Source organism: Aquisphaera insulae (genome assembly GCF_011064615.1).
Lineage (GTDB): Bacteria > Planctomycetota > Planctomycetia > Isosphaerales > Isosphaeraceae > Aquisphaera > Aquisphaera insulae.
Window position 1 is genome coordinate 1 of the sequence record NZ_JAALJH010000010.1, and the last position, 56,986, is coordinate 56,986.

48 protein-coding genes and 1 pseudogene (1 of these 49 cut by a window edge) are annotated in these 56,986 nt (G+C 68.8%); 34 read left to right on the forward strand and 15 right to left on the reverse strand.

Annotated elements, in window-relative coordinates; translation table 11 throughout:
- Window positions 1-97: 97 nt before the first annotated feature.
- A complete protein-coding gene (locus tag G6O54_RS08205; RefSeq protein ID WP_165223028.1) occupies window positions 98-1,498 on the reverse strand; it encodes a glycosyl hydrolase family 28 protein in 1,401 nt (466 codons plus the stop codon).
- A gap of 253 nt (window positions 1,499-1,751) precedes the next feature.
- Between G6O54_RS08205 and G6O54_RS08210 the strand changes: the two genes are divergently transcribed.
- Complete coding sequence (locus tag G6O54_RS08210) at window positions 1,752-7,961, forward strand: GH36-type glycosyl hydrolase domain-containing protein (protein ID WP_165223031.1); 6,210 nt, start codon at window positions 1,752-1,754, stop codon at window positions 7,959-7,961.
- Between the two features lie 34 nt (window positions 7,962-7,995).
- On the forward strand, window positions 7,996-10,074 hold the full coding sequence (locus G6O54_RS08215) for a hypothetical protein (protein ID WP_165223034.1): 2,079 nt from the start codon (window positions 7,996-7,998) through the stop codon (window positions 10,072-10,074).
- Here G6O54_RS08215 and G6O54_RS08220 read toward each other — a convergent pair.
- From G6O54_RS08220 to G6O54_RS08235, 4 genes are all read right to left on the reverse strand, one after another.
- Entirely contained in the window at window positions 10,055-13,066 is a 3,012-nt protein-coding gene (locus tag G6O54_RS08220; RefSeq protein WP_165223037.1) for a M56 family metallopeptidase, read from the reverse strand. The two genes, G6O54_RS08215 and G6O54_RS08220, sit on opposite strands and share 20 nt — an antisense overlap.
- Window positions 13,063-13,479 carry a BlaI/MecI/CopY family transcriptional regulator gene (locus tag G6O54_RS08225; RefSeq protein WP_165223040.1) on the reverse strand — a complete coding sequence of 139 codons (417 nt, stop codon included), beginning with the start codon at window positions 13,477-13,479 and terminating at the stop codon, window positions 13,063-13,065. The genes G6O54_RS08220 and G6O54_RS08225 overlap by 4 nt, the downstream gene beginning before the upstream one ends.
- A gap of 181 nt (window positions 13,480-13,660) precedes the next feature.
- Window positions 13,661-14,383, reverse strand: coding sequence for a PEP-CTERM sorting domain-containing protein (locus G6O54_RS08230; protein WP_165223043.1), 723 nt, complete (start codon window positions 14,381-14,383; stop codon window positions 13,661-13,663).
- An 82-nt stretch (window positions 14,384-14,465) separates the two neighbouring features.
- Entirely contained in the window at window positions 14,466-15,170 is a 705-nt protein-coding gene (locus G6O54_RS08235; protein ID WP_165223046.1) for a ferritin-like domain-containing protein, read from the reverse strand.
- A 256-nt stretch (window positions 15,171-15,426) separates the two neighbouring features.
- On the opposite strand from G6O54_RS08235, the gene G6O54_RS08240 reads away from it, so the two are divergent.
- Complete coding sequence (locus G6O54_RS08240; protein ID WP_165223049.1) at window positions 15,427-16,005, forward strand: sigma-70 family RNA polymerase sigma factor; 579 nt, start codon at window positions 15,427-15,429, stop codon at window positions 16,003-16,005.
- On the forward strand, window positions 16,002-16,961 hold the full coding sequence (locus G6O54_RS08245) for an anti-sigma factor (RefSeq protein ID WP_165223052.1): 960 nt from the start codon (window positions 16,002-16,004) through the stop codon (window positions 16,959-16,961). The genes G6O54_RS08240 and G6O54_RS08245 overlap by 4 nt, the downstream gene beginning before the upstream one ends.
- On the opposite strand, the gene G6O54_RS08250 is transcribed toward G6O54_RS08245, so the two are convergent.
- Window positions 16,865-17,800: a hypothetical protein gene (locus G6O54_RS08250; protein WP_165223055.1), complete on the reverse strand. Its 936-nt coding sequence runs from the start codon at window positions 17,798-17,800 to the stop codon at window positions 16,865-16,867. The genes G6O54_RS08245 and G6O54_RS08250 overlap by 97 nt on opposite strands.
- Window positions 17,801-18,083: 283 nt before the next feature.
- Between G6O54_RS08250 and G6O54_RS08255 the strand changes: the two genes are divergently transcribed.
- The 3 genes from G6O54_RS08255 (at window position 18,084) to G6O54_RS08265 (ending at window position 22,295) form a co-directional block, all read left to right on the forward strand.
- Window positions 18,084-19,085, forward strand: a complete 1,002-nt coding sequence (locus G6O54_RS08255; protein WP_165223058.1) for an aldo/keto reductase — start codon at window positions 18,084-18,086, stop codon at window positions 19,083-19,085.
- Between the two features lie 154 nt (window positions 19,086-19,239).
- Window positions 19,240-19,689 carry a BlaI/MecI/CopY family transcriptional regulator gene (locus tag G6O54_RS08260; RefSeq protein ID WP_165223061.1) on the forward strand — a complete coding sequence of 150 codons (450 nt, stop codon included), beginning with the start codon at window positions 19,240-19,242 and terminating at the stop codon, window positions 19,687-19,689.
- Window positions 19,686-22,295, forward strand: coding sequence for a M56 family metallopeptidase (locus G6O54_RS08265; protein WP_205678700.1), 2,610 nt, complete (start codon window positions 19,686-19,688; stop codon window positions 22,293-22,295). Before G6O54_RS08260 ends, G6O54_RS08265 begins: the two co-directional genes overlap by 4 nt.
- Window positions 22,296-22,328: 33 nt before the next feature.
- Here the strand turns inward: G6O54_RS08265 and G6O54_RS08270 are convergent, their stop codons facing one another.
- Both G6O54_RS08270 and G6O54_RS08275 read right to left on the reverse strand, forming a co-directional pair.
- Window positions 22,329-23,396 (reverse strand): dihydrodipicolinate synthase family protein, encoded by a 1,068-nt coding sequence (locus tag G6O54_RS08270; protein WP_165223064.1) that lies wholly within the window; start codon window positions 23,394-23,396, stop codon window positions 22,329-22,331.
- Window positions 23,397-23,674: 278 nt separating this feature from the next.
- The gene (locus G6O54_RS08275; protein ID WP_165223067.1) at window positions 23,675-24,730 is read right to left on the reverse strand and encodes an NAD-dependent epimerase/dehydratase family protein; all 1,056 of its coding nucleotides are present in this window, start codon (window positions 24,728-24,730) and stop codon (window positions 23,675-23,677) included.
- Window positions 24,731-25,194: 464 nt separating this feature from the next.
- Here G6O54_RS08275 and G6O54_RS08280 point away from each other — a divergent pair, with 464 nt between their 5' ends.
- The 8 genes from G6O54_RS08280 to G6O54_RS08315 all read left to right on the forward strand — a co-directional run bounded on the left by G6O54_RS08280 (window position 25,195) and on the right by G6O54_RS08315 (window position 33,205).
- Window positions 25,195-25,812: a hypothetical protein gene (locus tag G6O54_RS08280; RefSeq protein ID WP_165223070.1), complete on the forward strand. Its 618-nt coding sequence runs from the start codon at window positions 25,195-25,197 to the stop codon at window positions 25,810-25,812.
- A gap of 402 nt (window positions 25,813-26,214) precedes the next feature.
- Window positions 26,215-26,910 (forward strand): hypothetical protein, encoded by a 696-nt coding sequence (locus tag G6O54_RS08285; protein WP_165223073.1) that lies wholly within the window; start codon window positions 26,215-26,217, stop codon window positions 26,908-26,910.
- Between the two features lie 213 nt (window positions 26,911-27,123).
- Window positions 27,124-28,755, forward strand: coding sequence for a serine/threonine-protein kinase (locus G6O54_RS08290; RefSeq protein ID WP_165223076.1), 1,632 nt, complete (start codon window positions 27,124-27,126; stop codon window positions 28,753-28,755).
- A 24-nt stretch (window positions 28,756-28,779) separates the two neighbouring features.
- The gene (locus G6O54_RS08295; RefSeq protein ID WP_165223079.1) at window positions 28,780-29,514 is read left to right on the forward strand and encodes an RNA polymerase sigma factor; all 735 of its coding nucleotides are present in this window, start codon (window positions 28,780-28,782) and stop codon (window positions 29,512-29,514) included.
- Between the two features lie 598 nt (window positions 29,515-30,112).
- Complete coding sequence (locus G6O54_RS08300; RefSeq protein ID WP_165223082.1) at window positions 30,113-30,916, forward strand: DUF1559 family PulG-like putative transporter; 804 nt, start codon at window positions 30,113-30,115, stop codon at window positions 30,914-30,916.
- A gap of 338 nt (window positions 30,917-31,254) precedes the next feature.
- The gene (locus G6O54_RS08305; RefSeq protein ID WP_165223085.1) at window positions 31,255-32,034 is read left to right on the forward strand and encodes a hypothetical protein; all 780 of its coding nucleotides are present in this window, start codon (window positions 31,255-31,257) and stop codon (window positions 32,032-32,034) included.
- Between the two features lie 166 nt (window positions 32,035-32,200).
- Window positions 32,201-32,626, forward strand: coding sequence for a hypothetical protein (locus tag G6O54_RS08310; protein ID WP_165223088.1), 426 nt, complete (start codon window positions 32,201-32,203; stop codon window positions 32,624-32,626).
- Window positions 32,627-32,908: 282 nt separating this feature from the next.
- Complete coding sequence (locus G6O54_RS08315; protein ID WP_250846776.1) at window positions 32,909-33,205, forward strand: recombinase family protein; 297 nt, start codon at window positions 32,909-32,911, stop codon at window positions 33,203-33,205.
- 48 nt (window positions 33,206-33,253) lie between these two features.
- Here G6O54_RS08315 and G6O54_RS08325 read toward each other — a convergent pair whose 3' ends face one another.
- The 4 genes and pseudogenes from G6O54_RS08325 to G6O54_RS08335 form a co-directional block, all read right to left on the reverse strand.
- Window positions 33,254-33,475, reverse strand: a complete 222-nt coding sequence (locus tag G6O54_RS08325; protein WP_165223091.1) for a hypothetical protein — start codon at window positions 33,473-33,475, stop codon at window positions 33,254-33,256.
- 20 nt (window positions 33,476-33,495) lie between these two features.
- A pseudogene (locus G6O54_RS38735) lies at window positions 33,496-33,546 on the reverse strand (hypothetical protein); the annotation flags it as partial.
- A gap of 98 nt (window positions 33,547-33,644) precedes the next feature.
- A complete protein-coding gene (locus G6O54_RS08330) occupies window positions 33,645-33,923 on the reverse strand; it encodes a hypothetical protein (protein WP_165223094.1) in 279 nt (92 codons plus the stop codon).
- Window positions 33,924-34,038: 115 nt separating this feature from the next.
- A complete protein-coding gene (locus G6O54_RS08335; protein WP_165223097.1) occupies window positions 34,039-34,941 on the reverse strand; it encodes an AraC family transcriptional regulator in 903 nt (300 codons plus the stop codon).
- 200 nt (window positions 34,942-35,141) lie between these two features.
- On the opposite strand from G6O54_RS08335, the gene G6O54_RS08340 reads away from it, so the two are divergent.
- The 19 genes from G6O54_RS08340 (at window position 35,142) to G6O54_RS08430 (ending at window position 52,028) form a co-directional block, all read left to right on the forward strand.
- Complete coding sequence (locus G6O54_RS08340; RefSeq protein ID WP_165223100.1) at window positions 35,142-35,453, forward strand: hypothetical protein; 312 nt, start codon at window positions 35,142-35,144, stop codon at window positions 35,451-35,453.
- A gap of 60 nt (window positions 35,454-35,513) precedes the next feature.
- Window positions 35,514-35,861, forward strand: a complete 348-nt coding sequence (locus G6O54_RS08345; RefSeq protein ID WP_250846777.1) for a hypothetical protein — start codon at window positions 35,514-35,516, stop codon at window positions 35,859-35,861.
- A complete protein-coding gene (locus G6O54_RS08350; RefSeq protein WP_165223103.1) occupies window positions 35,845-36,249 on the forward strand; it encodes an HNH endonuclease in 405 nt (134 codons plus the stop codon). The genes G6O54_RS08345 and G6O54_RS08350 overlap by 17 nt, the downstream gene beginning before the upstream one ends.
- A 319-nt stretch (window positions 36,250-36,568) precedes the next feature.
- Entirely contained in the window at window positions 36,569-37,234 is a 666-nt protein-coding gene (locus G6O54_RS08355) for a cytochrome c3 family protein (protein WP_165223106.1), read from the forward strand.
- Window positions 37,231-40,296 (forward strand): TAT-variant-translocated molybdopterin oxidoreductase, encoded by a 3,066-nt coding sequence (locus tag G6O54_RS08360; RefSeq protein ID WP_205678701.1) that lies wholly within the window; start codon window positions 37,231-37,233, stop codon window positions 40,294-40,296. The genes G6O54_RS08355 and G6O54_RS08360 overlap by 4 nt, the downstream gene beginning before the upstream one ends.
- Window positions 40,283-41,713 (forward strand): NrfD/PsrC family molybdoenzyme membrane anchor subunit, encoded by a 1,431-nt coding sequence (gene nrfD, locus G6O54_RS08365; RefSeq protein WP_165223129.1) that lies wholly within the window; start codon window positions 40,283-40,285, stop codon window positions 41,711-41,713. Before G6O54_RS08360 ends, nrfD begins: the two co-directional genes overlap by 14 nt.
- A complete protein-coding gene (locus tag G6O54_RS08370; protein ID WP_250846778.1) occupies window positions 41,710-42,258 on the forward strand; it encodes a DUF3341 domain-containing protein in 549 nt (182 codons plus the stop codon). Before nrfD ends, G6O54_RS08370 begins: the two co-directional genes overlap by 4 nt.
- Before the next feature lie 11 nt (window positions 42,259-42,269).
- Window positions 42,270-42,929, forward strand: coding sequence for a c-type cytochrome (locus G6O54_RS08375; RefSeq protein WP_165223132.1), 660 nt, complete (start codon window positions 42,270-42,272; stop codon window positions 42,927-42,929).
- On the forward strand, window positions 42,910-44,121 hold the full coding sequence (locus G6O54_RS08380; protein WP_165223135.1) for a hypothetical protein: 1,212 nt from the start codon (window positions 42,910-42,912) through the stop codon (window positions 44,119-44,121). Before G6O54_RS08375 ends, G6O54_RS08380 begins: the two co-directional genes overlap by 20 nt.
- Window positions 44,122-44,123: 2 nt before the next feature.
- Window positions 44,124-44,633: a hypothetical protein gene (locus tag G6O54_RS08385; RefSeq protein WP_165223138.1), complete on the forward strand. Its 510-nt coding sequence runs from the start codon at window positions 44,124-44,126 to the stop codon at window positions 44,631-44,633.
- On the forward strand, window positions 44,630-45,463 hold the full coding sequence (locus G6O54_RS08390; protein WP_165223141.1) for an SCO family protein: 834 nt from the start codon (window positions 44,630-44,632) through the stop codon (window positions 45,461-45,463). Before G6O54_RS08385 ends, G6O54_RS08390 begins: the two co-directional genes overlap by 4 nt.
- A gap of 42 nt (window positions 45,464-45,505) precedes the next feature.
- On the forward strand, window positions 45,506-46,462 hold the full coding sequence (gene coxB, locus G6O54_RS08395; RefSeq protein WP_165223144.1) for a cytochrome c oxidase subunit II: 957 nt from the start codon (window positions 45,506-45,508) through the stop codon (window positions 46,460-46,462).
- Window positions 46,459-48,093: a cytochrome c oxidase subunit I gene (ctaD, locus tag G6O54_RS08400; RefSeq protein ID WP_165223147.1), complete on the forward strand. Its 1,635-nt coding sequence runs from the start codon at window positions 46,459-46,461 to the stop codon at window positions 48,091-48,093. Before coxB ends, ctaD begins: the two co-directional genes overlap by 4 nt.
- A complete protein-coding gene (locus G6O54_RS08405; RefSeq protein ID WP_250846779.1) occupies window positions 48,068-48,769 on the forward strand; it encodes a cytochrome c oxidase subunit 3 in 702 nt (233 codons plus the stop codon). Before ctaD ends, G6O54_RS08405 begins: the two co-directional genes overlap by 26 nt.
- Window positions 48,766-49,068 (forward strand): cytochrome C oxidase subunit IV family protein, encoded by a 303-nt coding sequence (locus G6O54_RS08410; RefSeq protein ID WP_165223150.1) that lies wholly within the window; start codon window positions 48,766-48,768, stop codon window positions 49,066-49,068. The genes G6O54_RS08405 and G6O54_RS08410 overlap by 4 nt, the downstream gene beginning before the upstream one ends.
- Window positions 49,069-49,245: 177 nt before the next feature.
- Window positions 49,246-50,724: a sigma-54-dependent transcriptional regulator gene (locus tag G6O54_RS08415; protein WP_165223153.1), complete on the forward strand. Its 1,479-nt coding sequence runs from the start codon at window positions 49,246-49,248 to the stop codon at window positions 50,722-50,724.
- 162 nt (window positions 50,725-50,886) lie between these two features.
- Window positions 50,887-51,366, forward strand: a complete 480-nt coding sequence (locus G6O54_RS08420) for a hypothetical protein (protein ID WP_165223156.1) — start codon at window positions 50,887-50,889, stop codon at window positions 51,364-51,366.
- Window positions 51,367-51,390: 24 nt separating this feature from the next.
- On the forward strand, window positions 51,391-51,591 hold the full coding sequence (locus G6O54_RS08425) for a hypothetical protein (protein WP_165223159.1): 201 nt from the start codon (window positions 51,391-51,393) through the stop codon (window positions 51,589-51,591).
- Window positions 51,573-52,028 carry a phage holin family protein gene (locus tag G6O54_RS08430; RefSeq protein WP_165223162.1) on the forward strand — a complete coding sequence of 152 codons (456 nt, stop codon included), beginning with the start codon at window positions 51,573-51,575 and terminating at the stop codon, window positions 52,026-52,028. Before G6O54_RS08425 ends, G6O54_RS08430 begins: the two co-directional genes overlap by 19 nt.
- A 20-nt stretch (window positions 52,029-52,048) precedes the next feature.
- Here the strand turns inward: G6O54_RS08430 and G6O54_RS08435 are convergent, their stop codons facing one another.
- From G6O54_RS08435 to G6O54_RS08445, 3 genes are all read right to left on the reverse strand, one after another.
- Window positions 52,049-52,366, reverse strand: coding sequence for a hypothetical protein (locus G6O54_RS08435; protein ID WP_165223165.1), 318 nt, complete (start codon window positions 52,364-52,366; stop codon window positions 52,049-52,051).
- Window positions 52,356-53,345 carry a DUF1559 domain-containing protein gene (locus tag G6O54_RS08440; RefSeq protein ID WP_256368973.1) on the reverse strand — a complete coding sequence of 330 codons (990 nt, stop codon included), beginning with the start codon at window positions 53,343-53,345 and terminating at the stop codon, window positions 52,356-52,358. Before G6O54_RS08440 ends, G6O54_RS08435 begins: the two co-directional genes overlap by 11 nt.
- Window positions 53,346-53,477: 132 nt before the next feature.
- A protein-coding gene (locus G6O54_RS08445; protein WP_165223171.1) for a proprotein convertase P-domain-containing protein crosses the window boundary here: on the reverse strand, window positions 53,478-56,986 show its 3' end. 6,406 nt of this gene lie beyond the right edge of the window; 3,509 of the gene's 9,915 nt are visible here — the last part of the coding sequence; the start codon falls outside the window, past its right edge; its stop codon occupies window positions 53,478-53,480.

Here is a 56,986-nt window from a genome sequence, read left to right on the forward strand (position 1 = left end):
CATTGTTACGGTCAACGGCGCGCGGGTTCTCGTCAGCGGCCTCCTCGACGTTCGTTCGCGTCTGCCTCGACGAATCGTGGTCATTCCCGGCCGCCGCTCACCGCGTGGGGCCGAAGCGGACACCCTGTACGTGCTCACCGATCCGCACCGGCTTCGACCCTTCGCGGAGCGTCTCGCCGAGGATCCGGACCTCGTCGAAGCGCACGTCGCGGACGTCGTGGACCGGGTCCGCCCCCATCACCTCGACGAGGTATGCGCCGGCCGCGCCCTCGACCGTCACGCCTCGGAACGCGACGTCGCGGATGAAGCCAGGAGTCTTTGTGTGCATGTACTGATTGACCACGGGCCGGAGCCGGATCAGGCTCCCCTGCCCTTCGCCGTGGATTCGCACGTCCTGGATCCGCACGTCCTCAAGCCGCATCTCCTCGCCGGGCTCGAACAGGAACGCGGTCATCGTGAAGTGGAGAACGTCCAGGTTCCGCAGCGTGATCGCGCGCATGAACGCGGCGCGGGACTCGTGGCCAAGCAGGAAGATTCGCGCCCGATCGCACCACAGGACCGAGTTCTCGACCGTGATCCTCTCGACATGGTTGTTCGTCAGGTCGGTCCGCAGGCCCTTCAACGCGACGCAATCGTCATCCGTGCGGATGAAGCAATCGGTGATGAGCACGTCTTGCGAGTTGCACGGATTGATCCCGTCGTCGTTCTGCACCCGCGCGTTGCACAGCTTGACGTTGCGGATCGTCACGTTGCGGCTGCCGCTTGGGACGATGGTCCAGTGCGACGACCCGCGGAGGATGATCCCCTCGACGACCACATCCTCCGCGTCGCGGATCCCGATCAGGTTCCCGATCGGCCCCTTGCGCCATTCCCATCCAGAGCCGTCCAGGATACCCCGGCCCCGGATTCGGACGTGCGCGCCGCTGGCGAGGACCTCCGCCTTCACCACGGCTCCGGCCGCCAGGTAGAGCGTCTGGTTCGAGCCGAGCCGGATCGTCCCCGGCGCGTGGATGCCGGGCCCGTAGTAGACGACGTTCGCGTCGCCCTTCTTCGGCACGTTCGTCTCGAGGGCGTTCGCGAAGAGCAGCAGCGGGCTCCGCTTGCCGTCGGGCTCCACGCTCAGCTTGCGTGGCCCGTCCAGGTTGAGGGTCAACGTGTGATCGTCCGGGTGCTCGATGCGGACCGATGGGCTCGCGGGGCGGATGACGACCTTCGCCAGCGAGCGGGTCGACGTGATCTTCACCCTCACCGGGCCGCCACTGTCGAACGAGGCGAAGGCATAGTCCCCGCCGTAATCCCACTCCTTGCCGGCGAACGGCGGGTCGAGCGTGCGGGCAGCATAAACCGCCACGGGCTGGTCGCCGGCCCACACCTGAAAGTCGCCCCCCGCCGGCTCGCCGGCCGGCGCAGGCGCGGTCACCACCTGGGCCGCGGCCCGGGCGATGAGACTCGTTGCGAGAATCAGGAGGCACGTTGCTTTGCGGGCATGGTGGATCATGAGCGTCGATCCTGGCTCGGAGGGGGAGGGACGCCGATTGCGGCGCATGGGCTCACTGTAACACCTCCGATGTGGGGCTCAAGCGTGTTGTACCCTTCGTCCCGCCTCCGTACGGCCATGCTCAGAGGCGGGATCACCGCGGGCCAGCCGCTTGTCTCTTCCTCGCCGGCCGCATTACCCTGGGAGGCTCACGGCCCTCTGAATCGCCGGACCCCAGGAAGCGGGCCGGCTCGTCCCGTGGCAGGAGCTTGGAATGAATGACGTCCGGAGGGGGACGAGGGTGCTCGGCCCCCGTGTCTGGCGATGCCTGTCGGCGGCTCTCCTGGGGCTCGCCCTGGCGGCGCCGGGTGGCTCGGCCGGGGCGGCCGAGGAGGACGTGGTCCGCATCGCCGACGCCCCCGAGCGGGGCGCGTTCAACGTCGGGGCCGCGAAGGCGAGCGTGAACCGGGTCCGCGACGACGCGGCCGGCGGCGAGGTCCTGGAGCTCTCCTACGAGGTCCCGCCCGGCACCGCGGCGGGGCTCTACGCCAAGGGCTTCGGCGCGGGCGTGGCCCCCGACCGGGTGGACCTGATCCACCTGGGCCTGAAGGCCGGCAACGCCGACCAGGCCCGACGGGTGACCGTGGCCGTGGAGTTGAAGGGGACGGCGGGCGTGCAGCGGATCCCGCTGACGGTCGACGATCGGGGCACCACTGCCGAGCCCCTCATCGACTGGCCGGCGATCGGCACGCTCAACGAGCTGGTGCTCCTCGTGAACCCGATGGGCGACGGCCCTCCAGCGGCGGGGACGCTCCGGCTGGACGCTCGCTTCACAGCCCTGCCCGCGCTCCGCAAGCTGAGCCTCTCTGCCCCCGCACGGTTCGGCGGCGTGCTCGTCGCGAGCCTGCTGATGGCGTTGCTGGCGGGGATCGCCCGGAAGGGGGTCGGACGAACGCTCAAGGCGGCTCCGGATCATGACGAGCCGTCCTGGCGACCCTTCCTGGCCGACCTCGGCCGCGGCCTGGGCGCGGTGCTGATCGCCTCCGCGACGCTGGCGACGTATCACCTCGGCGCGCTCGGGGCCCTCGAGGCCGGCTGGTGGCCGCTGGCGGTCGCGGTCGCCGGCGTCCTGATCGCGGGCTGGTGGAAGTTCGTCGAGGCCGGCGAGACGCTCACGGCCGGGGAGGCCTTCCGGGATGCCCTCGTGCCGGGGCTGCTGACGATGTCGTCCAGCTCGCTGGTCCTGCTCCAGGCCCCGACCTCCTGGCCGCAGGTCCTGCAACTGAGCCAGACGGCGGCGGCGGTCGGCGTCCTGATCTACCTGGGCGCGGTCGCCAGCCGGCTCGGTTCCTCGGGCAAGCACATCGGCCCCGCTGGTGCGGCGCTGATCGCCGGGACACCCTACGTGCTCGGCGGGCTGACGCTCCTCGAATCCGGCGGCCTGATGCAGTCGCTCGGCGGCCTGCTCTCGGCGGGACTGCTCGAGGCTCATCCCGACGGCCGCGAAGTCCTCGGCCGCATCGCCGTGCTCTTCCTGTTCAACGAGGCGGCGGCGCTGGGGCTCGGCGGAGTGACGGGGGGCGGCTGGCTCCGGCCGTGGCGGGCGCATGCCCTCCTGCTCAGTGCGGCCTTCATGGCGATCTATGGCGCATACGGCATGATCGACATGGGATCGGGGGCCTGGCTCACCAGGCTCCCCTGGCTGATCCGCCCGATCCTCGTGGTCATCGGCTCGGCCTTCAGCATGGGCGGCCTCTGGGCCGAGGCCTACATCGTGACCGGGATGATCCTCGACGCGATTCACGGGCGATCTCCGTCCTGGGATTCGCTCGCCAGTTGCCTGGCGACCGGCACTCAGAAGGGCGTCATCTATGCCGGCGTGTTCATGGGCGGCATCCAGGTCGTCGGGATCGCGACGGACCTGAAAGCCGTCCGCGATGCCTTCGCCGCCTCGCCGACGGTCGCGACGGCGATCGTCGGCGCCCTCTGTTTTCCGCTCCTGAAGTCCGTGATCGAGTCGTTCGACGGCAGCCCGCCGTTCTTCCAGCGGCTCGCCAGGAACTACCGCGGCCCCCTGCTCTACCTCCGCGGATTCGTGGCCGGCGCGGGGCTCGGGTACGGACTGTCGGCGGGGTTCCCCGCCAGCGACCTCGGCCCGAGGGCGGGCTTCGGCTTCCTGGTCGGGGCCCTGGCCTATGCCGGGGTGGACCTGGTCCGCGACCTCTATCTGTCCTCGAAGGAGATGGGCCGGATCCAGGCCGTCCGCTACTACGTCGCGCACGCCCTGATCGGCGGGACCGTCGGCGCGGCGATCGGCTTCTACCTGGACGCGGTGCAGGTCGGCGTGATCGTGGACAAGTTCCGCCGCTATTTCGCCGTCGGCCAGCCGCCGCAGCTCTTCGACACGTATCCATTGATCAGCAAGTGGGGTCATCTCAACCTCGGGCACTACACGGGGGGCGCGGGGCTGCTGTTGATGGAGTCGCTGGACGGCGTGATCGGGTTCGCGACGGCCTGCTGGCTGTTCGCGATCAACCGGACGTTCATGCGGGCCTACTTCTGGAAGGACTCCGGCCCGATCCGCACCCTGTTCAGCCGGCAAGGGTTCGCGGACCTCGGCGAGAACACGATTCAGGTGCTCCGCTGGGGTCTCTGGATGTCGCCGATCATCAAGTCGTTCCTGCGGCCGATGGGCGACCCGACCTGGTACAACCAGGACGGCGCGATCCGCACGGCGATGGCCACGTTCCAGAGCCTCACGCTGTCGCCCGACGGCTTCCGCGCGTGGAGCCTCCGGGTCTTCACGGCGCTGCTGGCGTATGACGCGATCCGCGTCCTGATCTGGCTCGATCACATGGGCCTGCGGGTGGCGACGCTCGTGAACCTGAGCTTCCTGGGCGTGGACAGGCTGGAGACCTCGCTCGCGCGGTTCCTGTCGCCGGCGGCCACGGCCCGCTGCATCCCCGAGGCGGTGAAGCGGTTCACGACCTGGGGGCCGCTCCTGCTCCCCTTCTACATCCCTCGCGGCAAGGACTGGGATCATGCGTGGGAGACCTCGCAGAAGATCCAGGCCGAGCATCCCGTCGGACTCCTCGGCAGTCTTGTCGCGATGCCCCTGCCGCAGCAGATCGCCCTGGCGCTCGGCGCGGCGGCGATCTGCGGGCTCGGTCTCACCGCCGGCCGATCGTTGCGGAGGCGCTTCGGCAGGCCCTCGCTGCCGTCCTGGTCCATCGGCCATGCCCGCTACGAGGTCGCCGTCAACCAGATCGGAGAGCTCGTGAGCCGCGACCTCCGGCGCGACCAGGACCTCACCCGCCGCGCCTACGACGGCCGGCGACCGGCCGGCCGGGCCCTCTTCCTCGCGGAAGCCGGCGGCTCCGGGGCCGCCACGCGCGCCTGGCCGGTCGTGGGCAACGTCCCGGGCGAGCTCGCGGCCGGCTCGGGCGTCACGGCGGCCGGGAACAGCCTCATCCTTCGCAACACCGCCGAGGGCATCGAGACCGTCGTCGAGATCTCGCTCCCCGACGAGGAGAGCGCCCTCGAGGTCTGGACGATCACGATTCGCGACCTCTCGGGAGACCCGCGATCGCTCCGCGTCGTGCCGTACCTGGAATGGGTCCTCGACCGCGCCGACACCGACCGCGGCCACACCCAGTACGCCAGGCTCTTCACCGAGACCGAGTACAGCAAGGGCCTGCACGCCCTGATCGCCTGGAACAAGCACTCGAAGGCCACCGGTCTGCTCGCCGCGGACGTCGCGCCGGCCGGTTTCCTGACCTCGCGGATCGACTTCCTCGGCCGCGCCCGGAGCCTCTGGAAGTCGCGCGTGCTGGAGACGCTCGCCTTCACGGCCCCGGTCGACACGCCCGCCCACGCCACCCTCGACCCCATCGGCAGCCTGCTCATCCCCGTCGATGTCCCGGCGAACGGCCAGGCGCGGGTGCGGCTGCTGATGGGCTTCGCGCGCGATCGGGAAGACGCCGCCCGGCGGATCGGCCGGATTCTCGTCGGCGGCACCTCGTCGCCCGAGGCCGCCCTGCCCCCGCCGATGGATCCTGAGGCGCTCCATCCGATCCGCCACGGCGAGATCCCTCCGGGCGTCGACATGCCCTACGCCGAGTTCTCCGACGACGGCCGATCGCTCGTCGTCCGCACGCCGTTCACGCCGCGGCCGTTCGACCACACCCTGGCCAATGCGCTCGGCCAGGTCACCGCGGTGACCAATCGAGGGTTGCACACAACATCGAGCGTCAATGCCCAGCAGAACCGATTGACGCCGGACTGGTCGGACATCGTCACCCGCGAGGTCCCCGGCGAGATCATCTACATCTACGATCCGGACGCGCTCGAGTGGTACTCGCCGACCTTCCACCCGCTGGACGATGAGCGGGCGTCCCACGAGGCCGTGTTCGGGGTCGACGGGACGGCGACCTTCCGCATGACGAGGGGGAGCGTCCAGACCGAGCTCACCGTCTTCATCCCCCCGGATGAGCCGGCGACGATCTACCGGCTCACGATCGCGAACGCGGGATCGACGGCCCTCACGCTCCGGGTGGTCCCCTACTTCCAGCTCGTCCTCGCCGGCCAGCCCGAGTTTGCGGGCCCGCTGCGATCCTGGCGCGACCCGTCGAGCTCGGCCGTCTACTTCGACAATCCCCGCAACACCTTCCGGACGGGCCCGGCGTTCGCGGCCTTCTCGGAGCCGACCGAGGCGATCGAGACCCATCGCGGCTACTTCTACGGGCCGGGCCGGGCCATCGGCCATCCCCACTTCGTCGAGGCGGGCGAATCCTATCCCGGGATCTACATGAAGCCCGACGACAGGCCCGTCGCCGCGATGCTCGCGACGATCCAGCTCCCGCCCGGCGGCCGGAAGACCATGGCCGTGATCCTCGGCCAGGCCGACGACCGCGCCAGGGCCGAGGCCGTCGTCCGCAGGTTCCGCGACGTGTCCGCCGTGTCCGCCGCGCTCGAGGAGACACGGCGATGGTGGCTCGGCCTGATGGATACGCTCCGCGTCCGGACCGATCGGCCCGACGTCGACCGCTACCTCGACTGGCTCAAGTACCAGGCGATGGCGGAGCGTATCTGGGCCCGCCGCGGCTTCTACCAGGCCAGCGGCGCCTTCGGCTTCCGCGACCAGCTCCAGGACTCCGTCAACCTCCTCTGGATGGATCCGGCGGTCGCCCGCAGCCAGATCCTCCTCCACGCCTCGCAGCAGTTCCTCGAAGGCGACGTCGTCCACTGGTTCCACCGGCTCCAGGACGGCCGCACCGGCTTCGTCGGCCGGACGCATGCGTCGGATAACCTGCTCTGGCTCGGCTGGGCCGTCGTCGAGTACCTCGCCGCGACCGGCGACGATTCGATCCTCGACGAGCGGACGCCCTACCTCGACGCCGGCCAGCCCTTCGCACCGCTCCCACGCGACAAGGGGGGCATGGGCTTCGACCCGCTCCGATCCCCCCGCGAGGACACGGTCTTCCGTCACGTCCTCCGCGCCATCGACCTCGTCCTCGACGAACGCATGGGCGCCCACGCCCTCCCCCTGATGGGGACCGGCGACTGGAACGACGGCCTCGACGAGATCGGCAGCGAGGGCCGCGGCGAGAGCGTCTGGCTGGGGTTCTTCCTGCATTACATCCTCGAACGCCTGCTGCCGGTCATCGAACGCAAGGATGGGCCCGGGCGCCGCGACCAATACAAGCAGCGGCTCGATGCCCTCGGGGCGGCCCTCGAAGCGACCTGGCGCGAGGACCGGTATCTCCGCGCCTTCCACGACGACGGCACCGAGATCGGCGTCGCCGGCAGCGGCGTCTGGGAGATCGACGCGTTGACGGCGGCCTGGGCCGTGATGGCCGGCATCAACCCCGCGCGGGGGCGGATCGTCTTCGAGACGGCGCTGCGGACGCTCGAACGCGAGACGACGATCCTCCTCGGCTGGCCGCCGCTCCGCGAGGACACGCATCCCTACCTGGGTCGCAGCAGCATCTACCCGGAGGGGGTCCGCGAGAACGGCATGTATTGCCACGGCGTCCAGTGGCTCGTCGGCGCGGCGAGGATCCTCGCAGGCCGTGCCAGCCGTGAGGGCCGGCCCGACGAGGCCGGGCACTACGAGGAGACGGCCTTCCGCCTCTGGCTCAAGACCTCCGCGATTCCCCATGCCGTGGACGGCACGATCGAGACCTACGGCGGCCAGCCCAACCAGCAGGCGGCCGACATGATCACCACCTTCGACCCCGGCCGGATGATCTGGAACGGCTACACGGGCGCCGCCGGCTGGATGTTCCGCCAGGCCCTCGAAGGGGTCCTCGGCCTCCGCCTCGTCGCCGGCAAGGTCGAGCTGCCCGAGCGAGGTTCGCAGGCCGAGCCGACCCTGGTGCACGTCTCGCGTGACACGACCGGGAGCCCGTTCCCGGCCCCGGCGATCCTCCGCCCGCAACCCCAGCGGATGGAAGCCGGGCCGCCGCGATCCGACGACCGATGAGCCATCGATCCAGATCTGCACAAGGATGACGCCGATGAGATTGCTCCTCACCTTCTTCCTCCTGGCCACGCCCATGCTCTACGCCCGCGCTGAGGGGCCGACGACGGATCCGTCCTTCAGGTTCCCCACCGTCCGCCCGGAGCATCGCCACGCGCAGGCCCTGCTGGCGAACTCACTCCGCTACTTCGACCCCGCACACAGGATGATCGACGCGGCCTCCGGCTATCCCTTCGAGGGCTGGAACCAGGATCCGAAGCAGGGGCTCTACCTCCGCTCGTTCACCCAGTTGACGGCCATCGGCCAGTACATGGAGCTGCTCGCGCACGTCGCGGCCGGCCGGTGCGATACGCCCTTCCTCGGCCGCAAGCAGGCGATCGAACAGCTCGCCCGCGTCGTCAAGAACGTCCGCCACGACCAGCAGGATCCGACCCTGAGCGCCCAGGGGATGCTCGGCAACTTCCTCGACCTGGCCACCGGCAAGCGGCTCGGCCCGCTGGCCGTGGACGTGGAGAAGGCGAAGCTCGTCGCCAGGCTCGGTGCCCCGAAGGGCGAGGCCGTCTGGAAGGCCCTCGCCGCGAAGGGCTGGATCGTGCCTCGCAATGAAGATAAGGAAGCCGACATCCATCGTTCCGCGACCTACGGATACGAGCATTTCGACGGCCCGCTCGCCCCGTTCGCCGACGAGCCCACGCGGCAGGCGGTGATGGGCGTGCTCGACCAGCGGGTGGTGATGGTCGTCTTCATCGACAACGCCAACCTCTCGTCCTCCGCCGCCAAGACCATCGGCGCCTTGCTCCTCCCCGAGGTCAAGGACGAGCCCGGCGTCCGCGAGATCCGCAACGAGCTGGAGCGGCTGCTGGCCGACCAGCAGGCCGGCTATGACGCGCTCTTCGACCCCCGCGCCGGCCAGTTCTACTTCGGCCGCGACGCGACCAAGAACCGCTACTTCGGCTGGATCGACCTGGAAGGCAAGTGGGTCACCGGTCACGTCGATTACCTCGTCAACGAGTTCCGCGGGCCGGCCACGTTCGTCGTCGCGCGGTTCGGCCAGCCGCTCAATGCGATCGCCAACCTCGGCTTCAAGATGAGGCCCTTCGCGACGGCCGACGGCCGGGACCTCTACGTCCTGGCCCCGTGGGAGGGCTCCGCCTTCCAGGCCCTGGGCCTCGAGCTGTCGATGACGGAGCTCGAACGACCGAGCTGGCGGAGGCTGCTGGAGAACGTGGTGGATGTCGAGATCGATTACGCCACCCGGCGCGGCCTGCCGGGATTCCTCTCCGAGTCCTACAGCGGCGAGGGGACGCAGTACACCGGCAGCGTGGGCATCCCGGAGATCACCGTCTCCCCCCTGCCCCGGATCACCGACGCCGCCTCGCTCTACACCCTGGGCGCCGCGTACGCCGTCGAGCCCGAGAAGGTGGAAGCCTTCCTCGCCGCCAACTGGCCGGCCATCGCGCGGCTGCTCACCGATCACGGCCCGTGGGAGGGCTTCAAGGGGGGCCGCCGGGAGGTCATCGCCTTCCAGACCACGGCCCACACCCTGGCCCTGGTCCTCGGCCTGCTGGGTACGGGTTCAGAAAACATGAAACGGTATCTCGAATCGAAGAGCCTGACCCCGCGTCTGGACAGGGTCTTCCGAGTCGCCGACTCCGACCTGGACCTCCTCTCCGATGCCGTCCAGTCGTTCGCCTGGAACGACAAATCGAGCCCGATGCAGTCCGGCCATGACGCCAACGGATTCCACGCCCGCACCGACCGCGTCCAGAACGCCGGCATCGCCTTCGTGGCCAGGACCCCCGGCGGGATGAATCTCTCGGGAGGCATGCTCACGCTCCGCTATCGCTCGAAGCAGGCCATCCCCAAGGCCACGATCGCCATCAAGCCCGTCGAGGGCCCCACGCCGCTGCCGGGCGTCATCCCGACCGAGCTGTTGACTCATCTGGTGGAAACGGGCGATGGCGAGCGGGAGATCTCGATCCCCCTGCCCGCCACGCCCGGACTGCTCCAGGTCAAGGAAGTTGTCCTCACCTTCGGGCCGGACACGCAGGGCAAATCACTGGATCTGACCATCAAGACCCTGCGAGTGGCGCCAATCACTTCTGCGAGGCAGTAGCTACGGTCCTCCGCGACTCCGGGATCGAGTATGCCAGCGACATGAACGCCGCCATCCGCCCGGCGGGCGAATCGATCGCCCGGACGGCGTCCAGGGCTTCCGCGTGGTTCCCGCTGCTCGCGAACCGGAGGGCCACCGTCTTCAACGCGGTTTCGCGGCGCGGAGCCGGCAGTTCCTTCGCCTGACGGATGGTGGTCGTCGCGTCCTGGGCCTGGGCGCGGAATTGCTCGAGCGTGGTCGCGCGAGAGAACAGCACCATCGCCGGCTCGAGCTCCTTGTCGAAGTCGAAGAACGTATTCGGGTTGATGGCCAACTCGGTCGTGCCCTTGCGTGGGGACGACTTCGGCACCTCCGGGACCTTCGCCTCCAGCATCGTCAGCGCCCGGCGAGCGAGGGACGCGGCGGCGGCCTTGTCTCCCTTCTTGTCGAGATGGTGAATCACCACGGACTGGGCCCGGGACTTCTCGAGGCCGGGCGTGTCGCGAATGGCCTCGATGGTCCTCTCGGCCGCGGAGACGTCGTCCGCGTTGACCTGGACCTCGGCCAGCATGGACAGGGCCCGTGATCGCCGCGGTTCGGGCTGCTTCAGCGCGACCGCGATCGCCTCCGCGGTGAGGGCCAGCGCGGCGTCTCGTCGGCTCGCGGCCTCTTGCCCGGCAACCATGATCTGGGCGATGAGCTTCTGGCCGTCATCGCTCACGCCGCGGGCCAGGGCCTCGGCCTTCGCGAACGTGGACGCCGCGGCGGCCTGGTCGCCGGCGTCGTTCATGGCGGCGGCGATGAGCGCGAAGGCGGCGGGCCGGATCGCGTCATAGTAGCCGTCGCTCGGCCCCGGGAAGTCAGCCCTATGAAGGTTCGGGATCGCATCCGCCGTCGCCAGTGCCCCGGCAAAGTCTCCCACGCGGGCCTGGAGGTGAGCCACCGAGATCAGCGTCCGGGCGCGGGCCTTGACGTCGGGGAACGCCCGCACCGCCTCGGCGATCCTCGGCAGGCCCTCGCGGACTCGGGCCGGATCCTTGGGATGCCGCCACGGATCGCCGATCCGGGGATTCATGCCTCCTGGATCGAACATGACCGCCCTGAAGCCGTCCTGGGCCAGCTCGTCGAGCATCCTCAGGGAGACGCGCTGCTGATCCTCGGGCCTGAGGTCGCGGACCATGGCGATTGCCTCGTCGACCTCTCCGGCCGTGAACATCGCCTCGGCCAGGTGGGACATGGCGAAGGCCCTGGGCCGAGGCATCCAGATTCCCCTCGCCGCCTTCCGCGACTTTTCGATGAGTTGCCGGCCTCCGGTCGGATCGCCGGCCTTCATCAGGTAGCCGCCGAGAGTGCCGAGGCAGACGATCTTCGTCGGACCCTGAGGAGGCCCCAGGGCCTCGACCGCTTGATGAATCAAGGAACGAGCGAAAGTCGTTTCGCCCAGAACGATGGCTTGTTCGATCATGTAAGGCCACATCTCGGCGACGAACCCCGCCTCCTCGTCGGAAAGTTGATGTGGAGATTCGTCCTTGCTGGCGATGAGGTTCGTATCGATCTCGTTGCTGACTTTCTCAAAAGCACTGCGAACGACCTTGTCGTCGAGGACGCGGAAGTCGGCCGTCATCCGCTTGAACGCGGCACGAGCCCCCTTCAGATCCCCCGCATCGCGGCGAACCTCGATCGACTCCACAACGGCCAGGGATCGTCCCCACGCCTGGGCGTCGAACTTCCCTCCCAGCTTTGGAAGCGGCACCGCGGGCAGGCTGTCGAGAAGCCGGAGCGTGCCGAGAGCCCCTTCCCTGTCGCCGATCTTGACCTGGGCCTCGGCGATGTTGACCAGCGCCCCCCCTCGGGGATCACCTTCCTTGCCGGTGGTGGCCGGCGTCGCCTTGACCTCGTCCGCCATCCGCCGGAGCATCTGGCGGGCGGCCTCGTCCGCGGCCTCCTTGGGCGGCGGTGCGGCGTGGGTCGCCAGGGTCAGCGTGCCGCCCAGGACGGCGGCCAGGACCAGCCCGATTCCTTCGGTCAGGGTCAATCTCATGGACCTTTCCTCCCTGTTCAGGATCCATCGAATCCGCGTCGTCAGCGGGCGATTCGCCATCGCCAGCACCATCCGATTCCCGCCGGCCCCCGCGCCGGCCAGGGCCGCGAGGAACTCCGCGTAGGCCCCGCGCCGGCCCGTGCGATCGACGACCAGCCGGTCGCAGCAGATCTCACGCTCCAGCCCAATCCAGCCCGACAGCCACCACGTCAGCGGGTGGAAGAACAGCAGGGCCTCCGCCAGCCGCTGGGCGAACATCACGAGGTTGTCATGCCGCCTCAGGTGGGCCAGCTCGTGCAGCAGGGCCATCTCGACCTGGTCCATCGTCCAGCCCGAGAGGGCCGCCGGCGGCAGCAGGATCAACGGACGGACCACCCCCACCAGCACCGGCGCCACGACCCGCTCGCAGGCCGCCACGCCGACGGTTCGCGCGATGCCCATCGACTCGCCCAATCGCCGGCAACACTCCGCGACCGGCCCATGCTCGAGCCGGACGCTCGATCGCCGCAGCCCCTCGACGCCGATCACGCCGGCCAGCACCAGTCCGAGCGTCGCCAGCGATCCGGCCAGCCAGACGCCGGGGAGCCAGCCGATGAGGCCCTCGAACCGGGATCGATCCGGTCCGCGAGATGGCTCATGTGTCTCCACGAGAACCTCGGGAGGTGGTCCCGATCCGGGGCCAACCTCGACGGCCACCGTCGCCGCGTCGACCTTCACCGCGGCGGCGACTCCTTCCGTCGCCACCCTCGGCATCGGCCGGTAGAGCCAGGCGAAGACGGCGAATGGCGCGGCCATCCAGAGCGCCAGGCCGGCCACCGCCGCGGCATGGCGAAGCTCCGGAGACGTCACGCCCAGGAGCCGCCGAACCGCCACGAGCCCCGCGCCGATGATCGCGCCGATCCAGCAGAGATGGACCATCGTCCAGCCGGCGGCCGTCCAGGCCGGGGAGGTCATGCTCAAGGTCGAGGTCATTTCCCGCGCCCCTTCCTCGCCCGGGGCCTGGGCGTCTCGGCGTGGGCTTCCAGCAAGGCGCGGATCTCGGAACGGTCGCGATCGCTGAGGGCCCCTTCCTCGATCAGGTGCGCGACGAGCCGCCGCGCGGAGCCGTCGAAGACATGCTGGACGACCTTGCCCACGAGGCCGGCCGCCGTCGACTCGCGGCTTGTCGCGGCCGTCCAGCGATAGCCCCTCGGCCCGTCCTCGCGGCGGACGAGCCCCTTCTCGAGCATCGTCTTCAGCGTGGTGGCGATCGTCGTCAGCGCGACCTGTCGCGCCCCCTGGATCGCCGCGTGGACCTGCCCCAATCCCGCCGGCCCCGATTGCCAGAGGACCCGCAGGATCTCCAGCTCCGCGTCCGTCGGCTGTGTGCTTGGCGTCCTGGCCATGGAAGCTCCTTCTTGAATCGGCGCGACGTGGCGCCGGTGGGTTGTCCGCCCGACTTTGCGGTTTCTATAGAAATCGAAGGACGACGTCAATGGGAACCGAGCCCGTTTGCCCGCGCTCGTTCGAAACGACGCGATCGCCGTGCGAGCGGCGATCGCGTCTGCTCGACGGCGGACGTGTGGGTCAGCGTGCTTTCCGCCTCCTCAGGAACGCCCCGGCCCCGGCGGTCCCGCCCAGGGCGAGGAGCACGATCGAGGACGGCTCCGGGACGGCGGCCGTCGTGAGCAGCGCCTGATACCGGCCATTCGTCGGCCCGGTGCCGAAGGCGGACATCACGACGCTCGCGTTGCCGATCGTCGCGAACCCGTCGAAGTCGCCCGTCTCGAACGAGCCGTTGGCCAGGCTCCCCGACGAGAGCCGGAAATTGTCGAGCAGGAGCGCGGAGTTGTTCATCTCGTCGACCACGTTCACCACGCCGATGCCCAGCGTGTAGGTCCCGGCCACGGCGAAGGTCTCGGAGAACGTCCGGTAGCCGGTCTCCCGCAGGAAGCCGGAGCCCCAGGGCACCAGGGGCGAGAACGTGTCGGCGAGGCTGGCCAGGCCGGGCGCGGTGAGGAATCCGAAGTCGTTCACCGCGTCGAGCGGCGAGGTCATCGGCTCGTCGGTCAGGAAGTTGTAGTCGAAGCTCAGCGTCGTCCCGGCCGACACCGTGATCGTGGTCATCAAGGCCGATCCGTTCATCACCGGACCGTTGCCCAGGCCGCTCAGGTCGCCGTCCTGGAGTCCCAGGAAGACCTCTAGCGAGGACTCGGGGACGGACGATTGCGCGCGGGCCTCCCCCGCGCCGAGGAGGAAGAAGGCGAGGGCCGCCGCGAGGCAGGACCTGCGTCCCGTGGAATGGCTCATCCGCATGACTCCTTGTGAGGTGATTCGACGACGCGCGACGGGTCGCCCGGCGCGGAATCGTCCGCGCCGGGGGCGGAGTGCCTCAGGTGAATCGGGGGACGTTGACGTTGTAGAACTCGGCCTCGAGGTACTCGAGGGCCAGGGCGAAGTTCAGGATGGCGATGTCGTTCGCGGGGGACGGCGTGGAGGAGAAGGAGAGCGGCGGGCCGCCGTTGAGGTTGGCGATGAAGGGGCCGGCCAGTTCCACGACCTGCTCGACGGTCAGGGCCGCCTCGAAGCTCTGCTCGTCGCCGTAGACGTTGGTCGTCATGATCTCGTTGAGGAGCACGTCGAGGTAGCCGGCATGCCGCGCCTCGATGGTCATGATCGATCCCGCCGCCGCCAGGTAATCCCGCGAGAAGATGACGGGCGCGGCGCCCAGGTAGGCCCCGACGCCGGTGTTCTCCAGGGCCTTCGAGGTCTGCGCGAAGGCCAGCAGGTTGGGCTGGACCAGGTTCACGAAGGTGGGCTTGGGCCGGGCGTAGGCGCCCAGGGCATTGACCAGGAACGCCACGTGCGCATTTTCATGGATCCGGATCGCCTGGAACTCCCGCGAGTTCTCGCCGCGATAGAGGCTGGGCAGGTAGTTCGGATTGCCGCCGACCTGGCCGAGTGCCTCTCGCCCCGCGTGGGCCGCCACCACCGCGGCCGCCGCCGCGGCCCCGCGACGGAGGAGGGAGCGCCGGCCCGGCCGCCAACCGGCGCCGAAGGAACTGTCCTGGATCGCCGCCCTGAGTTGATCATCCATCGAAGTTACTCCTCGGGGATCTGGGTTTCTCGCCTTGGCGCGGACGGGGGCCGCAGCCGTGCCTCGAGCGAGACACGGCATCTCGGCCCGACGCCCGCGAGTGACCGAGCGGACGGAGATAGAAGGAATAGGAGCCGGCCGCCCTGAAGGTCAGATCTCCCTATGCGCGAACCCGCGTCGCGGATCTCCCATTTAACATTTTTCACGCATCCCATCATCGATCGACGACGCCATTCTCGGGCCGTACAATCCGGGAATGTCGAAGCACTCGGGCGAGGATCCAGCGGACCTGATCGCGGCGGTTGCCCGCGGCGATCGGCCGGCGCTCGAACGGCTCTACGACCGCTATGCGCCGCTCGTGTATTCCCTCTCCTTGCGAATTCTCGGCATCCGCGCGGACGCGGAAGACGTAGTACAGGAGGTGTTCCTCCAGGTCTGGAGGCGAGCCGACACCTATCGGTCCGACCGCGGCAGCGCGGAGTGCTGGATCGTGGCCATCGCCCGCAACCGGGCGCTGGCGAGATCCCGCTCGGAGGCTACCATGAAGAGAGGCCTCGGACACCTCCGCGAGCAGTCGGGCCCCGTGGCCGTCGAGCCCGTCTCGGGGCCGGCGGTCCGGGCCGAGTCGGCCCTCGCCGTGCGGTCGGCCCTCGCCGGGCTGCCGGACGAGCAGCGGCGGACGCTGGAACTCGCGTACTTCGAGGGCCTGACGCAGTCGGAGATCGCGGCCCGCACGGGGGAGCCGCTGGGGACGGTGAAGACTCGGATTCGACTCGGGATGGAGCGGCTGAGGAGCCTGCTGGGTCGGCGTGAATCGCCCGACGAGACCCCATGATCCACGACAAATGGCTCGAGAGCGCCGACCTGTATGCCCTGGGAGCCCTCGACGGCGAGGAGCTCAGCCGGTTCGAGGATCACATCGACTCCGGCTGCGAGGAATGCGAACGGCAGGTCCGCGAGGCCCGCGAGGCCCTGCTCCTGTTGCCTCGTTCCTTGCCCGAGTCCACCGGCCCCTCGCCGGGCGTCAAGCGGCGGCTGATGGCGCAGGTCGCGGCCGAGTCTTCCGGGCCGTCGCAGCTCGAGCCGCGCCCTCGGCCTCGCCGGGGAATCCACTGGGGGCGGGTGGGGCTCTCCGCGGCCGCCGCCCTCCTGATCGGCCTCGCGGGCCTCGCCGCCTGGGACGACTGGAACCTCCGCGGGCAGTTGCGCGACCTGGCGGCGGAGGCCGCGCAATTGAGGACCTCGCTCGTCCAGCGGAAGGACGTCATCCGCTACATGGAAGATCCCGAGGTCGCGATCGTCATCCTGGCCGGACTGCCGCCGAGCCCGAAGGCGAGCGGCCGGGTCCTCTGGCGCGCGGCCGACCGCACGGGCTTCATCCTCGCCCGCGGACTCCCCCCCGCCCCGAGCGGCAAGAAGTACGCCGTCTGGGCCATCGGGCCGAGCGGCCCCGTCCTGGCGGGCCAGTTCACGGACGAGGAGATCCGCCGCGCCCCGTTCCGCCTGCCGCCTCCGGGCACGACCACGGAGCCGGCATACCGCGAGTTCGCCGTGACGCTCGAGCCGGCGTCGGCCGGCCCCCGGCCGACCGGGCCCATGCACCTTCAGGGGACCCTCGCGGCCCTGGCCCGACGTCGAGATCGCGTCGGCGTCCCGTGGACGCCCCGGCTCGCCATGGCCCCTCCGAGGCAGGGTCAGCGGTCGCGGTGCCGCGAGTGGCAATCGGTGCATCCCCTGGACATGACGGCGAACGCGTCCTCGGCCGCCCGGGCGGCCGTTGGATCCGGATGATCGGCGAGGTTTCGCAGGGCCTTCCGCAGCGACTCCGCCTCCGCCTCGGCCGACTCCAGCTTGCGAGCGAAGTCGTCCCCCCGAGACCGTGCCTCGTCGAGCCTCCTGGATTCCCGGAAGTGCTCGACGAGCTGCAGGGCCTCGTGCGGCGGATCGGCATCGAGATGGTCGCCGGACGCCCTGAATCCGGCCTTCCGGGCGTCCTTCAGGTGGTCCCAGCGGCCGTCGATGCGGACCATCATGTCGACCAGCGCCGGCACCTTCGCCCGCTCGGGGAAGTCCGACCCGGCCCGATCGAGCTCCTCGGGGGACGGGGGGTTGAATTCCCTCGCCGCCGCGAGGAGCCCGCGGTAACCGGGGTCCGTGCCCGCCTGCTCGAGCCACGAGGCCGCCTGCTCGTGGGTCCATCCCTCGTTCGCCAGGCCGCAGGCCGCGGCCGCGGCGGGGCCGCGGTGCTTGCCGTGGTGGCAGTGGACGAACACGGGGCCCGGCAACGTCCGCGCGGCCTTGACGATGCGGATCGCCTGCTCGCGCGGCACCCCGTCGTAGCCGATGGGCAGGTGCGCGTAGCGGATGCCGAACTTCCGGGCCATCTCCACATCCGGCGTCGCGCCGTCGACGCTGATGACCGTCCTGACGCCCAGGGCCTTGAGGGCCGCGAACGCCTCCTCGCCGCGAGGCTCCCCGCCGCTGTAGAGTCGCGGGCCCAGGCGGAACGCATTCTCGATCCTCGGCAGCTCGATCCGCTCGGGCGGGCCCGCCTGCGCGGGCAAGGCGAGCATCGTCACGATCAGCATCGAGCCGAGACCGTGCCCGGCGGAGGTCTTCTTGGCCAGCACTCTCCCTGCCTCCTGAAATGACGGCCGGTGAATCGCCGCGACGCGGCCAGGGGACGCCGGCGCAACCCGCCCGCCGGTTGGGCACGCCTCCCGGCGTCGCGAACGATGATAGCGGACGCCCAGGCCCGGGGGCGATGCCGAGAGGATCAGGCAAACCTTTCGGAGGATCGTTCCTTCCCGTCGGATCGGGGCCGGACTCTAATGAGACCAGCGACGGAGACGCCGAGCCCATCGCGTGCGGGCGGGCGGCCATCTCTCGTCGAGGTCTCGCGAGGAGGCACCGATGCAGACGCGAACGCTTGGGAAGGGCGGGCTGGAGGTTTCGGCGATCGGGCTCGGGTGCATGGGGCTGAGCTTCGGCTACGGGCCGCCCGTCGCGGAGGCGGAGGGCATCGACCTGATCCGCGACGCCGTGGACCGGGGCGTCACCTTCTTCGACACCGCGGAGGTCTACGGCCCGTTCACCAACGAGGAGCTCGTCGGCAAGGCCCTCCAGCCGGTCCGCGACCGCGTGGTCATCGCCACCAAGTTCGGCTTCGACACCAGCCGCGACCCTCGCGGCGGGAGCGGCCGGCCGGGACTGAACAGCCGCCCGGCGCACATCCGCGAGGTCGTCGACGCGTCCCTGAAGCGGCTCCGGACCGAGGTCATCGACCTGCTCTATCAGCATCGCGTCGACCCGGATGTCCCCATCGAGGACGTGGCGGGGGCCGTGAAGGAACTGATCGCCGCGGGCAAGGTCAGGCACTTCGGGCTCTCCGAGGCCGGCGCGAAGACGATCCGCCGGGCCCACGCCGTCCAGCCGGTCACCGCGCTCCAGAGCGAGTACTCGCTCTGGTGGAGGCGGCCGGAGGAGGAGATCCTCCCCACGCTCGAGGAGCTCGGCATCGGCTTCGTCCCGTTCAGCCCGCTGGGCAAGGGCTTCCTGACCGGGAAGATCGACGAGACGACCGAGCTCGCCGCCGATGACTTCCGGAGCCGGATCCCCCGCTTGGCCCCCGAGGCCCGCAAGACGAACCTGGCCGTCGTCGATCTCCTCAACGAGGTCGCGGCGAGCAAGGGCGCGACGCCTGCTCAAATCGCCCTCGCCTGGCTGCTGGCGCAGAAGCCGTGGATCGTCCCCATCCCGGGCACCACCAGGCGCCACCGCCTGGAGGAGAACCTCGTCGCGGCATCCGTCGAGCTCTCGGCCGCCGACCTCCGCGAGATCGACGAGGCCGCCTCCAAGATCACCCTGCAGGGCGCCCGCTATCCCGAAGGGCTCGAAGAGCTGACGGGTCGTTGAGGCGGGGAAGCTCGCCACGCCGAGGATGGTCGTCGAGTCGGCCCCGAGGCCGTCCCGATCCGGTCCGCTGGGCTGTCCCCGCTTGACACGACGTTCTAATTCTATAGAATAAGTGTCGATAGGGGACCGAACACGCGGGACGAGGGAGGGGCCGATGGCGAGGCCGCCGAGTGCGCATCCGACCGATGCGGAGCTGGAGATCCTCAAGGTGCTCTGGGACGCCGGGCCCTCGGAGCTGGGGCAGGTCGCCGCGGCGCTGAACCGGGAACGGGCGGTCGCGACGACCACCGTGGCGACCATGCTCAAGGTGATGACCCAGAAGGGATGGGTCGAGCGGGCCGACGGGCCGAAGGGATACCGCTGGTCGGCGAAGGTCGGCCGGGAGCAGACGACCGGCGGCCTGCTGCGACGGCTGATGGACCGGGCCTTCGACGGCTCGGCCGGCCGGCTGGTGGCACGCCTGATCGAGGACCGGGCGCTCAGCGACCGCGACCGCTCCGAGATCTTCGGGCTCCTCGAGAAGGACGAGAAGGGCCGGAAGGCGGGCCCATCGGACACCGAAGCTCGGACCAGATCGCCGCGGGCGAAGGGGGAGCGGTCATGACGATCGAGTCGTTGACGGGCTCGCGGCCCTGGCTGGCGGCCGGCTGGACGATGCTCCATTTCCTCTGGGTCGGCGGCGCGATCGGGCTCGTCGCCGCCGCGGGCCGGAGTGCCCTCCGCCGGGCCGCGCCGGAGGTCCGCTACGCATCGGCCCTGGTGTGCCTCGGGCTGCTGACCGCGGCGCCGGTCGCGATCTTCCTTTGCATCAACGCTCATCAGGCTGTTGAATCGACCACGCAAGCACAAGGGGCCGAGGAGCTCGCCCCCCTGCCCCGCCAGCCCGAGCGGCCGGCGGACTTCCCGCCGGGCGAGATGCCGGATCTCGGCGCGGTCGCCGATCGTCGACCGGTCGGATCGAGATTGGCACCGCAAGGCTGGCTCGAGGCCGCGGCGGCCGGCCTGCCGTGGCTCTGGATCGCGGGGACGCCGCTGACGTTCGGGCTGCTGGCCGCCGGCCTGGTCGGGGCCGATCGGCGCCGGCGACGGTGCCGGCTCCTGATCGATGGGGAGCCGGTCGAGCTGGCCCGCCGGCTGGCCGGGACGCTCGGCATCCTGCGACCGGTCGCCGTCGGGGTCTGCGACCGCCTGGCCGCGCCGATCCTGCTGGGCGTCGTCCGGCCGATCATCCTGCTGCCGGCCGCCGCCCTTTCCGGCTGGAGCCCTGACCAGCTCGAGATGGCCCTGCTCCACGAGCTGGCCCACGTCCGCCGGTCCGACCTGCTCGTCAACCTGGTCCAGCGCGTGGTCGAGTCGCTGCTCTTCTTCCACCCGGCGGTCTGGTGGGTCTCCGGTTGGGTTCGGCTCGAGCGTGAGCACTGCTGCGACCGCCTGGTGGTGGCCCACACGGGACGGGCCCGCCCCTACGCCGAGCTGCTGGCCGGGCTGGCCCTGCACGCGGGCCGCACGGACCGCGTCGCCGTGGCCATGGCCGAGAATCCGATCGTCGCGAGGATCCGCTGCATCCTCAATCCGGAGGACAATCTCATGCCCCTGTCGCGTCTCGCATATGCACTCGTCGCCGCGATGCTGATCGCGCCGGCCGCCCTGATCGCCGCCTCCCGGGCGGACGCCCCCGCGAGCAAGGACGGCGGCGAAGCCGCCCCCAAGGCCGACCGCGCCCGGATCGAGGAGCTGATCCGCCGGACCCGCCACGGGGCCGACGTCTTCCTCGGCGTCCAGGAGCGGGTCTACGCCCTGATTCAGATCGCCGCCGTCCAGGCCCGGATGGGCGACCGGGAGGCGGCCCGCCGCACCTTCGCCGAGGCGGAGAAGCTGGCCGAGACAGTCAGCTTCGACGATGCCACCTACTCTCCCCACATCCTGTTTTGGGTGATCCAGGCGGAGGAGAATCGAGGTTTCCGCGACGAGGCGATCGCCGCGTCCCGAAAGCTGCTCCGGCTCACGGAGACGCCGTCGAAGCGCGATTCCAGCAAGTACGACGTCTTCACGAACCTGATCCCCACCCTCATACACCTCGGCGATCAGGACGGGGTCAAGGAGACCCTCCAGGCGGCCCGCCGGTATTGCGAGGCGTCCAAGGACCCGATGTTCCGGGATGGCGGCCGGAAGTTCCTCCTCTCGCTGCAAGCCGCCACGGGCGACCTGAAGGGCGTCCTGCGGCGACTCGACGATCCGGAGCTGACACGGGAAGCCGGGCCGGAGGAAGCCGGGAAACTCCGGCAGGAGGCCCTCGCGGCGATGATCCGGCTGAAGAACCTCAAGGACCTCCCGGCCGCGCGGGCGATCCTGGATGAAGCCCTGAAAGTCGCCCGCGATTTCAAGGATGACGGCACGTGGGGCGATCAGACGCGGAGAAACGAATGGCTCCAGCAGGTCGCGCTCGCCCAGGCGAAGCTCGGCCTGTTCAAGGAGGCCGTGGAGACGGCCGGCCGGATCGATTCCGAGACAGTCCCGGCGATGCTCGCGGAGTCGAGGAAGGTCGATTTCCGGGATGAACAGCGGTGGAAGCGGGCCATGACCCTGGGGGAGATCGGCCTGGCGCAGGCGAAGGGCGGCGATCGGGACGGCGCGCGGCGATCCGCCGAGGGGGTCGCCCGGATCCTCGAGACGTTCCGGGGCGACAGGTACATGTTCCCCGCCTGGAACTCGGCCGAAACCCTGGCGCGGATCGGCATGGTGGCCGAGGCTCGCAAGGTCGCCGACCTGCTGGCGCTGGCCTCCCGCATCGAGGTCTATCAGGTCATCGCCACGGCCTGTCGCGAGGAGGGCGACGAGGGAGGCGCCCGGACGACGCTCGAGGCCGCCGTGGACCTCGCGAGCCATCGGATCGACGAACTGAAGGCGGGGCTCGAGAAACCCGGCCTTTCCGATCGCGAACCGGTCTTTGAGATGCTGGAGCTCCTTGCGAGGCTGCGGGCGAGGCTCGGGGACCGCAGGGAGGCATTCCAGGTCATCCACAGGATCAACGTCTCCAACCGACGTGGCGAAGCCATGGGGCGCCTGGCCGGCGACCTCGCCGCGGTCGGCGACCTGGATGGCACCCTGGAGGCGATCAACGCGATGAACGCGCCGCAGAGCGAAGCCCAGGCGCTGAAGTACGTCCTCGGGGCATACTCTCCTCGCGAGCCGGCGTCGCCGGCGCGATAGCGATTCGCACCGCATCGCGTTGCCCACGTCGGTTCAATCTCCCAGCCATTCGTCGCGATGGCTCGCCACGAACGCGTCGTCGGTCAGGCCGGGGTGATCGCGGCCAACGCGGGCGATCTCCTCGGCCTGGCCGGGGCTGAGGGTCTCGTCGGGATCGAGGAGCCAGGGGCCCTCGAGGAGGCCCTGGCGGATCAGGACCTCGTGGATCCCCGCGATGCAGCCGGCGAAGCCGTTGGCCGCGTCGAAGAGGGCGGCATTGGCTTCGGTCGTCGCGACGGCCTGGCGGAGGAGATCCTCGGAGACCCCCTCGCCGCGGCCGACGGCGGCGTGGCAGGCCTCGAGCAGCTCCACGGCCCGCCGCGTCCAGACGGCCCAGTGGCCGAGGAGGCCGCCGACGATCCGCCGCTCCACCATCCGGCCGCCGGCCGTGAAGCGGTAGGGCGTGACCAGGTCCAGGACGATGTTATCGTCGTTGCCCGTGTAGAGGGCGACGTCCTCGCGGCCCGACTCGCAGACGGCCCGCATGACGTCGATGGTCCGATAGCGATCGAAGGGGGCGATCTTGATCGCCACCACGCCCTCGATCTCCGCGAAGCTCCGCCAGAAGCGATGCGACAGGTCCGGCCCGCCGACGGCCCGCTGGAGGTAGAAGCCCACCACGGGGATGACGTCGGCCACGGCGCGGCAATGCCGCAGCCGGGCCTCATCGTCCGGCCCCACGCCGGCCAGGCTGAGCAGGCCGGCGTGATAGCCGAGGTCGCGGAGCAATTCCGCCTCCCGGACCGCCTGGGCGGTCGGGCCGCAGACCCCGCCGATCCGGACCATCGGCTCGGTTCGCGCGGCATCGGCCCGATCGAGCTCCTCGGCGACGAGCGACAGCACCGGCCGAAACAACCCATACGCGGGGGCGCGGATCGCGAACTGGGTCGTGTGCACGCCCGCCGCGATCCCTCCCGCACCGGCCGCCGCGTAATAGCGGCAGAGGGCCCGCTGCCGCCGCTCGTCCAGCCGGCGCGAGGCATCCAGCGCCAGGGGCATCGCGGGGATCACGACGCCCCGCCACAACCCCCCCGGTATCCGCGAACGGGGACCACTGAACATGGAATCAACCTCTCAGGGTGACGACCACGGATGACACGGCTAACGCGGATGAAGACGCGAACAGAGAGAGGGAAGCTATTCAACTCAGAGTTACTACCACGGATGACGCGGATGGCACGGATGAAGACACGAGCAGAGATACAGATAGATAGAAAGGGAAATTATCTAGCAAGAAATTCAACTAAGATTGTTTGTTATTGATGTATCCTTCCTTGTTGCTTCATCCTGTCTTGTCTTGAATTCATCCGTGTTATCCGCGTCATCCGTGGTAGCAACTCCTAGAATCGTCCGTCGCGGGCCTGGAAGTGGGTCGGCTTGCCCAGCGTGGCGCCGCCCCTGAGGAGCCAGTCGGCCGTCAGGTCGATCAGGCGATCGGTGTCGATCCGGGGCGGGCCGAAGAGCTCGATGGCCCGGCCGGCGTCGCTGAGGAGGGCGTCGGGAGCCTCGGCGCCGAGGAACCGGGGGGGGCGGCCGAGCCGTTCGCCGAGCCGCTCGGCGACGCGGCGGACCGAGAGCACGTCCGGGCCGGTGACGTTGAAGATCGCCGGCGGGCTTGCCGCGTGGTCGAACGCCCGCAGCGTCATCGCGTTCGCGTCCCCCTGCCAGATGGCGTTGAAATGGCCCATGGCAAGGTCCACCGGGTCGCCCGCGAAGACCTTCCGGCCGAGGTCGACGAGGACCCCGTAGCGCATCTCGACGGCGTAGTTGAGGCGGATGACGGCCATCGGGATCCCCAGGGCGCGGGACTGGTGCTCGAGGATCCGCTCGCGGCCCAGGCAGCTCATGCCGTATTCGCCGACCGGGCGGGGCGGGTCGGACTCCTTCGAGCCCTTGCCGGTTATGGGCTCCAGGCCATAGACGTTCCCCGTGGAGAAGGCGACGATCCGGCTCCCGCGATAACGGGCGGCGACCAGGCCGGGCAGGTAGGCGTTCATGGCCCAGGTGCGGGCCTCCTGCCCCGTGGCGCCGAACTTCATCGCGAACATCGAGACGACGTTGGCGGCCTCCGGCAGCCGCTCGAGGGCCCCCGGCTCGAGCAGGTCTGCCCGGATCGTCTCGATCCCTCGGCCCTGGAGCCAGGACTCGGATCCCGCCGTGGAGAACCGCGCGACCCCGATCACCCGCCGCCCGGACAGGCCGGCCGCGTCGAAAGCCCGCCGCGCCATCAGGGCCAGCGTCGGCCCCATCTTGCCGGCGACGCCCAAAAGGATCAGGTCGCCGTCCAGCCTGGAGAACGTCTCCACGACGCCCGGCGTGGGCGTGCTGAGCAGGTCGTCGAGCTGGTCCAGGTCGCGGATGGCGTGGAGCTCGTTCAGGGATTCGCCCGTCGTCATGTGTGCCGCTCCCCTGCTCTGCCGAAGGCCCGTCGGCTTCATCCGTCGCCCCGACGGCCGGGGCCGACGGATCGCCCTGAGCCACGGTAGCACAACGGTGAGGCGGCGTTGAACATGACGGGCCGATCGGATCTTCCGAGCCCCTCTCGCGATCGCCCGCGGATTGGGTCCGTTCGTCGCATCGAGGTTCCCGGATGTAATCCGCAGATCCTTCTCCTGATTCATCTTGCGGCATCGCGGCGGGCCGGTTCGCCGGCGCGTTCTTGGCGATTTCGGGAGTCCTGCTCTGCTCCTTGCGGAGCCGACAGAGCTCGTCGAGCACGTCCATCAGCTCCCGGCTCATCGCCGCGACTTCCCGCCGCGGCCCTTCGAGCTCGGCCTCCGCGAGGAACGCCGCGTCGTCGTCGCGGCCGGTCTCCTCCGCCGCACCGTCCAGCGCCTCGATCCGCCCGAGCTCGTCGTCGATGACCCGCAACAGGAACGTCCAGGCCGCATCGGCCGATCTCGGCGGCGGCCCCAGCTCGCGCCAGGAGAGTGACTCGATGAGGAACGCCTCGGAGCCTCGGGCATGCTCACGCGCGGCGGCGAAATACGCGTCGCAGCCGGCCATGCCTTTGGGATCGAGCGCATTGCAGGCCCGGAAGACGGCGTTGATCAGCGGGTCGATCGTCGTGTCCCAGGAATCGCCGCCGAGGAGCCGGACGAACTGGTGCCGCTCGGGGAGGCCGATCTCGCCCCCCAGCCGGATCCAGTCCCTGAGCGTCCGCCAGTGGCCCCGGAGCGTCAGCCGGCCCGTCTCGGTCGTCTCCAGCTCGGCGATGATCGCGGCGGCCTGCTCGCTCGGATCGTCGACCCAGCCGGTCCACGACAGGAGCTTCTGCGTGAGGACTTCGACCCGTTCGCGGTTGGGTTCGTTCGTCGCGAGCGACCGCTTCCGCGGCCCCTTCGGTTTCGACGCAACCTTTGCCAGGAAGGCCGACTCCGCCTTCTCGACCTGCTCGATCTTCCAGGAGAGCTCGGCGGCTTTTGCCAGCAATTCACGTTCGTGGTCGCTGGCGCCGAGGCCGGCGTCCCTGAGGTAGTCCGCCGTCTTCCGCTCCATGCCCCGGGGATCCACGCCCCGGGCCTTCGGCAGCGCCACGACCTTCCGACCCCTCTCCGAAACCTGCGCCCTGTTCTTCACGGCTGGCCCCCTTCGCGTTGGGTGCACGGGGTGGAGCGCGCAGCATCGCGCGATCGCCTATTGAGTACAGTCCAGAAAAAGGGCCGGCGAGTTTCACGAAAATCGGAAAACCGCGGAGAAAATCCCCCGCGACGTGCAACGGAGGCTGTCCCCAGCGGGACGCGAGGGGGAAATTCCGACCCCGGGACCCGAATCCTGTAAGGTCCCGCTCGTTTTCCGGTAGATCATCCCGAGGCGGTCGTCAGAGCATCGCCGCCCCGGGATGCATCCCGGATTCTGGTCTCAAGCAAGGAATGACACGATGCGCAAGAGCTTGCTGCTTCTCTCCGCCGGCCTCATGCTGGCCACGGCACCTTCCGCCCTGGCCGACGCGCCCAAGACGCGGGCCGTCCTCTCGCTGGCGAGCCATGACAGGGTCAAGATCGGTACGGATGACGTCGCCTTCGTGAAGGACACGCCCGGTATGCCGACGTGGCTCTCGAGCCTCTTCGAGCTTTACGCGAAGGGACGCGACGTTGGCGGCCTCTCCCACGATCGCCCCTGGGGCGCGGTGGTCCAGGGCGAGGACACGCTCAGCGGCTATGGATTCGTCCCGGTCAAGGACCTTGACTTGCTCAGGGATGAGCTTTCCTCTTACATTCAGGACGTGACGGACGAGGGCGACGGGATCTACAAGGTCGTCGGGGCCGAGGCCGGCAAGCAGCTCTTCGCCCGAGAGCGGAACGGCTGGCTCTTCGTGAGCGACAGGGCCGAGGTCCTCCGGGACGTCTGCTCCGATCCGGCGACGCTGCTCGACGGTCAGGACGCCCGCTATGACGTCGCGGTCCGGGTGTCCATCAAGGCGATTCCCGAAGCCGAGGGGCGGAAGATCCTGGAGGATCTGGACACGACCCTCGGGGTGGCGATCCGGAAGAAGACGTCCGACCGGCTGGTCGACCTGCTGGGCAAGGTGGCCCGCGATCTCGACGAGGTGACGCTGGGTTGGTCCAGGCACTGAGCGTCAGGTCCGGTGCCGCCTGGAGACTCGCCCGCCATCTTCGATCCGCGTCCCTGGCCCTTCGCGGAAGTCCCCCTTCGAGAGCCCCTCGCGTTGCCGACCTTCACCCCCTGCCCATGGTGCGGCGAGCCGGTGCCGGGCGACAGTCCGGAAGGGCTTTGCCGGCCTTGCCTGCTGCGGGCGGCCCTGGAAGCCGCACCGGAGTCGCCCGCCATGACCATCCGCTGCCCGCTCTGCCGGCAGCTCGTCGACGTCCCCGTCGATTCCGGCCTGAGGGATACGCAATGCCCGGCCTGCGGCGGTCGGTTCAGCCTGATCGACGACACGGAGCCCGGCGCGACGACCATGGGACGATTCGACCTCCTCGAGATCCTCGGGAGAGGCAGCTTCGGGACCGTCTGGAAGGCCCGCGATCGGGAGCTTGACCGAATCGTGGTCGTCAAGGTCCCGCACGCGGGCCGGGTCGACGCGGTCGAGGCCGAGGAGTTCCTCGCCGAGGCCCGGGCCCTGGCGCGATTGAGCCATCCGAACATCGCCGCCGTCCACGAGGCTGGCCGGGTCCGCGGCACGGTCTACCTCGTCCGCGACTACATCGCCGGCCGCAACCTGGCGGAGCACCTCGCCGAGTCGCCGATGGCCCCGCGCGAGGCGGCCGAGCTCTGCCTCGCGATCGCCGAGGCCCTCGATCATGCCCATCGGATGGGCGTGATCCATCGCGACATCAAGCCGTCGAACCTGATGATCGACGCCCAGGGCCGGCCGCACCTGATGGACTTCGGCCTGGCCCGGCGGGTCGCGGGCGAGCTGAGCCTGACCATGGACGGCAAGATCCTGGGCACGCCCGCCTACATGTCGCCCGAGCAAGCCCGCGGCGACTCGAACCGGGCCGACACCCGCGCGGACATCTACTCGCTCGGCGTCGTGCTCTTCGAAATGCTCACCGGCGAGAAGCCCTTCCGGGGCGTCCCGGGGGCGATCCTGCACCACGTCCTGTACGACGACGCACCATGCCCGCGATCCCTGGACGCGTCCGTGCCTCGGGATCTCGAGACGATCTGCCTGAAATGCCTGGAGAAGGCCCCCCAGCGACGCTATGCGACCGCCCACGACCTCGCCGCGGACCTGCGCCGGTATCTCGCCGGCGAGCCGATCGCGGCCCGTCGCGTCACGGCCGCCGGCAGGGCCTGGCGGTGGTGCCGCCGCAATCCGGCGGTCAGCCTCCTGGGCACGACCCTCGGGGCGTTGCTCCTGGCCCTGGCGATCGGCGGTCCCATCGTGGCCCGGCGGCAGGTGCTCCTCGCCGCCCAGGAGGCCGTGGCCAGGCAATCGGCCGACAGGGAGGCCCAGCGCACGCGTACCCTGTACCACGAGGCGACGAACCATATCACGAGCGCCTACGACCTGATCCAGGACCTCCTCGCCGCGAGCGCGCGGGATGCGGCCCAGGACCGGCGGTTCGCGACGATCGCTCGCGACCTGGCCTGGCTGCTCGCGACCTTGCCCGACGCCCAGCTTCGCGATCCTCCCCATGCCGTGGCGCTCGCCGAGGTCGCCGTTCGCCACGACGACCGGTCGGCCCAGGGCTGGTTGACGCTGGGCGCGGCCCGCTACCGCGCGGGACAATGGCAGGGTTGCCTCGAGGCCCTGGAACGCAGCCGGTCGCTGGCCGCCCGGCCGCAGAACCTGGAAGCCCTCTTCAGGGCGATGGCGTTGAAGAGGCTCGGCCAGGAACAGGCCGCCCGCGACTGCTACCGGAGCCTTGCGAGCCCCTCCACGACCGCGGAGGCGAGCGATGCGGAGCGGTCCCTGAGGGCCGAGGCAGAGGCACTGCTCGGCACGCCTTAGGGGCCTCGCGACCCCTCGATCATCATGACACATCCCCACCTCGGAACGAATGACCTGGCGGGCAGCACACGCTGGAGCGTCGTGCTGGCGGCCGGGAAGCATCCGGGCCAGGGGGGTAGGGAGGCCCTCGAGCAACTCTGCCGCGACTACTGGTATCCGCTCTACGCGTATGCCCGGCGCCGGGGATACGACGCGGAATCGGCGCGAGACTGCGTCCAGGCGTTCTTCGTTCACCTGCTGGAGAGCCGCGCCATCGCCGCGGCGGATCCCGCGCGGGGTCGGTTCCGGGCTTTCCTGCTGACGTCCCTGCGCAACTTCGTGGCTCACGACCGGGAGCGAAGTCGGGCGGCCCGAAGGGGCGGCGGCCGCGCGATGATCTCGCTGGACGTCGAGGCCGGCGAGTCGCGTTACCTCCGCGATCCGGCGACCCATCTCACCCCGGAGCGTCTCTTCGAGCGACGCTGGGCGGAGACGCTGCTGGATCGGGTCGTCGACCTGCTCCGCGAGGAATGGGCGCGCGCCGGCAAGGCCGCCCAGTTCGCCGAGCTGAAGGTCTTCCTCGCCGGCCGCGACCCCAACACATCCCACGCCGAGATCGCTGGCCGCCTGGGCCTGACCCAGGGGGCCGCCATGGTCGCCGCTCATCGCCTCCGCAAGCGGTTCCGTCAACTCCTCCTGGAAGCCATCGCCGACACCCTCGACGACCCCGCCGAGCTGGACGACGAGATCACCCGGCTATTCGAGGCCCTTCGCGCGTGACGTGTCCGATCCGGTAGGCAACGAACGGCCCATCAACTCCCGGGTTCGGCGGGATTCGCCCCCATTCCTCGCCCGTTTACGGAGTCGCCGGCCGGCCGCCGATCCCGTCACGCCGAGGGTCGATGCCGCTTGCAAGGGCCTCGTATTCGGCCGGTTCGCCGGGCGGGAAGGCCTTCCCGTAGCAACCGGACAAGAAACAACGCTAAGCCGTCTGAGGACGCCTTAAAGCCGGGGCCTCATTGCTCGGTGGACACTTCATGCCGGATACCTCAAGCCGCCCCACGGTCGTCGGGAGGGACCTAGACCTCACTCGCGGTGACGTTGGCGTCGCCAAGTTCGCCGATGTCTCATCGGACGACCCGAGGCGGCGATGGCCGGACCCCTGCACGACGGGCCCGGCGTGGTTCGATGACGGAGGTGCATGCCCCATTCCGACGATTGTCGAACTTATGTACGATGAGCCATCGCCTTTCAATGAACCCGCGCCGGGGCCGGCGGTCGCTGAGCCGATCGAGCACTGCTTGCGGCGACTGGGTTCCGACCACGCCCGGTCTCGGGCGAGGTCGAGCTTAACCTTCTCACAATCCGGAGGCTCGAAATGCCTCAGGTCGATGGCCCGGCCCCCTTGAGTCGCCGCATCCTGCTGCGCATCCTGGCTGCCATCGCGGGCATCCCGCTCCTCGGTCGCATACATCCGCCCCTTGCGGCGGGCGGGCAGCTAGCCCAGGCCGATCCGGCGCGTGGCCAAGCGGCCGACGTGCCAACGTTGCCGGGCGAGGACCATCCCGAGGCCCGCGCGAGGACCGTCCACAACCTCAAGCACATCGCCTTCGCCCTGCACACCTTCGCCGCCAAGAACGGGGGCCGGCTCCCGGCGGCCGCGATCTGCCGTGGGGGCGAGTCGTTGCTGAGCTGGCGCGTTGCGATCTTGCCATTCCTCGAAGAGTTTGCACTCTACGAGCGATTCCGCCTCGACGAACCCTGGGACAGCCCGCACAACCGGGCGCTGCTGATGGAGATGCCCCGCGTCTACGCGCCGGTGCGCCACGGGGGCACGGCCCCGCATGCCACGAACTACCAGGGGCTCGTCGGCCCTGGGGCGATGTTCCAAGGGCCGGAGGGTACGAAGATCACGGAGTTCATCGACGCGGCGAGACCGACCCTCATGGTCGTCGAGGCGGCTCACACGTTCCCCTGGACAAAGCCCGAAGACGTGCCATACGACGCGGGCAATCCGTTGCCGAAACTCGGCGGTCCGTTCGACGACGGGTTCTATGCCGCCTTAGCCGACGGGGCCGTCCGGTTCGCCGGCAGGAAAGTCGCTCCCGAGACGATCCGCGCCCTGGTCAGCAGCGGTGACGACGAGCTCAAGACCGCCGATAAGCTCAGCCCCCCGTTGTAACGGCGTCGGCTTGGTCTTCCCCGGCGGGTCATTACCGAACCGCCGTAGCGGTTTGGGGCGGCCGCTGACATGGGGACCACTCCTGGAAGCACCGGCCATTCCACCTCCGAACCGCAGTCCCACAAAGGGGCGTTTTTGAGACGGCCGGTTAGCCGCATAGAAAGGAAGTTATCTTCGGAAAACCTGCCAGGCTTCGCGGTAGAATCGGCGGGGCAGGAATCCGATTTCGAAGGACGTCGCTGGCATAGAGGCGGCCAATGTCCCTGTTGAATCGTGGACTCGACCAAGGTCGTAGGCCCGCAGAAGAGCGGATACGGGCTGTGCTCCCGTGGGCGTTCATGGCGACCATCGCGGGGTTGATCTTCGGAATCTGGGGCGATTGGCCCTATCTCGTCGAAGAACACCGACGACTCAGGGTCTGGCAATGGCTGCCGATGTGGCTCGGGGACCTGTCGGCCCTCTTCTGGTTCATCTCAGCCATCGTCTCGCCGTCTAATCCCTCGCGATACGGTGGGGAGGCCGGAACGAATTCGGAGAGGTATCAGCGTCGGCGGGCCTTCCTGGTCAGCATGACTCTGGCCATCGCAATGGACTTCGCCCACACGGCTCATTTGCACTGGCAAGAATACGCTGATTTTAAGAGTGCCGAGGTGGCCAAGGGAGAGGTGACCAGCGTCCAGATTTACGAGGGTCACGACACGACCCGCTACTACGTCCGGGTTCGCTTCCGCGACAAAGCGAACCGGATAAACGGGGAGGAGGTTCGCGTTCAACGACACAATGCCGAGGGTCTACCCGCGAACGCTCGTGCGGCCCTCGCCAACGGGCAGGTCCCCATCCCAGTTCGCGTCTCCTTCGACCCAGGTCTTCCCTCCCGATGCTGGCTCACTGATGCCGGCTACCAAGATGGAGACCGGGTCTATTTAATGTCCTATCTCGTTCTGTGTTGTCAGATTATGTCCATGTGTTTGTTTGCGGTTTTGCTTCGAGAAAGTCATCGGCGAGGCGAAGACCCGTGGTGGGAAGTGTTTCAACGCCCGCTTCCGTTGATGGTCACATCTGCTTGCATGTTCGTATTCGGCCTCATCGAATGGATCGGGGGTAATCTGCGTCCTTGAAGGTCCCCTCGCCGGGTGAGTACTGGGAGCCAACTCGGCTCTCCATCGGGCCCGTCTCGGTGACCATGGCGAAAGGGTACTCGCTAAACGGCAGGGCAACCAATGGCAGCAGCTCTGCTATCATGGTGCTCGTTAGGCGGCGAAGAAATGGGGGCGGGTGATGTGCATGATGGTCTACGTCGCATCCGACTATCCGCTGCCCACCTCGGCTTGGGACGAGACCCGCCCCTGCTTCTACGTCGAGGAGTTGTCCGACAGGGACAAGTCGGTCCGTGGGCAGTTTTCCAAGCCGTGCATCTATTTCGTCGGTTCGCACGAGGGCTGCGGGTGCGGGTTTCAATACGGCCAGTACGAGGGGCTCGAAGAAGACCTTGAGCAGTTGGCGGCTGCCAGGGAGTCGAGGCGACGGCTCAGCGAATTCCTGGCGGTAGCTTTGCAGCATCAGCCGGAGGTGGAGTTGTTCGCCTGCTGGGATGGCGACCAATCGGCCACGCCCGATTATCGCGGTCGGATGCGTCCCTCCGACTTGCTCCGGGACCGCACTCACTTCCGGGAGAAAGAGCTGCTACTGGTGAGTGGAGACCCCGCCTGACCTCGCACGATGGCGGCCCCGGTCCGTGGTACGCCACTGCCCACGAGAGCGTGCGTCAAAAAAGAGCCTTTTCGGGACTTCCGCTCGCCGCCCCCTGGCCTTCCCTCAAAGCGCCCGGAATTCCGTCCCGGAAGCCCTTCCGAAATCAACATCCCGGAACCTTGACGCGGGATTCGAGTTTCGGCACCATCCGGCCGAGAGGAGGATGGGGCCCGTGTTGATCGGCCATGCACGCGTCTCGCCCCTCGAACAAAGCAAAGCGTCGATCTCCAGACCGATGCCTTGAGTCGCGCCGGCTGCGAGAAGCTCTCCACGGACAAGGCCGGCGGTGCCCGTGCCGCGCGGCCGGGGCTCGATCAGGCCCTCGCACACCTCCGGAAGGGAGAGACCCTCATCGCCTGGAAGCTCGACCGCCCGGGTCGCAGCATCCGGCACCTGATCGAGACCGTGGGGCAGCTACGGCAAGGAGGTGACCTTCTACACCTGGACCTCGGACGAGTTGTCGCAGTAAGGCACCAAGGTCATCCTCGCCGTCGTGGGCCATCAGGAGCCGCGCCTGGTCGAGGCGGACGCGCTTGATGTACTGGACAGGCGAGCCCGCCGTCACGAGCTTGAGGCGATCCTAGTTCACGTCTCACCGGCCGCTTTCCGCCGTAGATCGAGACGGAGCTCTTCGTTCATGGCCAGCACGCGAACGGTCACTCGTCCCGTTGCCGTCTTTCCGACGTCATACGGCCCGCTTGCTTCAAAATGCTCCTCCCACGCCTGACGACGCGGGTTGAACAGGATCTCGACGTTCTCGGTTTCCGGGTCGATGCCGGCGAGGTTCGGCCCTTGTGAAGACTGCACTGGGGGCTCGCGAGGGCGAGATTCTCCTCACCGTCACCTCCGCCGTGCTGCTTCGGAATGACGTGCTCGATCTAGGAGGCGACGAACGGCTCGTCGGCTTGCCGGGTCCGGCCGTATTCGCATCGGCTCCCACCCCTATCACGGACTCGCTGCCTGGTCGCCGGTCCGATCACGCCGAGGGCCTGGTCTTCAGGACCGAACGCGCCTTCGCCTGGATCACGGAAATCAGGTTGACGCCGTCCACGAGGGACTCGTATTCGACCAATTCATCGGGCGAAAGCTGCCCTTCGTCGTGTCGCTCGGCGAGGTCATCGAGCCGTTCCTGCGTCGTCGCATCGGCCCGCAGGTCCGCAATCGCCCTTGCAGCCTCGGGCGTCAGGATGTCCCGCAACGGATCCAGGAGCCGGTCGAGGACGTGATGCGGGCGGGCGGCGGTGTGGGTTTCCATGCGGCCATCTCCCTCAACCTCGACCGTGCTCCAGCCCCATGCCGTTGGCGAGCGATTCCGGCGGCTCTCGGTGCAAACGGCTCGAGGCAGCCACGACGGCCGGCCTCGTCCTGCCTCACCCCGCGACCAGCCGCGCCCGGGTCTGGCCGGCGTCCTCCAAGGGGGTGGCGCCGAAGAGGCGCTTGAACTCGCGGCTGAACTGCGAGGCGCTCTCATAACCGACGGCCCGGGCGGCGGTGCTGGCGTTATGGCCGTCGTGGGCCATCAGCAGCCGCGCCTGGTCGAGGCGGACGCGCTTGATGTACTGGAGCGGCGAGCTCGCCGTCACGAGCTTGAAGTAATGGTGGAACGCCGCGACGCTCATCCCGGCCTGCCGCGCCAGGTCCTCGATGCTGTGAGGCCGCGCGTACTCGGCGTGGACGTGCTTGAGGACGCGGGCGATCCGCGCGAAATGCTCGTCGCGGCTGGCGAGCGACCGGAGGGCGCCCCCCTGCTCTCCCAGGAGCGCCCGGTAGACGATCTCGCGGACGGTCTGGGCGCCGAGCATCCGGCTGTCGAGCGGCGACCTCAGGCACTCCAGGAGCCGGATCACGGCGCCGCCCAGCTCCTCGGTCATCGGCGAGGAGGCGATGCCCCGGGGCGTCGCGGCGGGCGGCGGCGGCAGGTCGTCCAGGTCCAGGAGCATCTCGCCGACCATCGTCGGCTCGACGGCGATCGCCATCAGGAGCAGGGGCTCCTCCGGGCTGGCCTCGGTCTCGCACTCCGCCGGGATCGGCACCGACAGGACCAGATAATTGTACGCGTCATACCGATAGACCTCGCCGCCCAGATAGGCCCGCTTGCGGCCCTGGCCGACGATCAGGATCTTGGGCTGATAGACGACCGGCCCGCGGGGCGACGCCGTGGAGACCCGGCTCAGCGTCACCCCCTCCACGGCCGTCCGATTCAGGCCCTCGGCGACCGCCAGCTCGTCGAGCAGGCTCGCGAGCCGCCGCCGCTGGTTTTCCTGAGTGTTCATCGCGTCCTCCGGACTTCCGTTCTGGATCATCTGCATGATCAGTATACGGAATCTCGGAAGCTCCCACCGTTTCATCGGCGATCTCGGAGGATCGGGCAAGACATCTGGAGGAACGTTCCTTTCCGCAAGCCCCTCTCCGGCCTCTAATGCCCGTATTGAGCAAGACGAGAGCCCATCGAGTGAGCTATAAGGAGGAGAACATGAATCCGAACACGCTGTCGGACCCGTCCGTCTTCGCCCAGGCCGTCCGTGACGTCGCCCGGGATGCCTATCGGCTCCGGAACTCGCCCGCAACGGCATCCGTCCGCGTCATCTCGCGGCGGATCGAGGCCCTGGCCGAGGCGCTCGGGGATCGGCGCGAGGGACCGCTCGGGATCTGGCTGAAGAACCTCGGCCGGGAAGTCCGGAAGATCCCCATCCCCGACCGGCCACCGACTCGTTCGGGGTGTCGCCCTGAGGCCATGCACCCGGGCGTCGCGCATCCCGTTTTGGTGGCTTGCGTTTCGTGCTAACCCGCGGAATCCGGGAGACGTCGACAACCTCACTTATCCTCCTGGCAAGAGGGCGATGGTATGATGGGCGGAGTCGGTAAAAAACCAACTCATACACAGGTTGCCATGTCGCAAGCGCACATCGCTTCCAGTGAAGCCGCGATCGTCGGTCGGCTCATCAGGCCCGATCACGGCCATTTCTCGCCCGAGGTGGCCCGAGAACTCCTGAGCATTCGGTTCGGTGACGAGGACCAGGCCAGGCTGCGCGAGCTCTCTCTGAAGGCTCAGCAAGGGACGCTGACGCCGGAGGAACAGGCCGCGATGGAGAACTATCGTCGGGTGGGATACTGGCTCGGCATCCTCTGGTCCAAGGCGCGGCTCTCCCTGAAGAAGGCCGGCATGGACGCGACGCATGAACATCGAGCTTGAGCGTCACGTATGGCAGCGTGCCCGTTCCTGCTGTGAATACTGCCAGCTCCCGCAGGGATTCTCTCCGCTGCCCCACGCTGTCGATCACATCATATCCCAGCAGCATCGCGGCCCCACGTCGGCGGAGAATCTCGCCCTCGCTTGTTTCTTCTGCAACAGCTACAAGGGCCCGAATATCGCCGGCCTGAACCCACGGACCGGGCGGATGGTGCGCCTCTTCCATCCCCGAAAGGATCGCTGGCTCCGCCATTTCCTGTGGGATGGGCCGGTCCTGGTCGGCCGTACGCATACCGGCAACGTGACGCTCGGCCTGCTGCAGATCAATCGGGACGAGGCGGTGGATCTCCGCGAATATCTGATCCGGGAAGGGGTGTTCCCTCCTCCTTAATGCCTCTAATGAAAAAGACGCGAGGACATCGGGCGAGCTATAACGAGGAGAGGTTGAATCACGGCCCGTCACGGTCTCGCCGGCGGTGTCGTCCTGAGGGGACGCACCTGGACGTTTCGCAACTCGTTTTGAGGGCGCACCTTGCGTGCTAACCAGCAGAATCCGGAAGAAGTCGGCAACTTCCGCCAATGATCGTCTTGACGAGACGGAAGTCTTGTCGGTAAATTCCGACGTGTCCATTTGCTCGTAAATTCCGAGCCCGACCGAATCAGATGAGCTTCCGCCCCGCTGGAGAGGGCACCACGATACGGAGCGCGGGATGCCGCAGATCTTCCACCCGAGCGCGAACACGCTCGCGAGGGTGAGCCTGGCCCTCCTCGTTGGCGGCCCGCTCGGCCTGCTGACGCTCGGTTACCTGCTGATGAAATCGCCGTTCCAGACCCAGCAACGGGTCATCCGGGAGCAGCCGGTGCCGTTCTCGCACGAGCACCACGTGAAGGGGCTCGGCATCGACTGCCGGTACTGCCATTCGTCGGTGGAGACGTCCGCCAACGCGGGCATCCCGCCGACCTATACCTGCATGAGCTGCCATTCGCAGATCTGGTCGACGAGCCCGATGCTCGAGCCGGTCCGGGCCAGCCTGAAGACCGGCCAGCCGCTGAAGTGGAACCGGCTCCACGACCTCCCCGACTTCGTGTATTTCCACCACGGGATCCACGTCTCGAAGGGGGTCTCCTGCGAGTCCTGCCACGGCCGGGTAGACCAGATGCCGCTGGCCTGGAAGGAGAAGCCCCTGACCATGGAATGGTGCCTGGAGTGTCATCGCCAGCCCGGCGACAACCTCCGCCCCAAGGATGCCGTCTTCGCCATGGGCTGGGAGCCGGGCTCCTCCGCCGGCGGCCAGGCGGCGCTGGGCCAGTCGCTCGTCCGGCAGAACCACGTCCAGGTCGAGCAGCTCACCAACTGCTCGGTATGCCACCGATGATCAAGCCACCGGAGATCCAGGACGCGCCCATGCCCAGTCGGCCCTCGGAAGAGATACCCGCCGTGACGTCGCGGACGCGGCGCCCCGCGCTCTGGCGGAGCCTGGAGGAGCTGGCGGGGGACGAGTCCTTCGGCGCGCTCCTGGAAGACGAGTTCGCCGGGGTGTCGCTCCAGTGGCTCGACGAGGCGAGCCGGCGGCGGTTCCTCAAGCTGATGGGGGCCTCCTTGGCCCTCTCCGGGATCGCCGGCTGTGCCGTGCAGCCGGAGGAGAAGATCGTCCCGTACGTCCAGCCGCCGGAGGACGTGATCCCGGGGCGGCCGCTCTTCTTCGCCACGGCCCTGGCGCCCCTGGGCTCGGCGGTGGGCGTGCTCGTCGAGAGCCACATGGGCCGGCCGATCAAGATCGAGGGGAACCCGGCCCACCCGGCCAGCCTGGGCGCCACGGACATGCACGTCCAGGCGTCGATCCTCCAGCTCTACGACCCGGACCGCTCGCAGGTCATCCTCGACCGCGGCCGGGTCGACACCTGGGACCGGTTCCTCGCCGCGGCCGTGGACCTGCGGACGAAGAAGGTCGCGGAGAAGGGCAAGGGCCTCCGGATCCTGACCCGGGGCGATGCGGCCCTGTCGCCGACGCTCTCGGCCCAGCTCCGGAAGGTGCTCGAGGCGTTCCCCGAGGCGCGATGGCACGCGTACGAGCCCGTCGGCCGCGAGGCGGTCCGCGAGGGGACGAGGCGGGCCTTCGGCGAGGCGCTCGAGCCGGTCTACCACCTGGACAAGGCCGACGTGGTCGTCGCGCTCGACGCCGACTTCCTGACGAGCGGCCCGGCGAGCCTGAGATACGCCCGCGACCACGCCTCCCGGCGTGAGCCCGGGACGGGCGACTCCGGGGCGACGATGAACCGGCTCTACGCCGCGGAGGCCACGCCCAGCCTCACCGGATCCGCGGCCGACCACCGGCTGCCGCTGGCGTCGAAGGACGTCGAGGGCCTGGCCCGCGAGCTGGCGCACGCCCTGAAGCTGCCCGGGGCCGCCGCGGCGGAGCCGGGGTCGAAGCACGCGGCCTGGATCGCGGCCGTCGCCAAGGACCTGGAAGCCCACAAGGGCCGCGGCCTGGTGGTCGCGGGCGAGACCCAGCCGGCCGAGGTCCACGTCCTGGCGCACCTGATCAACGACGCGCTCGGCAACCACGGCCGGACGGTCACGTTCTACCCGGCCCCGGAGCCGGGCCCCGCCGGCCGGGTCGGCTCGCTCGCCGACCTCGTCGGCGACATCAAGCTCGGCAAGGTGGACACGCTCCTGATCCTGGGAGCCAATCCGATGTACGACGCGCCGGCGGACCTGGAGTTCGCGGCCGTCATGACGGACACGAATGTCCCGACGCGGATCCACCTAGGACTCTACGACGACGAGACCGCCGCGGTCTGCCACTGGCACCTGCCGGAGAGCCACCCGCTGGAGGCCTGGGGCGACCTGGTCGCCTTCGACGGCACCGCGACGATCCAGCAGCCGCTGATCGCGCCCCTCTACCAGGGGCACTCGGCGATCGAGGTGCTGGCCATCCTCCTGGGCCAGCCGGGCCGGCCGGGGCAGGACATCGTCAAGTCGACCTGGAGGGAGAAGAAGCTGCCGGGCGACTTCGATGCGGCCTGGAAAGACGCCCTCCGCCGCGGGATCGTCCCCGGGACGACCGCCGAGCCGAAGGCGGTGACGCTCAAGTCGAAGGACGTCCCCCCTCCCGGCCCGGCGAAGCCGGCCGACCAGGGCCTGGAGATCGTCTTCCGGCCGGACCCCGCGGTCTGGGACGGGACCTTCGCCAACAGCGGCTGGCTCCAGGAACTGCCCAAACCGCTGACCCGCTTCACCTGGGACAACGCCGCCCTGATCAGCCCGGCCGAGGCGGAGCGGCGGGGAATCGCCAACGAGGATGTCCTGGTGCTCCGGTATCGCGGCCGGGCGCTGACGCTCCCCGCCTGGATCCTGCCGGGCCAGGCCGAGGGGACGATCACGGTCTCGCTCGGCTACGGCCGGACGCGGGCCGGGCACGTGGGCAACGGTGCCGGCGCCAATGCCTATGCCCTGCGGACGTCCGACGCCCCCTGGCACGGCGCGGGCCTCGAGCTCTCCAAGACGGGCGAGAAGCGGAAGATCGCGATCGTCCAGCACCATTATCAGATGCAGGGGCGGGAGCCGATCAAGGTCGGCACGGCCGAGGAATTCAGGGCCGACCCGGGCTTCGCCCACGAGCATCACGCCCCCGAGGCCCACGGCGAGAGCCTCTACCCGGACGCTCCCCGCGGCCAGGACGCCGAGAACGCCTGGGGGATGACGATCGACCTGAACAAGTGCATCGGATGCGGGACCTGCGTGGTGGCCTGCCAGGCGGAGAACAACATCCCGATCGTGGGCAAGGAGGAGGTGCTCCGCTCGCGCGAGATGCACTGGCTGCGGATCGACCGCTATTACGAGGGGGATGAGAAGGATCCCCAGGCGTACTTCCAGCCGGTGCCGTGCATGCACTGCGAGAAGGCCCCGTGCGAGCCCGTCTGCCCGGTCGGCGCGACGACCCACAGCGACGAGGGGCTCAACGAGATGACCTACAACCGCTGCGTGGGGACGCGGTACTGCGGCAACAACTGCCCGTACAAGGTGCGGCGGTTCAACTTCTTCCAGTATGCCGACCTCGAGACGCCCAGCCTCAAGCTGCTGAACAATCCCGACGTCACGGTCCGCACCCGGGGCGTGATGGAGAAGTGCTCGTACTGCGTCCAGCGGATCAACGAGGCGCGGATCGTCGCCAAGATGGAAGGCCGTCCGGTCGGCGGCGACGAGGTGAAGACGGCCTGCCAGGCCGCCTGCTCGTGCCAGGCGATCGTCTTCGGCAACCTGCTGGACCCGAATAGCGCCGTGGCGAAGTCCAAGGCGTCGCCGCGGAATTACGCCCTGCTGGAGGAGCTGAACACGCTCCCCCGGACGACCTACCTGGCCAAGCTGCGGAACCCGAACCCGGAACTCGAAGCCGAACCCAAGGATCGCCACGAATCCAACCATGGCAACAGTTGATCCGAATACCCTGGAGCCGATGCCGAAGGCCCCGCCCGCGCTGGCGCCCGGTCACACCTACGGGACCGTGACCGACAAGATCAGCGCGCTGGTGCTCGTGCGCCCGTACAACTGGCGCTGGGTGCTGGGGATGGGCATCGGCTTCGCGTTCCTGATGCTCTTCCTGCTGGGCATCACCGTGCTGTTCACCTACGGGACGGGCGTCTGGGGATTGAACGTCCCGGTGATGTGGGGGTTCGCGATCGTCAACTTCGTCTGGTGGGTCGGCATCGGCCACGCCGGGACGTTGATCTCGGCGATCCTGCTGCTGCTCAAGCAGGACTGGCGGACGTCGATCAACCGGTTCGCGGAGGCGATGACGCTGTTCGCGGTGGCCTGCGCGGGGACCTTCCCGCTGCTCCACCTGGGGCGGCCATGGCTCTTCTTCTGGCTGATGCCGTATCCCAACACGATGGCGCTCTGGCCGCAGTGGCGGAGCCCCCTGATCTGGGACGTGTTCGCGGTCTCGACGTACGCGACGGTCTCGCTGCTGTTCTGGTACGTGGGGCTGCTGCCGGACCTGGCGACGCTCCGGGACCGGGCGAAGAACAAGTATGCCAAGCTCGCCTACGGGATCTTCGCCCTGGGCTGGCGAGGGTCGGCGCGGCACTGGCACCGCTACCGGACGGCCTACATGCTGCTGGCGGCGCTGGCGACCCCGCTGGTCGTGTCGGTGCACACGATCGTCGCGTTCGACTTCGCGGTGAGCGTGATCCCGGGGTGGCACACGACGATCTTCCCCCCCTACTTCGTGGCCGGTGCGATCTTCTCCGGGTTCGCGATGGTGATCACGCTCTGCGTCCCGCTGCGGGCGGCCTTCGGCCTGAAGGACTTCATCACCGACCGGCACCTGGACAACATGGCCAAGGTGATGCTGGCGACGGGGCTGATCGTGGCCTACGGCTACTTCATGGAAGACTTCATGGCCTGGTACAGCGGGAACCCGTACGAGAATTACACGATCCTCCAGAACCGGCCGTTCGCCGGGCCCTACACGCACACCTACTGGATGCTGATCACCTGCAACGTGATCGTGCCCCAGCTCCTCTGGATCAAGCGGGTGCGATCCTGGGCCCCGCTGCTCTGGGTGATCTCGATCATCGTGAACATCGGGATGTGGCTGGAGCGGTACATCATCGTGGTGACGAGCCTGAGCCGGGACTTCCTGGTCTCGTCGTGGAGCGAGTATCACGGGACGGTCTGGGATTACTCGCTCTATTACGGGTCGCTCGGCCTGTTCGCCTCGCTGCTGTTCCTGTTCATCCGGTTCCTGCCGGTGATCGCGATCGCGGAGATGCGGGAGCTGATCCACGAGACGCAGCATCACCAGGCTGACGAGGCGGCGGTGGCGCACTCGCCGCAAGGGGGTGGGCATTGAGCGAGCATCCCGCGGATCCGGCGATCTACGGCATCATGGCCGAGTTCGTGAGCCCGGACGAGCTGATCAAGGCCGGGCATGCGGCCTACGAGCGCGGCTACCGGATGATGGAGGCGTACACGCCGTTCCCGGTGGAGGGGGTGGCGGAGTCGATCGGCTACCATCGCAACCGGGTGGCCCCGATGGTCTTCCTCGGGGGCCTGGTGGGCGGCTGCCTCGGGTTCGGCATGCAGTGGTTCTCCGCGGTCTACCACTACCCGCTGAACATCGGCGGCCGGCCGCTGCTGAGCTGGCCGGCGTTCATCCCGATCACGTTCGAGACCACGGTGCTGGGCGCCGCGCTCACGGCGGTCTTCGGCATGCTGGCGATGAACGGCCTGCCGCGGCCCTATCACCCGGTGTTCAACGTCCCCGGGTTCGTGCTCGCGTCCAACAACCGGTTCTTCCTGTCGATCCAGGCGCGAGACCCGCTGTTCGACCTCGAGCAGACGCATCGGCTGCTCGAGGAGCTGCACCCGAAGGCCATCACGGTCGTCCCCCAGTGAGCCCGCCGTCCATGAGCGCGAACGTCCAGGAACGATGTCCGATCAGGCGGGCCGAGCCCGCGAGGCGGCGCCTCGCGACGGCGGCGACGGCCGTCGCGCTGCTGGCGGCCTGCGGCTGCCGCGGCGAGATGTACAACCAGCCGCGGTTCGAGCCCCAGGAGGCGACGGCGATCTTCGCCGACGGGACGTCCTCGAGGCCGCTCGTGGAAGGCGTGGTGCCGCAGGGGGCGGAGTCGGCGGGGGTCCTGTCGAACGAGCCGTCGGCCTTGCTGCCGGTCGCGGTCGGCGACCCGCGGGCCGCGACGTCGCCCTATCCGGTCGACCGGGCCTTCCTGGAGCGGGGGCAGGAGCGGTACCGGATCTTCTGCACCCCCTGCCACGGCGAGGCGGGAGACGGCCGGGGGATCATCGTCCAGCGCGGGTTCACCCAGCCGCCGGCGTTCGCCCGGGCCGACCTGCTCCAGCAGCCGCTGGGGCACTTCGTCGACGTGATCACGCGGGGGCAGGGCGCCATGTATTCCTACGCCGCGCGGATCGCCCCCCGCGACCGCTGGGCGATCGCGTCCTACATCCGGGCGCTGCAGTTGAGCCAGCACGCCGTCGCGGCCGACCTGCCGGAGGAAGACCGCAACAAGCTCCAAGGGGTAAAGAATGAGCCTGCCGGCCGATGACTTTCTGACCGACGACGCGCTCCGGGCCGAGGTGGCCCAGGCGCGATCGACCGCGCTCATGGTGGGCGGGGGCGGGCTGGCCCTGCTCCTGGTGATGGGGCTGATCTGGCCGCAGCCGGCCGCCTCCTCGTACCTGGTCGCCTACCTCTTCTGGACGGGGATCTCGCTGGGCTGCCTGGGGCTGACGCTGCTGCACCACCTGGTGGGCGGGCAGTGGGGCCTGCCGCTCCGCCGGCCGCTGGAAGCGGGGGCCTCGGTGATCGTGCCGATGGCCGTCCTGTTCCTGCCCGTGGTCCTGGGCATGTCGAAGCTCTACCCGTGGACCGCCCCGGAGCTCGCCCGCGAGCTCGGGGCCAAGGCGACCTACTACCTGAACCCGACGTCGTTCCTGGAGCGGGCCGCGTTCTACTTCGCGGCCTGGATCGCCCTGGCCCTGCTGGCGAACTACTGGTCGCGGCTCCAGGACGGGACCGAGAGCCCGGCGCCGAGCCGCCGGCTCCAGTTCATCGCCGGGCCGGCGATCGTGGTCCTGTTCCTGACGGTCTCGTTCGCCGCCATCGACTGGGCGATGTCGCTGGAGCCGCGCTGGGCCTCGACGATCTACGGGCCGATGGTGATCGTCGGCGACGTGCTGGCGACGATGGCGCTGATGATCCTGACGACCGTGTCCCTGTCGCGGTCGCGGGAGATCCGCGAGGTCGCCACGCCGTCGCGGCTGGCGGACCTGGGGAACCTGCTGCTGGCGTTCACGATGCTCTGGGCCTACATGTCGTTCTCGCAGTTCCTGATCATCTGGTCGGGCAACCTGGCCGAGGAGACGCCCTGGTATCTGCGGCGGACCGCGGGGGGCTGGCAATGGGTGGCCCTCTTGCTGATCCTGGCCCAGTTCTTCCTGCCGTTCCTGGTCCTGCTCTTCCGGGACAACAAGCGGGACCCGAAGACGCTGAAGGTGGTGGCCTCGCTGGTGTTGTTGATGCACCTGGTGGACCTGACCTGGCTGGTCATCCCCGCGTTCCCGGGGGCCTCGGGGCCGGCGATCCCCTGGGGCCAGCTCCCGATGATCCTGGTGGCGATGGCCGGCGTGGGGGGCATCTGGCTGGCCGCTTACCTCTGGCGGCTGGCGAGTGCCCCGCTGGTCCCGCTCCGCGATCCGCACCTGCTGATCGCCCTCCAGCACACGGGAGGCCACTGATCATGGCGGACTTCCGACCGCAAGGTTTCCTCAAGCCGTCGCCCTCGACGGAAGGCCGGATCGGCTACCAGGACGATCGGGTCAGCTTCAAGGGGGTGCTCGGGTTCGCGGCCATCCTCGTGGTGGTGGTGGTCGCGGCGCAGTACGTCCTGGTGCAGATGATGTCGCAGTACGGCGCCCAGGAGGCCCGCGAGAAGCAGGGGGCGTCCCCCATGCTGACGACCCCCTGGGAGGTCCCCGGCCCGCGGCTCCAGCCGGACCCGGCGGCGGAGCGGATCCAGGTGCAGGCCGCCCAGCGGGAGCACCTGGCGAGCTACGGCTGGCTCGACCGGGACAAGGGCGTGGCGCACATCCCGATCGAGCGGGCGATGGACATCCTGGCGAAGTCCGGGCTGCCGGAGATCAAGGCGCCGCCGGCCGGGGACTCTCCCCTGAAGCCCCCGGCCGAGGCCGAGAAGGCGGCGGCCCCCCCCGCGGCGAAGGCCGAGGCCGAGGCGAAGAAGGCACCATGAAGACGCCCACGATCCTGATCACGACGGTCGCGGCCCTCGGCGTCCTCGCCGGCGGGGCCCGCGCGCAGTCGACGGCCGGCGGGGGGATCACCGCCGACATCGGGTTCGACCAGAACCTGGGCGCGCAGGCGCCGATCGACCTGACGTTCCGGGACGAGAAGGGCCGGGGCGTGCGGCTGTCGGACTACCTGGGGCGGCGGCCGGCGGTGCTGGTCCTGGGCTACTATCGCTGCCCCCTGCTCTGCAACCAGGTCCTCAACGGGGTGACGCGGACGCTGCGGGCGATCCCGCAGGCGGCGGGCACCGACTTCGACGTGATCGCGGTGAGCATCGACCCCAAGGAGCAGCCCGAGCTGGCCGGCGCCAAGAAGGCGACCTACGTGGAGGAGTACGGCCGCGGGTCGCCCGACGGCTGGCACTTCCTGGTCGGCGACGAGGGGCCGATCGGTGAGCTGGCGCGGGCGGTCGGCTTCCGCTACAAGTTCAACGCCGCGAGCGGGCTGTATGCCCACGCCGCGGGGTTCGTGGTCCTGACGCCGGACGGCCGGGTGGCCCGCTACTTCTACGGCATCGACTACCAGCCGAAGGAGCTCTCCGGGGCGATCTCGGCGGCGTCGCGCGGGGGGATCGGCTCGCCGATCCGCGCGCTGCTGATGCTCTGCTACGACTACGATTCGGCCACGGGGAAGTACACGCTGTCCATCGTCCGGATCTCGCGGGTGCTCGGCACCGCGACGGCCCTCTCGCTGGGCCTCTACATGTTCATCATGATCCGCCGCGAGCGGCGGGGCGGCTCGGCCGCCCGGGTCGCGGCCGAGCCATCGCCCTGAATCGTCCCGTTCCAGCCTCCACGGTATCAAGCGTCATCACTCATGTGGAATTTCCCGCTATTCCCGGACCAGGCCTCGTCCAACGCCGCGCGGGTGGACGCGCTCTTCCTGTTCGAGCTGGCCGTGATCCTCTTCTTCACGACGGCGATCTGCGCGGCGGTCCTCATCCTGGTGATCCGCTTCCGCCGCGGCCGGATGGTGGACCGCTCGGGGCCGCCGCTGCACGCGCCGTGGCTCGAGGTCACCTGGATCGTGATCCCGCTGATCCTCTCGCTGATCATGTTCGTGTGGTCGGCGGAGGTCTTCTACCGCCTCTATTCGCCGCCGCCGGACGCGGCCGAGATCTCGGTCGTGGGCAAGCAGTGGATGTGGTACCTGCAGCACCCGGAGGGGCGGTCGGAGATCAACGAGCTGCACGTCCCGCTGGGCCGCCCGGTCAAGCTGATGATGACGTCGCAGGACGTGATCCACAGCTTCTACGTGCCGGCGTTCCGGGTCAAGCAGGACGTGCTGCCGGGGCGGTACACCTCGCTCTGGTTCCAGCCGACCAAGGCCGGGACGTACCACCTCTTCTGCGCCGAGTACTGCGGCACCAGCCACTCCGAGATGGTCGGCTCGGTCACCGTCATGGAGCCGGCGGAGTACGAGAGCTGGCTGGCGGCCGGCGGCGCCGGGCCGTCGCAGGCGGACGAGGGTGAGCGGCTGTTCGTGCAGCACCACTGCGCCGGCTGCCACCGGGGGAGCCAGGTCGTCAACGCCCCGCGGCTGGAGGGGGTCTTCGGCAAGCCGGTCCCGATCCAGGACGGCAAGCAGGTGAAGTTCGTGACCGCCGACGAGCGCTACCTGCGGGACAGCATCCTCATGCCCAGGTCCGAGGTCGTCGCCGGCTACGAGCCGGTCATGCCGTCCTATCAGGGGCAGATCGGCGAGCCCGACCTGCTCAAGATCCTGGCATACATCAAGTCGCTCGCCGCGAAGGAGACGGGGACAGGCCGATGAGTCACGAAGAAGAAGATTACCTCCACGATTACACGATCCGGTCGTGGCTGCTGACGACCGACCACAAGCGCGTCGGCCTGCTCTACCTGGCGGCGGTCACGGTCTTCTTCTTCGTGGGGGGCGCCGCGGCCACCATCATGCGGATGGAGCTGATGACGCCCCGGGGGGACGTGCTCGCCTCGCCGGACGCCTACAACCGCCTGTTCACCATGCACGGCGTGATCATGATCTTCTTCTTCCTGGTGCCGGCGATCCCCAGCGGCCTGGGGAACTTCCTGATCCCGCTGATGATCGGCGCCCGCGACCTGGCGTTCCCGAAGATCAACCTGATGAGCTTCTACGTCTACCTGGTCGGCGGCCTGCTCGGCGTCTGGATCCTGATCTTCGGCGGGATCGACACCGGCTGGACCTTCTACACGCCGTTCTCCACGATGTTCTCCAATACCATGGTGGTGACCGCGGCGGTGACCGTGTTCATCACCGGCTTCTCGTCGATCCTGACGGGGCTCAACTTCATCGCGACGATCCACACGATGCGGGCCCCCGGGATGACCTGGTTCCGGATGCCGCTGTTCGTCTGGGCCCACTACGCGACCAGCCTGATCATGGTGCTGGCCACCCCCGTGCTGGCCATCAGCGTGGTGCTGGTGGCCCTGGAGCGGCTCTTCCACATCGGGATCTTCGACCCCGCGCTGGGGGGCGACCCGATCCTCTTCCAGCACCTCTTCTGGTTCTACTCGCACCCGGCGGTCTACATCATGGTGCTGCCGGCCATGGCGGTCATCAGCGAGATCATCCCGTGCTTCTCGCGGCGGCCGATCTTCGGCTACCGGTTCATCGCGTTCTCGAGCATGGCGATCGCGATCTTCGGCTTCCTGGTCTGGGGCCACCACATGTTCGTCTCGGGCCAGTCGATGTACGCCGGGATGGTCTTCTCGATCCTCAGCTTCCTGGTGGCGATCCCCTCGGCCATCAAGGTGTTCAACTGGACGACCACCATGTACAAGGGGGCGATCTGGCTCGACACCCCCATGCTCTACGCCCTGGGGTTCATCGGCCTGTTCACGATCGGCGGCCTGACCGGCCTGATGCTGGCCTCGCTCGGGATCGACGCGCACGTGCACGACACGTACTTCGTGGTGGCCCACTTCCACTACATCATGGTCGGCGGCACGATCATGGCCTACCTGGGGGGCCTCCACTTCTGGTGGCCCAAGATCACCGGGAGGATGTACTCGGAGATCTGGGGGAAGCTGTCCGCCCTGGTCGTCTTCGTCGGCTTCAACCTGACGTTCTTCCCCCAGTTCGTCCTGGGCTACCTGGGCATGCCCCGCCGGTATTACGAGTACAGCCCGGAGTTCCAGGTCCTGAACGTGATGTCGACGGCCGGGGCGTCGATCCTGGCGGTCGGCTACGTGATCCCGCTGGTCTACCTGCTGCTGAGCCTGAGGAAGCCCGCCTTCGCCGGCCCGAACCCCTGGGGTGCGACCGGCCTGGAGTGGCAGACCGACTCGCCGCCGCCGGTGCACAACTTCCACGAGATGCCCGTGGTGACGACCGAGCCCTACGAATACTCGCCGGAAGCCTTCGAGGAGACGCACGACCATGTCGTCAGCCACGCCGGCCATTGAGGCCGACGAGAAACAGATCCTGATGCCCCAGTTCGACGACCTGGGCCAGCAGGCCTACGCGTCCAGCCTGGGGATGTGGCTCTTCCTCGCGTCCGAGGTGATGTTCTTCAGCGGCCTGCTCGCCGCGTACACCATCTACCGGGCACGGTGGCCGCACGAGTTCGCCGCGGCCAGCCGCCTGCTCAACTGGCCGCTCGGCTTCATCAACACCGCCGTCCTGCTGGTCAGCAGCCTGGCGATGGCCCTGGCGGTGCGCGCCGCCCAGCTCGGCCGGCGCCGCGAGACCGTGCGATGGATGGTGCTGACGATGATCCTGGGGACGGCCTTCCTGGGCATCAAGGCCTCGGAATACTACGTCGACTACCGGGAGCACCTGATCCCCGGCCTGAACTTCGAGATGCCCCACGAGATCCACGGCGCGGAGGTCCCCGCCGACCTGGACCCCGGGCACTTCCAGATGTTCTTCGTCCTCTACTTCTTCATCACCGGGCTGCATGCCTTCCACATGATCGTGGGCATCACGATCGTGGGGATCATCGCCTACCTGGTCCACACGCGATGGTTCTCGGGCCACGGCGAGAGCCAGGTGGAGGTCATCGGCCTCTACTGGCACTTCGTCGACGTGGTCTGGGTGTTCCTGTATCCGCTCCTCTACCTGATCGATATCCATTCATGAGCGACCATCACGTCACGCCCGTGAAGACGTACATCAACGTCTTCATCCTCCTCATGGTGCTGCTGGTGGCGACCGTGGGCGCGGCCTACGTGCCCCTCGGCCAGTTCCACCTCGCCGCGGCCCTGCTCATCGCCACGATCAAGGCCGTCTTCATCGGCGCCTACTTCATGCACCTGGTCCACAGCCCCAGGCTCACCTGGCTGGTCTCCACGGGCTCGGCCTTCTTCCTGCTGATCTTCTTCTGCTTCCTCCTCAACGACTACATGACCCGGGGCTGGCTGGACATCGCGGGGAAGTGACGAGGGAACTGCGGCCGCACCCCCGCCGGCCGGGGGGCGGCCGTTTTTTTGCGCGCGACGGGGGAGCGATCGGCCCCGGTTTGATATACTCAACGGAACGCGCGATTGATGAAAAGACTTTCATCTTCCGCGGACCAAGGGCCGCGTTGTGGCCGGGCCGGGATGGAGAGCCAGTCGATGACCGTGGGTGCCGCCGAGAAGGGACCACAGACCGAGAGCGAATCCCAGGCCGTGGCCGTCGCGGCCCCGGCGGCGGATCCGCGGCGGATCCTGGTCGCCGAGGACAATGAGGATACTCGCGAGTCGTTCAAGCAGCTCCTGGAGCTGTCTCTCGGGATCGAGGTCGACGTGGCCCGCGACGGGGCCCAGGCCCTGGCGATGCTGACGGAGCGGCCCTACAGCGTCATGATCACGGACCTGAGGATGCCCAGGCTCGACGGCCTCAAGCTGATCGAGGAGATCCAGACGCGGCGGCTGCCGGTGACGGTCATCGTGACCACGGGCCACGGGAGCATCGATGAGGCCGTGCAGGCGATGCGGATGGGGGCCTACGACTTCCTCACCAAGCCGCCGGACCCGCAGCATCTCTGCGTGCTCGTCGAGCGGGCCCTCCGGGAGCGGTCGCTCCAGGATGAGTTGGCCGCGCTCCGGTCGCAGATCGGCGACCGGCACGCCTTCTGGAACGTCCTCAGCAAGTGCCCCCGGATGTTCGAGATCTTCGAGCTGATCGGCCACATCGCCGAGACGACGACCACCGTCCTCATCGAGGGGGAGACCGGCACCGGCAAGGAGCAGATCGCGCGGGCCATCCACCAGGCGTCTTCCCCGCATCGCCGCGGGCCGTTCGTCGCGGTCCACTGTGCCGCTCTGCCGGAGACCCTGATGGAGAGCGAGCTCTTCGGCCACGAGAAGGGCTCCTTCACCGGCGCGGCGGCCCAGCGGAAGGGCCGGTTCGAGATGGCCAACAACGGGACCCTCTTCCTCGACGAGTGCGGCGACATCCCGATGTCGATGCAGGTGAAGCTGCTCCGCGTCCTCCAGGAGCGCCGGTTCGAGCGCGTCGGCGGCAACCAGCCGATCGAGATCGACGTCCGGGTGATCGCGGCCACCAACCGTAACCTCGAGGCGATGGTCAAGGAGGGGAAGTTCCGGGAGGACCTCTACTACCGCCTGAACGTGGTGAAGATCGACCTCCCCCCCCTGCGGCGGCGGCCCGAGGACATTCCGCTGCTGGCGACCTACTTCATCCAGAAGTACGCGCGGTCGGGCAACAACCCGCCCCACCTCGCCGAGGAGGCCATGGAGCGGCTGCTCTCGTTCGCCTGGCCGGGTAACATCCGCCAGCTCGAGAACGCCATGGAGCGAGCCTGCGTGACGGCGCGGAACGGCGTGATCCGGCCGGAGAACCTCCCCCCGGACCTGCAACCCAGGGCCGGCACCGGCAAGGCCTCGCTCCGCGCCGACCTGACGCGGCCGCTGGCGGAGCAGCTCGCCGAGATCACCACCGCCTTCGAGAAGCGCTACCTGCGCAAGGCCCTGCGCAAGGCCCGCGGCCACGTCGGCCGCTGTGCCAAGATCAGCGGCCTCTCGCGCCGCAGCGTCTCCGCCAAGATCGCCCAGTACAAGATCGATACGGCGGCCTACAAGCCGAAGTGACGCTTCGGACATCGCCCCCCTGCCCTTCTCGACGGGAGGAGCACGGCACGGAATCTGCTTATCCACCGAAGGAGTAGCGTCTGGCAACTCGGCCGTTGTCCGGTCCGGCCGCCGACGGCCGGGGCGACTTCGCGCCGTCGGCCACTGAGGGGTGGATCAACCGTGAGCGAGATCGACGATATTCGCCGGCAGATGGCCCAGATCCGCCATGATCTGCACCAGGACGTCTCGAGCGTCGTCAGCGGCGTCTCGGGGGTTGTCAGCGACGTGACCGAGGTCATGGACTGGCAGTCCTCCCTGCGGAAGCATCCTTATGCCGTGGTCGGCGCGGCATTCGTGGCGGGCTACCTGCTGGTCCCCCGTCGCAGGACGATCACGACGGCCCTCGTCGATCAGGTGCGGCCGCTGGCGTCGTCCGCGGCAGTGGCCGGCCCCGCGGCCCGCCCGACGAAGAAATTCCGGCCCATCTCCTGGGCGCTCGGCATGGTCGCGCCGCTGGCGAGCCAGGCCATCCAGGCCTACGCGATGTCGTGGGTCGAATCGAAGCTCAAGGAGCAGATTCATCCGAGCCCGGACGACGGGCGGCAGGCCGCCCCCCGCCCGGGCCAGTATCCATACCCGGCGCCCGGCCGATTCCGCTGAGCGAACGTCGCGGGGAAACCGACCATGAGCAGGAACTCGATCCCGTCGCGGCCCAAGGCCGCCCTGCCGCCCCCGGTGGCGGCCCGCAGCACCTTCGGTGAGATCGCGGACGCCGTGGGACCGATCCGTGAAACATTCGAGCAAGCGATCGGAGACCACCCGCTGAGGGCGGCGGCCGTTTCGCTGGCCCTGGGAGTCCTCGTCGGATGGCTGATCAAAAGGTGAGGAATGGCCTCGCGGCGCCCGCATCCGTGCCCGGCGGCCGGATGAACAACGGCGTCTTCGAGGGGGTCAGCTCCTTCGGCAACGACCTGGCGACGCTCGCCGGCCTCCAGGTGAAGCTCGTCGCGTGCGACCTCCGGGACAGCACCAAATCCGCCGCCCCGCTCGTCGCCGGGCTCGTGGCCCTGGGGACGATCGCCGGCGCCAGCGCCGTGGTCGGGCTCACCGGCTTCTCGCTCTGGCTGGCGACCGTCCTGGAAGCCCCTCCGGGGGTCGTCATGATGGCGGTGGCCCTCGGCGGCCTCGTGATCGCCAGCCTCGGCGCCTTCTTCATCGCCCGGTCGCTGGGATCGTGCTTCGCCTATTTCCGCCGCTCGCAGGAAGAGCTCGAGCGGAATATCGCCTGGATCAAGACCACGCTCGTGCACAGCGGCCGCTGAGGCCCTCGCCGCGCGACGGCTTACTCGGACTCGAGGATCTCTCCGGACGGCGAGACGCGGACTTCCCGGATCTTCCCGTTGGACTGCTGCCCGCGAATCTCGTAGGAGTGGAGCTTGCCCTGCGAATCGAGGTTCTCCCACGCCTCCTTGAAATCGACCCCGGGGATGTGCTTCTTGGCCGCCGCGTGCATCGGCTCGGGGACCTTGTCGAATGCGATGGCCTTCTTGGTGATCCCGGGGGGGAGCTCGTCGTTGTCGCAGCCGACGACGAGGATCGCCACGGAGGCGTACAACCCGAGGAACGAGGCGGCCCATCGGCCCGTCTTCTTAGTAACCATCGTTGATCAACTCCCCACGGTCCCTCGTGCTCAGGGCCTTGTAGAGCGCGTAATTCATCTGGTTTTGCAGGAAGCGGACGTGGCCGTCGCAATAGAGGAAATAGGACCCCTTGCCGTGACGGCTGAGGAACTGGTTGACGTCTCCATAGGGATCGCCCGGCCCATGCCCCTCTCCGGTATGCCCGAGGATCATCCCCGATCCATCCTCGCGGACGCAGACGCCGGCGTCGGGCTCGAAGGGATTGGGGGCGCATGACCAGAAGGTCGCCCTGGGGACGGAGCCGACCCAGGTGGCCTGGCCCCGGCCGAGGTTGAGGTTCGTCGACCGCTCTCCCACGCAGAGGGTCTGGCCGAGCCCGTCGGTGATGGCCGAATACGTCGTGAAGCTGCCGCGGTAGAAGACGCCTTCGCCGTCCACGCCCGGCTCGCCGATGCCGTAGACCCCGATGTAATTCGAGCCGCCGACATCGCAGATCGGTTCGAACGCGGAGTAGATCTTCCCCATGAATATCCAGGTCTCCCCGTTGGTCGCCGTCCATCGAGTGGGCATCGAATCGGACGGGCACAGGAAGACGGACATGTTCGTCACCCGGACCGTGAGCTGATCGGGGCCGATCATGGGGGACTCGAACTTCAGTTGATTGCTGAGCGCCTGCTGGTCGAGCTGCGGCAGGATCATGCTCGCCCAGCCCCAGCCCGGGCCCGTCTCGACACGGTCGATCGAGTTCCAGAGCGAAACGTAACCCGGCGGCAGGCCGCCATGGACGGTCGCATACTGTGCGAGGGCGAGGCCGATCTGCTTCAGGTTGTTCTGACAGTGGCTGCGACGGGCCTGTTCTCGCGCAGCCTGGACCGCGGGCAGGAGCAACGCGACCAGGACGCCGATGATCGCGATCACGACCAGCAACTCAATCAGGGTAAAGGCGTCGCGTCGACTCGGGCCTGGGTGGCCCGGTGCATGCGGATACCGTAAGCACATGTCGATAATACCTCAGGCGGCGCTCTTCAGGATTGAGACGGTGCCCGGGCAGGGCGGAACGCCGCCCCCCGGGCACCAGTGTAACAGCTTCAGTCGTCTTCAGTCGTCCCCGCTAGGAGCGAGTCCGCGGATTCAGCTCCCCTTCTTGCGGAAAAGGTTGCGGCTGCGGACGACCGAACCGATCGCCTCGTCGATCACGGTGACGCTCGCCGCGGACGGCACCGCTTGCGAAGCATCGTCTCGAAGGCGGACGACCGGTCGGGCCGCGGCGGCGGCCTTCGCCTTCACGCTGTTCACGACGCGGGGCGGCTTCGCCACCTTGAAGGCGAGCGCGGCGCTGACCTGATCCGGGGTGCCGGCCGGCCCCTGACTGCCGACGAGGAACGTGTAGTTCCCCTGGGCGAGCTTCGGCTTCGTCACGTGAAAGGTGAACGAGCCCGAGGCATCGGCCGTGGTCGTCGCGACGATCTTCTGGCCCTTGATCCCCTTGCCGCTGATCACCAGGGTCACGATCGAGCCGGCCGGAGCCGTGCCGCTCACCCATGGCTTGACGCCGGGACTCACATAGATGATCCCGTTCACCACCGTCGCCGTCCCGTTGGCAAAGCCCAACGTCGTCGGCGTGACGGTCACGGTCGTGCCCCCGCCGGTGGTCGTGCCCCCGCCGGTGGTCGTGCCCCCGCCGGTGGTCGTGCCCCCGCCGGTGGTCGTCCCTCCGCCGGTGGTCGTGCCCCCGCCGGTGGTCGTCCCTCCGCCGGTGGTCGTCCCTCCGCCGGTGGTCGTGCCCCCGCCGGTGGTCGTGCCCCCGCCGGTGGTCGTCCCTCCGCCGGTGGTCGTGCCCTCGCCGGCGGTCGCCGTCGAGGAAGAGTTGCTGAGCAGGTAGAAGAGCGGGCTCGCGGCCGGGACGACCGTCAGGCCGGCGAAGCCGTTGAATGTGGCGATGACGGTGTCCGTCGCGCCGGTGGAGTCGGTCGGGTCCTTCATCAGGAACTGGAGGGTCCCCGGGCGATAGACGGCGGGCTGAACCGAGCCGGTGCCCTGGTAGTCGGCGGACACCGGGATGTCGCCGGGCTGGAAGGTGACGGTCCGGGTGGTGGTGGGCGAGACGAGGATGGTGAAGACCCCCGTCGCCTGGTCGAAGACCGCGGCCTCGGTCCTGTGGGACGAGACCGTGTTGTCGTACTGGCCCTGGACCGGTATCAGGGTGGCGGACGGGGTCACGCCCGGGATCGTGATGAACTCGGCCGGGTTGCCGGCCCCTTCAAACACGATGAACTGGCCGGTGCTGGGCCGGAAGACGGCCAACTGATCCTTGCCGGTCCCGTCGTAGTCGCCGACGGCGGGGACGTCGCCCTCGAGCCCGAACTGGTACGTCTTGAGCCCCTGCGGGGTCAAGACGGTCCACTGGCCCACCGCCCCGGACGGCGTGGTGATGATGTCGTAGACGCCGAGCTCGGTGGCGCCGGGGCCGTCGAAGTTGCCGACGAAGGGGATGCTCCCCCCGTAGATCGGGCTGCTGGGCATCCCGAGGACCAAGGTCGTCGTCGTCTTGGTGGACGATATGGCGATCGTCCACGTGGCCGTGGCGCGGTTGTAGGTGACCAGATCGGTCTTGCCGTCCCCGTCGTAGTCGGCCTGCAGCGGGATGTCGGTGGGGGTCCCGAGCGCCTGGCCGTTGGTAAACCAGCGGGGGACGTTCGAGGGCGCGGTGGGATCGACGTACCAGAGGCCCTGGTTCGTGGGTGCGTACCGGACGTAGAGCGCGGTCTGCGCCTGGGCCAGGTCCTTGGGCGTGGGGAGATTGGCGGGGGGGATGTTGGCATCGAGCGGGTTGCCGCCGTAGTCCGAGCCGACGGTGACGATCGACACGGTGACGACCGGGCTAGGAGCGGGTGCCGAGTTGCCGAGGACATCGACGGCGACGGCCACCAGGGAGATCTTCCCGTTGGGCGACGCGTTGGACAGGTTGACGGTGAACGTCCCGTCCGCGAGGGGCGTCGCCTTGCCGACGTACGTGCCGGTGGGCTGGCCGTTGGCGCCGGCCCGGAAGAGGTAGACGGTCGTCCCCTGGGCGTTGGCGGCGCCGACGGTGCCGACGAAGTTCGGGACGCGGACGTTGGTGATGTTGTCGCCCCGGATGCCCGAGTCGTTGTCCGCCAGGAGGCTCAGGGTCGGGGCCAGGGTCGGGCCATGCGTCTTGACGGTGAACGAGACGGGCGTGCTGTCCTTGCTGCCGATGATATTGGTGGCCCGGGCAAGGAGCTTGTAGGACCCATCCGTGAACGTCGGGTAGTTGGGGGTGCTGCTGTTGAAGACGAACGCGCCGGTGACGGGATCGACGGTCGTGATCACCGGGGTCGGGAATGACGTCGCGTTGCCGTTGGCGTCGACCAGCATCAGCTCGACGCTGTCGACGTTGTTGTCGGTGACGCCGCTGAAGATCGGCGTCACGGTCTTGACGTAGGTCACGCCGCCGGAGGTGATGAGGTCCGTCGGCGGGATCGTCGAGATCCCCAGGGTGACCTTGGAGGGGATGGTGGTCGGCGGCACCGGCGGCAGCGGCGGCAGGTTGGTGGCATTGAGATAGAACGTGAGCGTCAGGACGTTGCCCACGGCACCCGCGTCGTCGGTGGCGTAGACCTGGATGGTCTTCAGCCCGTTGGTCGTGAAGCCGGCGGTGCCGGAGTAGGTCGTGAGGCTGAAGTTGCCCAGGGCGTCGGTCCAGTTCGCCGGGACGTTCGTCGCCGCGACGTTGTTCTTGTCGAAGCCGCCGATGATCCTCCAGTTGGCCGAGTTGGGGTCGCTGACGTCCTTGATGGTGATGCGGGTGGCGTTCTTGAACGCCGAGATCGAGCTCAGGCCCGTGAACGTCGGCGTGGCGGTGTCGACGATCACCGTGCCGTCGGTGGTCGTCCCGTTGGTGTCGTCCGGGTCGATCGCCAGGCTGCTGGGGAAGACCAGCGGGGCGAGCCGGATCGCATAGGATCCATTCCCGTAGGTCGTCGCCAGGAGGAGGTCGGGATCGGTGGCCTTGGGGCCGGCGGGATCATAGGGCCCGGCCAGGTCGGGGCGGCCGGTGCTGGTGTCGACGTTCCCCAGCGAAAGCCCCAGGTCGGAGACGATGGCGTGCGGCAGGTAGCCGCCGTTGACCGAAGCGTTGTCCAGGGACTGATCGGGGAACAGGGTCCAGGTCTTCCCCTTGTCGATCGACCGGTAGACGCCCGAGTTGGCGCTGACGTAGAGCACCGGGTGGACCGGGCTGTTGGCCCTGGTGGCGTCGTCGGGGATCGCATAGCGCCAGTCGGCGACGATGGCGGAGAGGGACCCGGCCAGGTTGTACGTGATGGCGTTGGGGTCCGTCGTCGGGTCGTAGGACTGGCCGAAGATGGAGTAGGAGAGATCGAAGATGTTGCCGCTGATGTTGACCCACGTCGGGGTCGGGTTGCTGGCCGAGGGGACCGAGTCGGCGAGCCAGTAGACGCCGCGGCTGGTCACCGCATAGGCCTCGTGGCTGCCGCGGTTGGGGTTGGTGATGATCCGCTGCACGGCGGAGCCGTCGAGCCCGGCGGAGATCTCGGTCCAGGCGTTCCCGGATCCCGGGGTGCCGCCGCCGGTCCGGCTCAGGAAGATGCGGCCGCCCG

Excerpts from the sequence above, each read along its gene's own strand:
- G6O54_RS08375 (WP_165223132.1), top strand. The coding sequence starts at position 42,270 with ATGAGCGCGAACGTCCAGGAACGATGTCCGATCAGGCGGGCCGAGCCC.
- G6O54_RS08390 (WP_165223141.1), top strand. The coding sequence starts at position 44,630 with ATGAAGACGCCCACGATCCTGATCACGACGGTCGCGGCCCTCGGCGTC.
- G6O54_RS08210 (WP_165223031.1), top strand. The coding sequence starts at position 1,752 with ATGAATGACGTCCGGAGGGGGACGAGGGTGCTCGGCCCCCGTGTCTGG.
- G6O54_RS08230 (WP_165223043.1), bottom strand. The coding sequence starts at position 14,383 with ATGAGCCATTCCACGGGACGCAGGTCCTGCCTCGCGGCGGCCCTCGCC.
- G6O54_RS08405 (WP_250846779.1), top strand. The coding sequence starts at position 48,068 with ATGTCGTCAGCCACGCCGGCCATTGAGGCCGACGAGAAACAGATCCTG.
- coxB (WP_165223144.1), top strand. The coding sequence starts at position 45,506 with ATGTGGAATTTCCCGCTATTCCCGGACCAGGCCTCGTCCAACGCCGCG.
- G6O54_RS08435 (WP_165223165.1), bottom strand. The coding sequence starts at position 52,366 with ATGGTTACTAAGAAGACGGGCCGATGGGCCGCCTCGTTCCTCGGGTTG.
- G6O54_RS08245 (WP_165223052.1), top strand. The coding sequence starts at position 16,002 with ATGATCCACGACAAATGGCTCGAGAGCGCCGACCTGTATGCCCTGGGA.
- G6O54_RS08235 (WP_165223046.1), bottom strand. The coding sequence starts at position 15,170 with ATGGATGATCAACTCAGGGCGGCGATCCAGGACAGTTCCTTCGGCGCC.
- G6O54_RS08440 (WP_256368973.1), bottom strand. The coding sequence starts at position 53,345 with ATGTGCTTACGGTATCCGCATGCACCGGGCCACCCAGGCCCGAGTCGA.
- G6O54_RS08265 (WP_205678700.1), top strand. The coding sequence starts at position 19,686 with ATGACGATCGAGTCGTTGACGGGCTCGCGGCCCTGGCTGGCGGCCGGC.
- G6O54_RS08270 (WP_165223064.1), bottom strand. The coding sequence starts at position 23,396 with ATGTTCAGTGGTCCCCGTTCGCGGATACCGGGGGGGTTGTGGCGGGGC.
- G6O54_RS08255 (WP_165223058.1), top strand. The coding sequence starts at position 18,084 with ATGCAGACGCGAACGCTTGGGAAGGGCGGGCTGGAGGTTTCGGCGATC.
- ctaD (WP_165223147.1), top strand. The coding sequence starts at position 46,459 with ATGAGTCACGAAGAAGAAGATTACCTCCACGATTACACGATCCGGTCG.
- G6O54_RS08385 (WP_165223138.1), top strand. The coding sequence starts at position 44,124 with ATGGCGGACTTCCGACCGCAAGGTTTCCTCAAGCCGTCGCCCTCGACG.
- G6O54_RS08415 (WP_165223153.1), top strand. The coding sequence starts at position 49,246 with ATGACCGTGGGTGCCGCCGAGAAGGGACCACAGACCGAGAGCGAATCC.
- G6O54_RS08305 (WP_165223085.1), top strand. The coding sequence starts at position 31,255 with ATGGCGACCATCGCGGGGTTGATCTTCGGAATCTGGGGCGATTGGCCC.
- G6O54_RS08340 (WP_165223100.1), top strand. The coding sequence starts at position 35,142 with ATGAATCCGAACACGCTGTCGGACCCGTCCGTCTTCGCCCAGGCCGTC.
- G6O54_RS08295 (WP_165223079.1), top strand. The coding sequence starts at position 28,780 with ATGACACATCCCCACCTCGGAACGAATGACCTGGCGGGCAGCACACGC.
- G6O54_RS08300 (WP_165223082.1), top strand. The coding sequence starts at position 30,113 with ATGCCTCAGGTCGATGGCCCGGCCCCCTTGAGTCGCCGCATCCTGCTG.
- G6O54_RS08430 (WP_165223162.1), top strand. The coding sequence starts at position 51,573 with ATGGCTGATCAAAAGGTGAGGAATGGCCTCGCGGCGCCCGCATCCGTG.
- G6O54_RS08280 (WP_165223070.1), top strand. The coding sequence starts at position 25,195 with ATGACCCGCAACAGGAACGTCCAGGCCGCATCGGCCGATCTCGGCGGC.
- G6O54_RS08360 (WP_205678701.1), top strand. The coding sequence starts at position 37,231 with ATGATCAAGCCACCGGAGATCCAGGACGCGCCCATGCCCAGTCGGCCC.
- G6O54_RS08205 (WP_165223028.1), bottom strand. The coding sequence starts at position 1,498 with ATGATCCACCATGCCCGCAAAGCAACGTGCCTCCTGATTCTCGCAACG.
- G6O54_RS08260 (WP_165223061.1), top strand. The coding sequence starts at position 19,240 with ATGGCGAGGCCGCCGAGTGCGCATCCGACCGATGCGGAGCTGGAGATC.
- G6O54_RS08350 (WP_165223103.1), top strand. The coding sequence starts at position 35,845 with ATGAACATCGAGCTTGAGCGTCACGTATGGCAGCGTGCCCGTTCCTGC.
- G6O54_RS08240 (WP_165223049.1), top strand. The coding sequence starts at position 15,427 with ATGTCGAAGCACTCGGGCGAGGATCCAGCGGACCTGATCGCGGCGGTT.
- G6O54_RS08290 (WP_165223076.1), top strand. The coding sequence starts at position 27,124 with ATGACCATCCGCTGCCCGCTCTGCCGGCAGCTCGTCGACGTCCCCGTC.
- G6O54_RS08285 (WP_165223073.1), top strand. The coding sequence starts at position 26,215 with ATGCGCAAGAGCTTGCTGCTTCTCTCCGCCGGCCTCATGCTGGCCACG.
- G6O54_RS08275 (WP_165223067.1), bottom strand. The coding sequence starts at position 24,730 with ATGACGACGGGCGAATCCCTGAACGAGCTCCACGCCATCCGCGACCTG.
- G6O54_RS08355 (WP_165223106.1), top strand. The coding sequence starts at position 36,569 with ATGCCGCAGATCTTCCACCCGAGCGCGAACACGCTCGCGAGGGTGAGC.
- nrfD (WP_165223129.1), top strand. The coding sequence starts at position 40,283 with ATGGCAACAGTTGATCCGAATACCCTGGAGCCGATGCCGAAGGCCCCG.
- G6O54_RS08310 (WP_165223088.1), top strand. The coding sequence starts at position 32,201 with ATGATGGTCTACGTCGCATCCGACTATCCGCTGCCCACCTCGGCTTGG.
- G6O54_RS08215 (WP_165223034.1), top strand. The coding sequence starts at position 7,996 with ATGAGATTGCTCCTCACCTTCTTCCTCCTGGCCACGCCCATGCTCTAC.
- G6O54_RS08225 (WP_165223040.1), bottom strand. The coding sequence starts at position 13,479 with ATGGCCAGGACGCCAAGCACACAGCCGACGGACGCGGAGCTGGAGATC.
- G6O54_RS08345 (WP_250846777.1), top strand. The coding sequence starts at position 35,514 with ATGATGGGCGGAGTCGGTAAAAAACCAACTCATACACAGGTTGCCATG.
- G6O54_RS08220 (WP_165223037.1), bottom strand. The coding sequence starts at position 13,066 with ATGACCTCGACCTTGAGCATGACCTCCCCGGCCTGGACGGCCGCCGGC.
- G6O54_RS08410 (WP_165223150.1), top strand. The coding sequence starts at position 48,766 with ATGAGCGACCATCACGTCACGCCCGTGAAGACGTACATCAACGTCTTC.
- G6O54_RS08330 (WP_165223094.1), bottom strand. The coding sequence starts at position 33,923 with ATGGAAACCCACACCGCCGCCCGCCCGCATCACGTCCTCGACCGGCTC.
- G6O54_RS08335 (WP_165223097.1), bottom strand. The coding sequence starts at position 34,941 with ATGAACACTCAGGAAAACCAGCGGCGGCGGCTCGCGAGCCTGCTCGAC.
- G6O54_RS08380 (WP_165223135.1), top strand. The coding sequence starts at position 42,910 with ATGAGCCTGCCGGCCGATGACTTTCTGACCGACGACGCGCTCCGGGCC.
- G6O54_RS08425 (WP_165223159.1), top strand. The coding sequence starts at position 51,391 with ATGAGCAGGAACTCGATCCCGTCGCGGCCCAAGGCCGCCCTGCCGCCC.